Source organism: Lacticaseibacillus salsurivasis, from assembly GCF_036246225.1.
GTDB classification, from domain to species: domain Bacteria; phylum Bacillota; class Bacilli; order Lactobacillales; family Lactobacillaceae; genus Lacticaseibacillus; species Lacticaseibacillus salsurivasis.
Window position 1 is genome coordinate 57,213 of sequence record NZ_BTTP01000003.1, and the last position, 57,252, is coordinate 114,464.

The window sequence follows — 57,252 nt, forward strand, 5'->3', positions numbered from 1 at the left end:
ACCAGCGCTGAAGCGGCGAAACCGGTGACCCAGCCGCCGTTAGATTTCGATTTGACGGCCTGGTTTGACTATCAATATCCTTACGCGCAAACCGCAAACACCACCGGGTTTCAAAGTGTGTCTGAAATCAAGCGCGCCTTCGAGGATCCTGACACAGTGGAACTGGTTGAATCAGGGCGGCAACTTGGCGGCAATCGCCTGACTGGCGACTTTGCTGCCCCAGCTTTCATGGCAACAGGCACCAAGGTCCCGGCCACAGTGATCGGATCGGCGACGCATTTGGTGCTCCAAATGCAGCCCTTAACGGGGACGCTGGATGAAGCGGCGCTATCCCACACAATCGACCAACTCGTGACCAATGGCAGTTTACCAGCGGCAGTCGCCAAGCAGATTCCTTTGGCCGAGCTGGTGCGCTTTTACCAAACGCCGCTGGGCCAAGCACTGCAGGCCAATGCAGCGACGGTGCAGCGGGAAGCGCCATTTTCGCTGCTGATGCCAGCAGACCAACTGTTTACCGATTTGGCGCAGGAACCAGGCAGTGACATCCTGATTCACGGGGTGATTGACGGGTATTACGAAACCGCTAACGGCATTGTGCTGTTTGATTATAAGACGGACCATATTGGCAACCAGCAGGCCAAAGTGGTGGCACGCTATCAGCCGCAGCTCAATCTCTATGCTAAGGCGCTGGCCTTGGCGACTGGGAAGCCGGTATGCGAGAAGTTGCTGGTGCTGCTGGAAACCGGCCAAGTGGTAACACTGGATTAACGAAAAAACGCCGAAAGGAGGACAGGTATGGATTCGCAAACAACTTACGCCGTGATTGACTTGGAAACCACAGGCACGGAAATCAACGGCACCGACCGGATTATTCAGTTCGGTTGTGCCTTGATCAAAAATGGCACCTTGATCCAAACCCGGTCGCAGCTGATTAATCCTGATTGGCCTGTCCCGCCGGCGATTCAAGCCCTCACTGGCATCACGCCAGGGCGGCTGGTGGCGGCACCGTATTTCGAAGACGTGGCCGCCAGCATTACTCGGCTCCTGCAAGGCACCGTGATTGTGGCGCATAATGTCAATTTTGATTACCCATTTTTGGCCGCGGAACTGGTGCGCGCCGGGCAGCCCGCCTTGACGCAGCCGGGAGTTGATACCGTTGAAATGGCTCAGATTCTACTGCCCACTCAAGCCAGCTTTCGCCTGCAGGATCTGACTGCCGCCCTGGGCATTACTCATGATCATCCGCACCGTGCCGATAGCGACGCCATCAGCACCGGTCATTTGCTGATGCGCCTGGGTGCGCGCTTTGCCGCGCTACCAACGGCGACCCAGCATGAACTGCTGAAATTTGCCGGCAGCTTGCCGAAACAAACTGGCGACTTTTTGGCCGCCCACGCCACTGCCCCTAAACCCTTAACCGCTGAGCAAATGGCGGTGGGGCGTTTTGTCCTGCAACGGCCGCAACCTAGCGCCGTTGAGCAAACCGTACCAACGTATCCGGCGACGTTGGCCGCCAAGCGCCAGCTGCTGAAACCGCGGTTTAAAGTCCGCACCCAACAGGCTAAAATGATGGATGCCATTTATGAAAATAGCACCAGCGCCCATCAGCCACTTTTGATTGAAGCCGGCACTGGCTTAGGGAAAACGCTGGGCTATCTGTTGCCCTACGCGTACCTGACCAGCACCAGCCACAAACTGGTGGTCAGCGCGGCGACCACGGTGTTGGAACGGCAAATCGCTACCGAATCGCTGCCGCAGGTGCGCGCGCTCACTGGCTTGGCCTTGCCAGCCGTGGTGCTCAAAAGCGCCCGCCATTACCTCGACTTAGGAAAGTTCGCGGCTAGTTTGGGGCTGAAACATCCCAATCATCAAACCAGGCTGCTGCAGATGCGGCTGATGGTGTGGCTGACCCAAACCACCACCGGGGATCTGGCGGAACTGCAGCTAACGACTTACACCGCGCCTTTGTTTGCCCGCATCCGTGCCACTGGCCGGCCACCCAAGGGCGCTTATCGGGAGGCTGATTTCTACCAGCGCCTGCAGCGCCAAATTAAAACGGCGCAGGTGGTCATCACGAACCACGCCTTTTTGGCGCGGCACATCGCTGATTTGCCGCTGCGCAGTAAGCCGTATCTGGTGGTGGATGAGGCCCAGCACTTTGCTGCCGCCTTTGCCGAGGCCAATTCCCATGAATTAGGCCTCGCTAAACTCAAGCGGCGGCTCGGTCAGTTGCAAACCTTTATTCAAGGCCGCAAGGAAACGGGACTCCAGACCTTGTTTGCTGACGCGCCAGCCACCCAGTATCAGCTGAGCCGGACCTTGGCGGCCATCAATACCGCCACCGACCAAATTGCCGCGCTGCAGCAGGAGATTTATCATCATTGCGGTCAGCCCGCGCCGCGGGTGGTTGAGCGGCCGCTCACGGCCACTGAACGCCAGTGGCTCCTGCCGACTTTGCAAGCCGCGCTGCCGCCGCTTTTGACCACCGCGACCAGCGTTCTAGCACCGATGCAAGGGGTGCTGGCAGAATATGAAGCCGATCCAGAGCGCTTTTTAGCCAGCGAAGCGGCGCTGTTTCAGGGACTGGATGGGTTAACTGCGGCGCTGAGCAACCAGCTGACCCGGCTGAAGGGGATTGATCTGCCGGCTTTGGCCCAGGCGCCAGTGGTCACCAGCTTGATTCTAGGCGGCGGGGGACCGGCGACTTTAAGCATTCACTGGCAACGCTTTGATGCGAGCCAGATCATCCAAAAACAGCTGGCAGTGTTTGAGGCGCCGGTGTTCACCGGCGCGACGCTCACGGTGAACCGCAGTTTCGACTACTTAACCCAGCAGCTTGGCTTGCCGGCAGATACGCCAGCTTTGCGGCTGCGCAGTCCTTTTCATTACAAGCTCCAGGCCCAGTTTCTGGTGGCCGAAGATGCGCCGAACGCCCGCGAATTAAGTGAAACCGCCTATGCGGATTACCTGGCGAATGCCATTGCGCAGCTGGCTGCGACCCCGCATCAAACCTTGGTGCTGTTCAATTCGCTCCGAATGATCGGCCTGGTTTATCAGCGACTGATCAATCAGCTACCGGAACACGAACTGCTCGCGCAAGGGGTGACCGGTTCGGCAGTAAAAATCGCCAAGCGGTTTGCCCTCAGCACCGACAGCGTTTTGCTTGGCGCAGCCAGCTTTTTTGAAGGCATCGATTACCCGCAGAAGCAACTGGAGCAGGTCATCTTGACCCGTCTGCCCTTTGACTCACCCGCCAGTCCCACGGTGCAGGCGCGGGCGGCGGCACTCAAGGCGCGCGGGGAAGATGCCTTTGCGGCTGATCTGCTGCCCAAAGCCACGATTCGGTTTCGCCAAAGTTTTGGCCGGCTGATTCGCACTGAGCATGACCGCGGGGTGTTTGTAGTCCTGGATCCGCGGCTGCTCACCACGCCTTACGGGCGGCAGATGGCCAAGAGTTTGCCAAATCTCAAACCCAAGGCCTTGCCACTGGCAGAACTGACGCCGCTGGCCCACGACTTTTTGGAACATCGTTTAATAAAGGAGACAGAACATGCGCAGTGAACGGTCCGCGTTTAGAAAAATTATCGGCCCCGCCTTGGCGCTGGCCATTTTAGCCATCATCATCGGCGTGTGGGTGCGGGCGCTCAGTCCTTTGCACCAGGTCCGCAGCCAGGCCATTCGCATCGCCAAGCAAAGTGGCGGCATCAAAACCGTCTCGGCCTTTTACTGGAATAAGCAAGATGAAAGCTACCTGACGGTTGCTGGCACCACCGCTAAGCAGCAGCGTCGCTTTGTGGTGATCCGGCAAAAAACCGGTAAGGTGCGCGTCGTCGCCCAAAAAGACGGCATCAGCAAGAATACTGCTGTTGACCAAGCCAAATCAGCCTATCATCCCAAGAAAATTTTGGCGGTGGGCATGCGCTACCGAGCAAAGAAGTTTGTTTGGGATATTGGTTATGAGACAAATTCTGGTAAACTGGGGTATGTGACGTACGATTTTGAAACCGGCGAACAAGTTGCCTCGATTCGCAACCTGTGACCGAAAAAAGGAGCGATAAGATGCATCTGGCAAAGCGCATCATCGATGTGGCCCCATCTGCGACCTTAGCCATCAGCAACATGGCCAAGCAGATGAAGGCGCAAGGCGAAGACGTGATTGATTTATCTATCGGCCAGCCTGACTTTCAAACACCTGAATTTATCGATACCGCCGCGATTGCGGCTATCAAAAGCGGGCAGGCGAGCTTCTACACAGCGGCCACTGGCATCACGGCACTGAAAACCGCCATCGCGGATCATGTCGCGGCGCAAAGTCCGGTGCAGTATCAGCCCAACCAGATTGTGGTCACCACCGGCGCAAAATTAGCGTTGTACGCTTTGTTCCAGGTGCTACTCGATCCCGGCGAAGAAGTTCTGACCCCGCTACCAGGGTGGGTGTCTTATGTTGAGCAAATCAAACTGGCCGGCGGGGTGCCGCGGGCGGTGCAACCTAGCGCCGACTTCAAGGTCACCGTTGATGACCTTGAGCAGCAGCGCACCGCCAAAACCCGGGCGGTCATCATCAACTCGCCGCAAAATCCTAGTGGGGCGGTTTACACGCGGGAAGAGCTGACCCTGATTGGGAACTGGGCGCTGAAGCATGATCTCTTAGTGGTCAGCGATGAAATCTATCGCGACTTAATGTTTAACGGCGCGACTTACACCTCGATGATCGATATCGACCCGCAGATCACTGCCAATACCGTGCTGATTGGCGGGGTTTCCAAGAGTTATGCGATGACCGGCTGGCGCATTGGGTTTGCCGCCGGCCCAGAAAAGCTCATGGCAGCGATGGGGAAGCTGCTCGGCCATGCCACCGGTAATCCGACGGCAGTTAGTCAGTATGCCGCCTTGGCCGCTTACACTGGTGACGGCACCAGCGTTGAAACCATGCGCCAGGCCTTTGAACACCGGTTGAATGTGATTTTCCCGTTGTTGCAAAAGGTGCCGGGCTTCACGCTGGCGCACAAGCCGGCAGGGGCATTCTATCTGTTCCCTAATGTCAAGCGGGCTGCGACTTTGACTCACTACAGCAGTGTGGATGAGTTCATCGCGGCGCTACTGGCGGAAACTGGCGTGGCCCTGGTGCCAGGGCGGGCATTTGGCCTGCCAGATCATGCGCGGTTGAGTTACGCAGCGGCGGAGGAGGACCTAGTTGAAGGGATTCGCCGCATTAGTCAATTTGTTGGCAATAATTAGTAAGGGGTAAACCATGACACAAGAAATTCGCATTGCAGAAGCAAAGAACCATGTGAACGAAGAAGTCAAAATCGGAGCTTGGCTGACCGACAAGCGCTCCAGCGGGAAGATTGCCTTCCTGCAGTTGCGCGATGGCTCGGCCTTTTTCCAAGGCGTCGTGCTGAAGAATCAGGTCTCAGAGGAAGTCTTCCAAACCGCTAAGGAACTGCGGCAGGAAACCAGCATGTACATCACCGGCGAAATTCACGAAGACAGCCGCAGTCACTTCGGTTATGAAATTGAAGTTCACAACATCGAAGTCGTTGGCACCTCTGAAGATTACCCGATTACGCCTAAAGAACACGGCATCGAGTTCCTGCTGGATCACCGCCACTTGTGGCTGCGTAGCAAGCGCCAGTTTGCCATTCAACAGATTCGTAATGAAATGGCCCGCGCCACTTATGAATTCTTCAATAAGGAAGGCTTCATCAAAATGGATCCGCCGATTCTCACCGGCAGTGCCCCAGAAGGCACCACGGAGCTGTTTGAAACGGACTATTTTGACCAGAAAGCTTATCTGAGTCAGTCTGGCCAGCTGTATGCTGAAGCTGGCGCCATGGCTTATGGCAAAGTCTTTACGTTCGGTCCTGTCTTCCGCGCCGAAAAGAGTAAAACCCGCCGGCACCTGACGGAATTCTGGATGATTGAGCCCGAAATGGCCTTCACGCATCAAGAAGAAAGCCTCAAGGTGCAGGAAAACTACATCGCCTTCCTGGTGCAGTCAGTGCTGGACAATTGTGCGTATGACCTGAAGATTTTGGATCGCGATCCCGAAATTCTGAAGCGTTACACCAAAACCCCATTCCCGCGCATTCGCTATGACAAAGCGATTGAAATGCTGCAAGGCGCCGGCTATGACGTTAAGTGGGGCGATGACTTAGGCTCACCGGAAGAAACTTATCTATCCGAACAGTTCGAGCAGCCAGTGTTTGTGCTGAACTACCCGAAGGCCATCAAGCCGTTTTACATGCTGCCAGAAGAAGGCCGCGACGACACGTATGTCTGTGCTGACCTGCTGGCCCCAGAAGGTTACGGCGAAATCATTGGCGGCTCCGAACGTGAAGTCGACTACGATAAGCTGAAAGCCGCGATTGAAGCCAAAGGGCTGGATTTGGATGAATACGAATGGTACTTAGACCTGCGCAAGTACGGCAGTGTGCCGCATGCCGGCTTTGGGTTAGGCTTTGAACGAGCCATCACCTGGATTTGTCACTTGGATCACCTGCGCGAAGCAATTCCGTTCCCACGCATGATCACGCGCCTCAAGCCGTGATTCACTTACTGTCGGCCGTTTGGCTGGCAGTTTTTTGGTCAGGAGGGTAATGATGTCTGATTCCTTAGCAGCTTATTTGCAAAATGGGCAAACCACTTTTTCCCAAGCGTTGTTCGACCATTTCGCCCAAAGCGCGCTGACCCAGTGCGAATTTGTGGTGTACTTATTTCTGGCGGCATGGTCCCAGCACCACCAGGAGGCCCCAGCGCTGGATCAACTGGCGCAAAGCACCAAGCTCGGCAAACAAGATCTCTACACGGTGATCGAAACCTTGATCCAGAAAAAAGCCATTGCTTTGGTGCAAACCCGCGACAGCCACGGCCGCAGTGTCGACCAGTATGATGTCACGCCGCTACTGAAGCAGCTGCTGACGAGTACGCCGACTCAGGCCAAGCCCGAGGCCCAAGGCGGCCAGCAAGTCTTCAGCCAGATTGAAGTCGAATTCGGGCGGCCGCTGTCGCCGATTGAGCAGCAAACCATCAATGACTGGCTCACCGTTGATCATTATGATCCCGCGCTCATCAAGCTGGCACTGCGCGAAGCCGTGCTCAACCAGGCGTATTCCTTGCGCTACATGGACCGGATTTTGCTGAACTGGGAAAAACGCCACCTGACGACGCCAGCGCAAGTGCAGGCGGAACAAGAGAGGCACTTAGGCCTATGAGAATGACCAAAGCGCAAAGCGTGGCACTGCTGAATTTGGTGATTGAAACTTACCCCGACGCGCAGCCGACGCTGAACGCCGCTAATCCCTTTCAAATTCTGGTGGCGGTGATGCTATCAGCACAAACGACCGATGTCGCGGTGAACGCCTGTACGCCAGCCTTATTTCAGGCCTATCCAACGCCGGCGGCCATGGCGGCGGCGCCGATAGCGGCAATCGAAGCTAAAATCGACCGGCTCGGGTTGTATCACAACAAAGCCAAGTACCTCAAAGCCTTATCCCAACGGCTAGTCGATACCTATGACGGGCAAGTGCCAGCCGACCGCAAAGCCTTGACCAGTTTGCCTGGCGTGGGGCAAAAGACTGCCACCGTAGTGCTCACCGATGCCTTCAACGTCCCCGGCGTCGCGGTGGATACCCATGTCAGCCGCATCATCAAGGGTTTTGGGCTGGCGCCAGCCAGTGCGACCCCAGCGCAAATTCAAACTCGGCTTGAGGGGTTGATGCCGCCCAGCACTTGGATCAATTTGCATCGCGCTTTGATCAGGCTGGGCCGTGAGTGGTTGACGGCCCGTCAACCGCACTTGCCTAATACCCCAGACTGGCAGGCCTTTGCGCCGTATTATCAGCCTTTGCAGAAGGAGGAAGTCAAATGACCGATCAAATCATGCCTTCAACGCGTCACCAAACGCGTGAATCTTGGGATCGTTACTTCATGACTTTAGCGACCACCGTAGCGGCTCGCTCCACTTGTGAACGGGCGACGGTAGGGGCGCTGCTGGTGCTGGACCACCGCATTATCGCCACTGGCTACAATGGCAGTATTGCCGGCGACCCACACTGTGATGACGCCGGCCATCTCATGCGCGACGGTCACTGCATTCGCACCTTGCACGCCGAAATGAATGCGATTTTGCAATGCGCGGAAAACGGCGTGTCGACTCACGGTGCGGCTGTGTATGTGACCTTCTTCCCGTGCCTGAACTGCACCAAGGCGTTGATTCAAGCGGGGATCAAACAGGTTTACTTTGGTGCTGATTACAACAATGATCCGTATGCGATTGAGCTGCTGAAGGCCCATCATGTGGCGGTGCAGCAGGTTTCGCTTTAAGGCAAAACTGTGACCAGATGAAAAGCCCCAAGATTCGGAATACGAATCTTGGGGCTTTCGTTATGGCTAAACTTTACTGCTTCGTGGTCGTTTCACCCTGACCGCCTTGACCGCCATTACCTCCACCAGCTCCGGCACCACCCGTACCGGTGTTAGAGGACGAACTTGAGGTGGTCGAGCCGCCTGCATCAGATGGGGTCGATGGCCCAGTAGTAGTGGGACTAGAAGACGATTCAGTCACACTCGAACTGCTGCTGGAGCTACTCGAGCTGCTGGAACTGGAACTTGAACTCGAGGAGGAACTCGACGAGCTGTCCGCCACGGCTTGCTTGGTCGTCGGGCCGTAACCTTTGACGTACAATTCGCGGGTGGTGCCGGCGGTATTGCCGGTGACCGCCGTGCCGGGGTTACTGCCAGACAGAATGTGTTCCGCTAAGACGGTTGAAGGTTTCTTCCAATCCTTTTGGCCCACGTTTTCTTCATTGGCAAGGTAGCCCATCATCGCCTTGTAAATCTTTTGGGCGATCAGGTTCGAGCCAGAGCCCAAGCCATTCGTCAGCGGTTTATCGTACCCGGTCCAAACAGAGATGACCCGTTCTTTCGTGTACCCGGTAAACCAGATATCCTTGGCTAAACCAGAGAGGGCAGAATTGTGCTGAATATCAGTATCGGCATAATCCGTGGTCCCGGTTTTCCCGGCTTCGTTGATACCTGACACTCTGGCATAAACGCCGGTGCCATCGGTCAAAACGCCTTTCAGCATATCCGTGATCATGTAGGCGGTGCTGGCCTTCATGGCGCGAGTGCCACTTTCATCGAAGTTAGTGGTGTGGCCGTCAGAATCGACGACTTTCCGCACATAAGTCGGCTTGTAGTAGGTACCGCCATTGGCAAAGGCCCCATACGCGGCAGCTTCTTGTTCGGTGGTGACCGGCGCGCCAATCGCACTGGACCAGTGATTGCCATCCACCTTGCTGAGGTCAATGCCGAGCCCCTGCAGGAAGTTCAAGCCGCGACTGAGGCCAACCTTCTCGAGGGTTTGGACCGCCACGGTGTTCCGCGAATCGGTTAAGGCTTTGCGGATTGAAATCCGGCCGAGGTATTTTTTGTCGATGTTGTAAACCTGAGTCGTGGTGCCAGGGTAGACCGTCGGCTGATCGACCATTTGCTGGTAGGTTGACCAGTTCAGGTACTCAATGGCCGGGGCATAATCCAGCATCGGCTTCATCGTGGAGCCGTTACTACGCTGGTTTTCCGTGGCGCGGTTATAGGCCAGGCGTACGTCACCAGTCTTGCGGCCGCCGACTTGGGCCACCACGCGCCCAGTGTTCGGATTAGTAATGGTGATGGCAGTTTGCAGCTGATCATTCGGGAAGTTGATATATTCATCAGAATTGACAATCTGGTAGAGTTTCTTTTGCGCCTTCATGTCAATGTTGGTGTAGATCTTGAGGTTTTGGCTGTAAGGATTGGCGTTCATCTTCTTTTTGACTTCTTTAATCACTGAGGTCAAATAGGAATCGGTTTCCTTATCCACGGCTGAATCCGTGGTTTGGGCCTTTTGGGTGACGAGGCCTTGGGTGATGGGTTCTTTTTCTGCCGCCGTGGCTTGCGCCTGGCTGATCTTCTTGTTCGCCACCATGGCTTTCAGGACTTCGTTGCGCCGATTCAACGCGGCTTCTGGGTGGTTATATGGATTGTAGCCCACTGGCGATTGCGGCAAACCGGCGATCAGCGCCGTTTGAGCCAAATCAAGCTTACTCAGGCTCTTGCCGTAGTAATACTTGGCGGCAGTGCCCATGCCCACTTGCGCATTATCCATGTAGACTTTGTTGATGTAGAATTCCAAGATCTGTTCTTTACTGAATTTTTGCTCCAGTTTGACCGCCAGCCAGGCTTCTTGCGCCTTGCGCTTTAGGGTTTGATCTGAGGCCTTGGTGGAGAACACTGACAGCTTAATCAGCTGCTGGGTGAGGGTGGAGCCGCCTTGTATCCCATTAGAATTACCAGTGATCTTACCGATGACGTTGCGGGTAAAGGCGCCGACAATGCGGATGGGATCAATGCCCCAACGTTCCTGATAAAAGCGCCGGTCTTCGATTGAGACCACGGCATCTTTAAGCTGTTGCGGAATTTGACTAGCAGAAACGTAGCTCCGGTTTTCAACCCCGAGACTCATGAACTGATTGCCGCTGGCGTCATAGACGGTACTGCCGCCGCCGGCTTTCAGCTCGGTTTCAGTGACTTTTGGCGCAGAGCTGGCATAGTAAGCGAACAGCGAGCCACCGCCAATCAGCACAACCAGCACCGCAATTAAAATGGCCTTGATGGTCGTCAGCCACCAGCGGCGCTTCTTCTTTGTTTTCGGCTTTGGGGCCCGCCGCCGGGCCATTCGGGATGGCGTATTAGGCATGGTGATTTCCTCTCTTCATCTGGATTAATTGATCGACGCCTTCTAAATAGGGAATCAGCGGCTGCAATTTCGGATGCAGCTCAATCCCATGGGCTTCAATTTCACTTAACGGAATCGATTTGCGCCCAGCATTTTGCGCTTCGTCCCAGCAGCGTTTCAAGTCGCTAGCGGGGTAGATGAACAGGCGCTCAAGGCTGACAAAGCGAATCAAGGCGAAACAGATGCCGCCTTGCGCTAGGCACGCGGTTAAATGCGCAATTTGATGGGCGTGGAAGTTCTTCAACGGAAAACTACGCTTGTTTTTGGTCTCCTTGGCATCAAAGTCCAAGTAATACCCGCGATAAACCCCGTTATAATCCGTCGTCGAAGGGGTTTTGAAATAGGCTTCCCGAATCACCGCTTGGCTGCGCGCCGGGTAGTCGACCTTGACGATTTGCAGCGGGGTAGGCTTTTTGTACACCACGGCCTGCTGGGTTTGGCGATAGTATTGATTGCTTTGATTGAGCTCATCTTCCAAGGTCATGCCGCGGCCACCGTAGTTGACGGGTTCGCGGCTAGATTGCGCCTTGGCTTGGTATGGCTTACCATTGGGGTAATGAATTGGCATAGACTCACGCTCCTGTGGCTATTATAACAATTTGAACAGCATGCGCCTAATTTTAGAAAGAAGGAAGAAAATGCTGGCAAGACTTTGGCTGACCGGCTATCGGGCCTGGGAAGTGAACGCTTACGGTGATCAAGATCCCAAAATCACAGTAATTAAGTATACGTTAAAAAATGCGCTGCGCCCGCTGATTGAAGACGGGCTGGAATGGGTCATCACCGGCGGCGAGCTTGGCGTGGAGCAGTGGGGCGCCGCCGCGGCGCTGGAGCTGAAAGCGGCTTATCCGCAGCTGCAAGTGGCGATGATGCTGCCGTTCGGTGATTTTGGCCATCAGTGGAACGAAGCCAACCAGACGAAGCTGCAAACGCTGACGGCGCAAGTCGACTTTTCCCAGGCGACTTCCAGCGGTCCGTATGAATCGCCGGCCCAACTGTCTGGCTACACCCGTTTCATGGCGCAGCATACCGACGGCGCCTTGATGCTGTATGATTTGGATTTTGAAGGCAAGCCCAAGTTTGCCTATCAAGCCGCGCTGGCTGAGCAAGCCCGCCGCGAGTATCCGTTGACCTTGATCACCATGCCAGATTTGGAAGAATCAGCTCGGGACTACGCCGAAAACCAGGCAAATGAGCATTTTCAAAGCGATTAGGCTATGCTATACTGAACGAAGCGTGTTTAGCTGGTAAATGAGGTGTGCTGGAATGGATAACAATAACGATGCAACATTCAACATTCAACTTGACCCCAAGGCCATTTTGGATAAGAGTTTCAAGAAAGCCATGCGTGGCTATGATCCCGACGAGGTCGATGAATTCCTCGATCAAGTGATCAAGGATTATGAGAGCTACAATGCTGAACTGGACCGGTTGAATGAGGATAATGCGCGGCTGCGCAGCCGCGTGGATGAACTCACCAAGCAGCTGTCAGTTTCTAAGAGCATCGCTGGCAGCACGCCACAACAACCAAGTGCCAGTGCCACCAACTACGACATCCTTAAGCGGCTGTCGAACTTGGAGCGTCACGTCTTTGGTAGCAAGCTCTCTGAGCAGTCGCAACCACAAGGCGAGTCGCACTCTTCTGGCATCGATCAATATTAAACCCAATTTGCAGTCCTTGAGTAATCGCGCCTGGCAATTGTCAGGTGAGGAAAGTCCATGCCCGCACAAGCTGTGATGCTTGTAGTGTTCGTGTCAGGCCCAATAAGCCTGAGTACCTTCGGGTAACGGCGACTAAAAGCGCTAAAACTTCGGTCACGCGTGAGTCAGTCTGAAAGTGCCACAGAGACGAGGCCCTTGAGAAATCAAGGGATTGGAACGGGTAAACCCCGCGAGCGAGTAACCCAAACTTTGGTAGGGGCGCAAGGCCTAGGGAACTGAACCGATGGCCCTAACAGCGTAAGCTGAGATAGATGATTACTGAAGGCTGGATGGCCTGACATCCAGCTGGAACAAAACATGGCTTATAGAGGGCTGCAAACAGGCACGGCTCGGGGGGACCCGGGCTGTTTTTTTGCGAAAATTCACCAGCGGTCATGACAGGTTCAGGCCGCTGGGTTAAGATGAAGAAAACACGGAACACATGGAGGCCAATATGCAATACAAATTACTTGCCACGATGGCGTCAGGCCTAGAAGCCTTGACCGCGCGCGAAGTGCAGGCACTGGGCTATGAGGAACGCACCGATAACGGCAAAGTCTATTTTGAAGGCGACGAAACTGCCATCGCCAAAGCCAATGTCTGGCTGCGCACTGCCGACCGGGTGAAGATCATTGTCGGTCAATTCACCGCCACCACCTTTGATGAGTTGTTCGAAGGGGTAAAGGCCTTGCCTTGGGATCATTACCTGCCGCTGGATGCTGAATTCCCGGTGGCCGGGCGTAGCGTGCGCTCCAAACTGCACTCGGAACCTGACGTGCAAGCGATAACGAAGAAAGCCATCGTCGATAAGTTAGCAACCGTTTACCACCGCCGCGGCCGGTTGGCGGAAACCGGCAAGACCTATCCGCTGGAAGTCTCTATTTTGCGGGATGTGGCCACTTTGACCATCGACACCACGGGTCCTAGTCTCTTCAAGCGCGGTTACCGGATTGCCAAAGGGGAAGCCCCGCTGAAGGAAAACTTTGCCGCAGCGCTGGTCATGCTGACGAACTGGCATCCGGATATGCCGTTTGTTGATCCAACCACTGGCTCTGGCACCATTCCGATTGAAGCGGCGATGATTGGGCTTAATTTGGCCCCTGGGATGCAGCGCCATTTTGCCTTTGAAGATTTCGCCTTTATGGACCCTGAAATTCTGCAACAGGTAAAGGATGAAGCGATGGATCAAGCTGACTTTGATCGAGAACTCGATATTCAAGGCTTTGACCTGAATCCGCAAATGATTGAAATCGCTAAGGAAAACGCCAAGCAAGCTGGCCTGAGCCAGACCATTCGCTTCAAGCAGGTCGCAGTCAAAGATAATCAACTGACCGCCCCGCGCGGCGTGATTGTTTCTAACCCACCTTACGGGAAACGTCTTGGGGAACTGGATGCAGCGCGCCAGCTGTACAAGGAAATGGGCGAGGTCTACCGGCCGCTGACCGGCTGGAGCAAGTATATTTTGACCGCCGATTTGGAATTTGAAAAAGCGTATGCCGCCAAAGCCACGAAGCGCAGGAAGTTGTATAACGGGACGATTCGCACCGATTACTTCCAGTACTGGGCGAAACGGGCACCACGTCAATAGAGGCTCATTGAGCACCGGTTGCTTACCATGTCTGTATGGTAAGCAACCGGTGCTTTGTTTCATTCTTGAAGAACCACTATTCATCATCAAATATATACTTCCTTGCTTGACAAGATAGTTGAGCCACGAGTATACTTGCAAAGCAAGATAGTTAGGAGGGGCGATATGCGCAAACTGCCGTCTCAACTGTTGAAGGGGTCATTGGAAGGGGCGCTGCTGCAAATCCTTGCCAGCCAGGAGTCCTACCCTTATGAGATTCATCAGGCGCTCGTGACCGCCGGTTTTGGTGAAATTGCAGACGGGACAATTTACCCGTTGCTACTGAAATTAGAACGAAGTGGCCAAATTCAGGGTGAAAGGCGCGATTCCCCCAACGGTGGTCCACCGCGCAAGTATTACCATCTATTGCCGTCAGGGCAGGCGGCATTGGCTGACTTTAAGGCAGACTGGTCACAACTGGAAGCTGCCATGAATCAACTCGGAGGTAAGTAAAGTATGGGTACAACGCTATTACCGCGTAATCAAGAGTATTTTGACCGGCTTAAGACCTATGTAACTGAGGCCATTGGCGTCGATACGACTGCTGCTGTCGATATGCTTGCCGAAATTCACGCGGATTTAATGCAAGCACAAGCTGATGGTATTGATGCGGTCGATTACTTTGGCCAGGATCCCAAAACCATTGGTGATCAACTCGTCAAAAACCTACCACACTGGAAGCGCAAATCCTGGGTCTTATACGCGACGGTAGCATGGCTCCTTTCGTTTTTCTTCATCACCTGGCGCCATATTTCCCTGCATGGACGTCTTGTGCCCTTGGGCTCAGCGGCAGTGCTTGCAGCAGCACTGCCAATCCTTGTTTTGGCGGCCATGGAAATGTTTCGCCGCGGTGTATTTCATCGCAGAAAGGTTCGCGATGCCAGCATCGTGCTTATCGTTGTCGTCCAGTTAGTTCTCCAACCGCTCAGCGACATGATGCCTAAGTTTGGCCGGGTATGGGTGCCCAAGCCGTTAATTATCGTTGTCGGTTTGGGCCTGATGGTCCTTCTGCTAGGCCTTGGCATGTGGATGGGCATGCACTCATGGTTCATCGCGGGCATGCTTGCGATTTTTGCAACGCTGTTCGCCGTTCCAGCAATTGATATGCTCGATAAATTGCCAGGTCTTTCGGGCCAACTCTTAATTCCTGGCCTATTTGTCGGTAATATTCTGCTCATTCGGATTGGAGAAACCTTGTTACCCAATAAATGGCAAGCACCCGAAACCAAATAAGGCCACGATTCACGCAAAGACGCTATGTCGTTCATAACACCAAAACAACCACGTCAGCTGGCGTGGTTGTTTTGGTGTGCTTGATGATTTGGCTAGGCGGATTACGCCAGCGCCGCTTTCATCTCCGCCGTATACTGCCCAATCGCGGCGGCCGCCTCGGTGCCGTGCTGCGCCGCCAGCTCCACAATCGCCGAGCCAACGATAATTCCATCGGCGAACTGCGAAAGCGCCTTGGCCTGCGCGGGGGTATGAATGCCAAAGCCCAACGCCGCCGGCACCTCTGTATACTGCTTGATCTCGGCGAAAAGGGCGGCGAGGCGGTGATCGAATTCATCACGCTCACCCGTGATGCCTTGGGTGCTGACGACATAGATGAATCCTTCAGCGGCTTTGGCCAGGGCCGGTACGCGGTCACCGGAATTCAGCGTAATCAGCATAATCAAATCCAAGCCGTATTTTTGCGTGAAGGGCCGAATTTCACCTTGCTCCTCAAAGGGCAAGTCGGGAATCACCAAACCGTTGACGCCCAAGGCCTGACACTGGGCGCAAAAGCGGTCATAACCATACTTGAATGGCACGTTTGCGTAGGTCAAAAAGACGATTGGGGTTTGAATTTGCTCCCGAGCGGCCTTCACAATGCCAAAAATCTTGTCGACGGTGATGCCGCCTTTGAAGGCGCGCAAGTCACCGGCTTGAATCACTGGCCCATCAGCGACGGGATCGGAGAAGGGAATGCCCAGCTCGATGATATCCGCGCCAGCTTTCGCCATCGCGAGGATATTATTTAAGGTGCTGGCTTCATCAGGATCGCCGGCCACGATGAAGGGAATGAACGCCTTACCGTTATTGAATGCGTCTGTTAATTTACTCATGATGATTTTCCTTCCTCAACTAGTCTTCATTCAGTTCAATGCCGCGATATTTGGCAATCGAAGCCACGTCTTTGTCCCCGCGCCCAGAGAGGGTGCAAACGATGACCTGGTCCTTGCTCAAGGTTGGGGCGAGCTTTTGCACTTCGGCGACGGCATGGCAACTTTCAATTGCGGCAATGATGCCTTCTTGCTTAGCGATATATTCGAAGGCATCAACCGCCTCGTCATCGGTAATCGGCACGTACTGGGCTCGGCCTTCATCCATCAAGGCGACATGCTCTGGCCCAACGCCAGGGTAGTCGAGCCCGGCGGAAATAGAATAAACAGAATCGATTTGACCGTCATGGTTTTGCAAGAAACGGGACTTCATGCCATGGAAAATCCCGGTTGAGCCAAGCGCCATGGTGGCAGCCGTTTGCTTGGTGGTGATGCCTTTGCCGGCGGCTTCACAGCCAATCAGATGCACACTGGGGTCTTTGATGTATTCGGCAAAACTGCCAATCGCATTGCTACCACCGCCGACACAGGCCACGACGTAATCTGGTAACTGGCCAATCGCGTCCTGCAACTGAGCCTTGGATTCTTTACTGATCACACTTTGAAAATCATGCACCATCGCTGGGAAGGGGTGCGGGCCGACTGCAGAGCCCATCACATAAAACGTATCGTCACTGCGGGCCGCGTAGTTTTGAAGCGCCGCATTCACAGCGTCCTTAAGCACCATCGAGCCGCTGGTCACCGCGTTCACTTTGGCGCCAAGTAGTTCCATGCGGTAGACATTGAGGCGCTGGCGGTCGGTATCCATTTTGCCCATGAAGATTTCACATTCCATGCCGAACAAGGCAGCAATGGTGGCAGTGGCGACGCCATGCTGACCAGCGCCGGTTTCAGCAATCAGGCGGGTTTTGCCCATGCGCTTGGCGAGCAAGGCCTGGCCGATGACATTATTGATTTTATGCGCGCCGGTATGGTTGAGGTCTTCCCGCTTGAGGTAGATTTGGGCACCACCGAGATCTGCCGTCATATTCTTGGCGTAATACAGCAGGGAAGGTCGGCCGGCGTATTCCCGCAGCAAGGTGTGAAACTCATTCAAGAAGTCAGGGTCGTCTTTGTACATAGCGTAGGCCGCCGCGACGCGGTTGATTTCTGGCATCAAGACTTCAGGGAGATATTGGCCGCCGTAATCAAGATAACGGCCAGCTTGCATTGCAGTTTCAGGATCGTAATTGTTTGTCATGATAAAACTCCTTTGATTAACCAAGATGAACTAATTTCAACACGAAGCCCAGTAGCGGGCCGTAGACGCAATAGTCGGTTTCGCTTAAGATCCGCATGATTGGGGCGAAGGTCCCCACCATTGGCAGCAACAGGGCCTGGCCAAAAATCAGCAGGAACCCATTGGCGCCAGCCCCGAGCAACGCCCCGCGGCGGCCGCCGTGGGCATCACCGAAAATCGCCGTGGCCGCGCCAGTGAAGAAGGTCGGAATTAAGGCTGGGAAAACGATGATCGGATAATGGGCGGCAGCTAAAATCAGCATGCCGATGATGCCAGTGGTTAAACTCATCAGAAAACCGACAATGACACTGGTGGGATACTGCGGAAACAAGAGCGGAATATCCAAGCCGGGCTTAGCATTGGGGATGAGCTTGTGCGCGATGCCGTGAAAAGCTGGAATGATTTCTGCCAACATCATCCGCACACCAGCCAGGATGACGGTAATCCACATCCCGAATTCAATGCCTTTGGTAATGGCGAACACCACGAAGTCCTTACCCCCGGCCACTTGCGTCATGGTGAAGTGGGGCCCGGCAATCAAGCCTAAGGCGAAGAACAACAGCATCATGACTAGCGTGAGCGCCACGGTCATATCCCGCAGAAAGTTGAGCTTTACTGGCAGCTTGGTGTCTTCAAGGTCGTGCTTTTTATCCCCGAACAGTTCGCCAAGAATCGAGGCGACCAAGAGACCTGATGAACTGGAATGCGCCAGCGTGAAGCCATCGGCGCCGCGCACAGGTTTGATCAGCACATTGACATAAGCGCAGGTGAAGGTCATGTAGACGCCTAAGAGAATGGATCCAATCACCAGCCGCACAGGCGTGTTCAGGTCAGTCCCGAATTTCAAGAGGGCGGCAATCAAGCCGGCAAAGAAAAACGACACATGCGGCGAAAGATGCACAAATTTGAACCGGGTGAAGCGCGCCAGCAGCAAGTTGATCACGAACCCACAGGCGAAGATAATCGCCATGTCAAAACCCACATCCGTTAAGCTAGCCGCTTGAGTCGCGCCGATATCGGCGCTGGCCGGGGCTTTCATGGCAAAAATATGCGCAATCAGCTGCTGCAAAGGCAAAAGTGCCGTGCCCAAGGTTTGGCCGCCCACGTTGATCATGGTGAAGCCAATCACGGCTTTCAAGGCACTGGGCAGGATTTTGCTACCAGGCTTATGTTCCGCCAACATGCCGATGACCACCACCAGCCCTAAAATGAAAATCGGCTGGCTCAGGACGTTGTTGATGAAGTAAAGGAGAATTGACATGGCCTAATCCTCCTGCGCCAGCGCCGCGAGCAACTTTTGCTTAAGGCTTGTTTGATCCATGATGTTGTCATGGATAATGACTTGGGCACTAGTTGCTGGCAACATTTCGGCAAACATTGAAGTGGTAATGACCACGTCGTAATCATTAGGCGTGGCACTGCTGATATCGGCATTATCGACCTGAGCGTCGACCCCGGCGCCACTTAGAATGTCTTCGGCGAACATTTTTTCCATCAGGCTGGTACCGACCCCGGCCCCACATACTGTTAACACGCGCATTGAGAAAACCTACCTTTCATCTGGTGCATCCGTTTCAAGTAGTGACAAGACTTGCTTTGAGGTGGTGCATGACATCAGTTGGCGGTAACGCCATCGGTCACTGAAGGTCTTGGCAATGGCTTGAATCAGCTGGAGATGGCTGGCAGCGCCAGTCGCGGCTAAGCCAATGATCAAATCGGCAGGGCCGTTGGCAGCATTCCCGAAATCAAGCGGGGTTTGGAGGGTGAGGATGCTGATACCGTTGGCCAAGACCCCATTTTCTGGCCGCGCATGGGGCATGGCGATGCCTGGGGCAATGACAAAGTACGCGCCGTTGGTCTGAAAACTGGTCAGCATCGCCTGAGTATAGGCTGGGGTGGCAAAGCCGCCAGCGACCAACAACTTGCCAGCTTCTTCAATCGCTTGCATGGGTGTGGTGAGTGGGGCGAGCACTTCAATCGCGTTTGACTTTGTGAATTGATTCAGCATAATTTCCTCCTAGCAAAAAAATCCGCCCTCGATCGCCGTCAAATATGACGACGATCAAGGACGGATTTTCCGCGGTGCCACCTTGATTTGATTCGCATCGGTAGCCCCAAACACAAAGCCCGCTGCAACGAATGCAGCGGGCTCTTTGCGCAGGGCGATTCCGTTCGAATCACGCTTAGCGAAGAGCCAACACTCTCCCGGCAACTGACGTATGCCTGACGTCCTTGCGTACTTGAAATCTTTCGGCAAGGCCCTCGGTGGTCCATTTGCCAGCTTGCGTTCGGCCACTTCTCAGCAACGTGGCTCTCTGTGCGTGCACAACTGGTTTGATCTCCACCTCATCGGTTTGTGAAAACAGATTGATTTGATTGACACTGAGTTTAGTCTGGTGAAAACCGTCTGTCAACATTTTTTGATTAAAAAATTTGAATTTGGCGACAAAGGCCTTAAAAAACAGTGTGCTAAAATAAAAGGAGGAGGCGAGTCAATGACCAACGTTAGCTTAACGTTACCCTTTGCAGGCGTGAGCAATGCTCGCACCTATCAAGCCCTGATCACCCGTGATGGGCAGCCCCTAAAAGGAGAGCTGCTGATCCGCAGCGGGCGGCTGGCGCACGCGACACCAGCGGATGTGGCGGCGCTGCAGGGGCTCAATGTCACCACTGTCATCGATTTACGCCTGCCCAGCGAGCAGGCGGCCAGTCCAGACGTTCAGTCGTCTGGGGTCCAGACCATCGCGGCGCCACTTGCCTCAGACGCGGTGACCGCAGCGTACCAAACGCTCCCAGCATTGTTTGCTTTTTTGCGGCATCACCAAGGCGCCGTTGACTGGATGATTGCCGGCTACCAAAACATGCTCCTTGAACCTGAGGAGCAGGGTAGCCTGGCAAAAATGTTGCATGCGGTCAGCGCAGCGCCTGGTGCCGTGCTCCTTCATTGCAGCGCCGGCAAGGACCGCACTGGCGTGGCTTGTGCCTTGCTGCTAGATGCACTGGGCGTTGACCGGAAATTCATCTATCAGGATTATCTGCTCACGAACACCGCTGATGCTGCCCACGCAGTTGCGTTGCGCCAAGCCTTAAGTGCAGCCGGCGGCACCGCAAGCATGCAAAAGGAACTCGCCGCGCTCGGCCGCGCCGATCAGCGTTATCTAGCGGCAGTCTTCACGCTCCTCGATACCCGGTTTGCCGGCAGTCGCGGTTTCATCCGCGAGACACTGGGCTTAGGCGAATCAGAATTACATCAGCTGCTGTCTAAATTTGCAGGCTAGGAGGTCATTTATGAAGGTATTATCTTTATTTGCTTTACCCGCCGCGGCGAAGGCCCAGCTGCCAGCCAATGTTACGTTGATTAGTCAGGCGGACTACACGCCAGACCAAGCGAGTCAAATTGACGTCATTTTAGGCTGGAACCATATCGCCCAGACGATTTTAGATGGTCCCAATCGGCTGAAATTTGTGCAAACCGTGTCTGCTGGCGTCGACTATTTACCGTTGGCGCAGCTCAAGGCGCAAGGCGTGGTGGTGGCGAACACCAGCGGCATTCACGCTGGACCCATTGCTAGCTCAACTTTGGCAATGATTTTGGCTTTTGCCCGGGGCTTGTTCCCAGCGGCGCACACTTGGGATAACGAGCAGCGCCGCGGCCAGCTCTGGTCTCTCGAGGGCAGCAAAGCCGTGATTTTTGGCACCGGTCACATCGGCCAGGCGATTGCTAAACAGCTGACTGCCCAAGGTATGCAAGTGTACGGCATCAGCCGCCATGGCGCGCCAGTGCTTGGCTTCATTGAGGTGGCCACTGATCAAATGGCAACCACTTGGGCCCAGGATGCGCAGGTGCTGGTCAATGTGATGCCGCTAACGGCCAGCACCACCCATTTCTTCAACGCCGCGTTTTTCACCCAGCTTGAAGCCGCTCCGCTGTTGGTCAACGTTGGCCGGGGCGAATCGGTGGATACCGCCGCCATGCTCGCTGCGCTTCATGCCGGCCAGCTCCGCGGCGCAGCGCTGGATGTCTTCGAAACCGAACCGCTACCAGCGGATTCGCCACTGTGGCAGGAGCAACAGGTGCTGATTACGCCGCATATTTCCGGCACCGTACCGCATTTGCGGGCTGCCGTGGCTGATATTTTCCTGCCGAACCTCAGCGCCTTTGCCGCCAGTGGCGAAATTATTAAGAATCAGGTGGACTTAACCGCCGGCTACTGATTTTTGATTAAAATACGGTTATACTAGCCATGTAATCGGTTACAACCAAAAGGAGGTTTTGCTCATGGCGCAACGCACCACTGAGATTATTGGCTTACTGGAGGATGCACTGTTAACCAAACGCCCGGTGAAAATTCACACCATGGATAAACGGACGTTAAAAGGCACGGTGTCGGCGATTCACCCGGGGACGGTTAAACCGTATCAGGAGCGGAGCACCGTCATCGTGGAAACACCCAAGGGGGCCAAGCGCCTTCAAGAATACGCGATTGCCAAGATTGCTTGGGCATAACCAAAGAACGGGCTGTGACAAAAGGCGGTTTTGGAGCCGACAGGTAGCCTTGCCATCCACCAAGTCCGGGCTATGGACTCGGTGGATGGCGTAGCTAGCTGCTCGGCTCCGGCCTTTTGGCACGTAACTCTGCTGGAATATTCGGAGTGAATCAAGGGGCTGTGACAGATGTCACAGCCCCTTTAGCTTGCCCTCAGCGGGTCAAAAGGTTGGTCAATGCCTCGGCATCGATGCCCGTGAAATAGGCATTGAGATCAAATGCCGCTAGGGCCTGTGCCACGTGCTCATGGTCATACTGGACGCCGGTCAACGCGGCTTGGAGCTCCGCGACATCTTTGGCGCCAAAGAAGTCACCGTAGAACTTGATGGCGGTAATTTTGCCGCCGGTGACGGTGAGGCGAGCATCAATGGTGCCCATGGTGAAGTGCTGCCGCTTTTTCAAAGTGAAGGCAGGGGATTTGCCGTAAACCCAATCCCAGTTGCTGTAAATCTCCTCATACAGCTGGTCGATGGCGGCTTGGTCCTCAGCGGTGACCTGGTACTCGCGGTCTTTGATTGCACTTAAATCGTTGGCGCCGAACAGCCGCAAGAGCAAAATGTCGCGAAATTCTGGTACCGTCAGCTGCTGGTACTCAGGGGCGAGGTAAGGCCGCAGATTCGTGACGCGGCTGCGGACACTTTGAATCCCTTTGCTGGCGAGTTTATCGGCCGGTACCTTCAACACCTCTGGCAGAACGCTTTGATCCACGTCGAGCATCAAAGTGCCATGTGAGAACGTCTTACCGTCGCGCGTGTACATGGCGCTGCCAGAGAATTTTTTACCATCCACCAGCATGTCATTACGCCCAGACACTTCGGCGGTGGTGGCGCCCATTTGATGCAAAGCATCCACAATCGGTTGCGTGAATGACTTAAAGTCGCCAAATTCCTCGGAATCCGCATCTACGACAAAGGAGAAACAAAGATTGCCCAAGTCTTGATAGACGGCCCCGCCGCCGGACAAGCGCCGCGTCACCACAATGTGATGCGCATCAACATAGTCTTGGTTGAGTTCCTCCTGGGTATTTTGGTTTCGGCCCACAATCACACAAGGTTCTTCGTAGTAAAACAGCAGCAAGGGTTCATCAAACTGTTTGTTATTCATCAGGTATTGTTCTGTAGCAAGATTACGGCGAATATCATGAGACTTCATGATCACATAGTACATTTTCCAGGCCTCCTTCTGTATCATGTCTATTGTATGCGCTGTCATACTTTTGGTAAAGGGATAACGTCTGGGCCTGGTGACTATTTCGGCGTAATGGGTGAAATGCCCGCGGGCTTGCGCTATAATTAGTCTTACATTAAATGCTGGTGAGAGAATCAGCGAAGGGAGTTCAGATAATGGCTGAGACACGATACCAAGACGATCTTTATGATGCCGTGAATGGCGGATGGGAGAAAACCGCCGTCATTGATCCAGATAAAACAAGCACTGGGGGCTTTAACGATTTGGCGGATGGGGTAGAAGCCCACCTGATGGCGGACTTTGCCGCGGTTTCGGCAGGGGACAAAACCGCCCCAGATCAGTACTTTGCCGCTGCGGTGAAGCTTTATGACCAAGCCAAAGATTTTAAGGCGCGCGACGCAGCTGGCATCCAGCCGGCACTGGACCGGTTGGCGCCGCTGAATGCCACCTCTGACTTGGCTGCCTTCAATGCCAAAGCCGCGGATTTGGAAGCCTCACTCTTCCCGATGCCGTTTGACCTCGGGGTTGAACCTGACATGAAGGACACCAGCGTCAACAAAATCATGCTGACTGGGCCGTCCACGATTTTGCCAGACACCACTTATTACACGCCTGACAACGAACAAGCCGCGCAGTTGCTCAAAGTGTGGAGCGACATGGTTTCAAAGCTCCTGGCGCAAACCGATTTGAGCGCCTCTGAGCAAAAGACTTATCTCGCTGATGCCTTGGCGTTTGATGCCGAGCTGGCTAAGCATGTCAAGAGCCGTGAAGAGTGGGCTGATTATCCGAAGATGTATAACCCGCAAAGCTTTGCGGAAGTAGCCGCACAGTTTGGGGACTTTGATTTCGCCGCTTTTGCGCAAGAGGCTTATGGCGAACAGCCAGCCACCATCATCGTGGGCGATCCGCGCTTCTTAAAGGAATTCACTCAGCTGTTTGGCGCGGCAACCTTTGACCGCTACAAGCACTGGGCCTATGTCAACGACTTACTGTCCAACACCGGCTACCTGAGTGAAGACCTGCGGCAGCTCGGCGGCACCTTTGGCCGCGCGTTGTCCGGCAATCCGGAAGCACCGAAGCAGATTAAGCACGCTTATCGTTTGGCGAATTCCTTCTTCTCCGAACCGATTGGCTTGTACTACGGCCGCACGTACTTTGGTGAAGCCGCGAAGGCCGATGTGACCAAGTTGGTCGAGAACATGATTGAGACCTACAAATCCCGCCTGCGCGACTCCAGCTGGCTGTCTGCGGAAACGAAGACCAAAGCCATTGTCAAACTCGACAAGATGGTCTTGAAGATGGGCTACCCCGACAAGGTCAACGAGGTCTATGACCGCTTCACCGTCGATGAAAAGGCCGACCTGTTAACCAACGTCACCGGCATCGCCGAAGCGCGCCATGCCTACAACGTTGAGCAGCTGCAAAAGCCGGTTGATCGCACCACATGGCTGATGCCTGGTCACTTAGTCAACGCTTGCTACGATCCTTCTCGCAACGATATCACGTTCCCAGCTGCCATTTTGCAGGCCCCATTTTACGCCTTGGATCAATCTGCCAGTGAGAACTACGGCGGGATTGGCGCTGTCATTGCCCACGAAATCTCCCATGGGTTCGACAACAATGGCGCGCAATTCGATGAATTCGGCAACATGGTCAACTGGTGGCAAGAAGCTGACTACGCGCACTTCAAGACCTTGACCCAGCAAATGATCGACGAGTTCGATGGTATTGAAACCAGTGCCGGCAAAGTGAACGGCAAGCTGATTGTCTCCGAAAACATTGCCGATGCTGGTGGTTTGGCGGCGGCGCTGCAAACGGCCAAGGCACAACCTGACGTTGATCTGAAGGCCTTCTTCACCAACTGGGCGCGGATCTGGCGGCAAAAGGCGCGGCCGGAATACATGAAATTCCTGCTGTCGATCGATGTGCATGCGCCAGCCAAGCTGCGGGCCAACATTCAACCGCGGAACTTGGATGACTGGTATGCCACCTTTGACGTGCAGCCAGGTGATGGCATGTACATTGCGCCTGAGAAGCGCGTTCACATTTGGTAATCACTGAAAGACGAGTTGCGGCTCGTCTTTTTTGGTGGGGCGGAATCAAAAAACGCAGGATCAACTGATCCTGCGTTTTTCGATTCAAACATTTAGTCAAAGTTGTAATCATCGTCGTTCATCGCTTCGACTTGACCCAAACGGTAGCCGTTACCGACTTGGGAGAAGAAGTCATGGTTGGCGGTGGAAGTCGAGATCCCGTTCATCACAATCGGGTTCACGTCCGCGGCCGTGTCCGGGAATAAGGGGTCCTGGCCCAAGTTCATCAACGCTTTGTTGGCGTTATACCGCAGGAAGGTCAACACTTCCTCCGTCCAACTGGTTTTGGCGTACAAGTCATTGGTGTAACCTTCCTCGTTGGCGTAGAGGTCATACAGCAAGTCATACATCCAATCGCGCATTTTGGCTTGTTCGTCATCGCTGAGGGCATTGAAGCCAAGCTGGAACTTGTAGCCGATGTAGGTGCCGTGCACACTTTCGTCGCGAATGATCAGCTTGATGATTTCCGCCACATTAGTGAGCTTGTTGTTGCCCAGATAGTACAGCGGGGTGAAGAAGCCAGAGTAGAAAAGGAAGGTTTCCAGGAAGACGGAAGCCACTTTCTTTTCCAGTGGGGTGCCGTTGTGATAGATGTCGTTGATTTTGTTGGCTTTGTATTGCAAATGCGGGTTGGAATTGGTCCATTCAAAAATCTCGTCGATTTCAGCTGGCGTATTTAGCGTGGAAAAAATCGTGGAATAGGATTTAGCATGCACGGATTCCATGAACTGAATGTTATTCAGCACCGCGCGTTCTTGCTGGGTGCGGATGTTTTGCATCAAACTATTCATGCCATCTTGACTCTGCAAGGTATCCAGCAAAGTCAGACCACCAAACACATGGCCGACGACCCATTGCTCGTCTTTGGTCAGCTTGCGCCAGTCATCCAAGTCATTGGACACCGGAATCCGCGTGTCGAGCCAAAATTGCTCAGTTAATTTTTCCCAAGTGGCTTTATCGATTTGATCTTCAATGTCGTTCCAGTTGATTGCGAGGTATTGCTTTTCTTCCGCCATGATGTCGCTCCTTTAAAGGTTATGTAAGAACCGTGGGGCGCCACGGCTCTCAAAGGCTGGCCATTGCTCAGTGCCAAAGGCGAGCTTTAGATCGAGCAGGATTCGCAGGCATTGCTGCCAATTTCTTCTTGATCATCGGTGTAGGTCCGGATGTAGTAAATGGACTTGATGCCTTTGTGATGGGCGTAGTTCCGCAGGATGTTCAAATCGCGGGTCGTCATCTTTTCAGTGCGGCCTTCCTTCCATGGGTAGAGGCCAGCTGGAATGGTGGAGCGCATGAACAGCGTCAGCGACATGCTCTGATCAACGTGGGCCTGCGCGGCAGCATAGACATCAATTTCCTTGCGCATATCGATATCGTAGGCACTCTTGTAGTAAGGCAGGGTGTCGTTGGACAACCCTGGTGCTGGGTAGTAAATCGTCCCAATCTTCTTTTCCTGCCGATCTTCGATGCGGTTGACGATTGGCTGCAGGGAAGCAGAGGTGTCATTGATGTAAGAAATTGAGCCATTTGGCGCTACGGCGAGCCGGTTTTGGTGGTACAAACCGTCCTTCATCACCGCCGCCTTCAGGGCTGCCCAGTCTTCAGCGGTCGGCACATGAATGTCAGCGAACAGCGCCTTGACCTTAGCCGTCTTTGGCGCAAAGTCTTCAGTCAGATACTTGTCAAAATAGCTGCCATCAGCGTACTTGCTGGCGGCAAAATTGTGGAAGACCTGGCCGCGTTCAGCCGCAATCTTGTTGGAGGCCTTGAGGCTGTAGTAATTCAGCAGCAGGAAATAGACATTGGTGAAGTCCAGTGCTTCTTCATCGCCGTAAGCCATGTGGTTCAAGGCAAAATAGGTATGCAAGCCCATGGCCCCCAGGCCAATGGAGTGGGCCAGTTCATTGCCGTGCTGCACGGACGGCACCACATCGATGTTGCTGGTGTCGGTGACGAAGGTCAAGGCCCGGACCATGGATTCCACACTCTTGCCAAAATCAGGACTCTTCATCAGGTTAGGAATGTTGGTGGAGCCTAGGTTGCAGGAAACATCTGTCCCCAGCACATCGTAACCCTGGGCATTGTTGATCACGCTTGGGGTTTGCACCTGCATGATTTCAGAGCAAAGGTTACTCATGATGATTTTGCCGGCGATCGGGGAAGCATTGTTAGCGGTATCGATGTTAACGATGTACGGATAGCCGGATTCTTGCTGGAGCTTGGAGATTTCGTTTTCCAGGTCGCGGGCCTTCAGCTTGTACTTCTTGATCTTCGGATTAGCCACCAGGTTGTCGTATTCCTTGGTGATGTCGATGTAGGAGAACGGCTGTCCGTATTCCCGCTCCACGGAATGCGGGGAGAAGAGGTACATATCAGCGTCTTCACGGACCAGTTCATAATATTTATCCGGGACGATGACACCGAGGCTCAGGGTCTTCAGGCGGTACTTTTCGTCGGCATTTTCTTTCTTCGCGCCAAGGAAGCTAATAATATCAGGATGGAACACGTTCAAATAAACCACGCCGGCCCCTTGGCGTTGGCCGAGCTGGTTGGAATAGGAAAAACTGTCTTCCAGCAATTTCATGACCGGTAAAACGCCACTGGCGGCGCCATCGATGCCTTTAATCGGGGCACCGGCTTCACGCAAGTTTGACAAGGTCAACCCCACGCCGCCACCAATGCGTGACAGTTCCAAAGCCGAGTTGATGGCCCGGCCAATCGAATTCATATCATCGGACACCTGGAGCAAGAAACACGACACCAATTCACCACGGCGCTGGCGCCCAGCGTTCAAAAACGAAGGGGTCGCCGGCTGATAGCGCTGGTGAATCATTTCATCGGCTAACGCGATCGCCAACTCTTCATTCCCGTCGGCAAAATAGAGCGCATTGGCAAAGACACGGTCCTTGAAATCTTCCAAGTAGTATTCGTTGTCATCAGTCTTCAAGGCGTATTGCGCGTAGAACTTGTATGCCGCCATGAACGACTTGAACTCAAAATGGGCATTGGTTAAAAAGTCGTTGAGCTGTTCTAAGAAGGCCGGCTGGTACTTATCCAGCATCGCTGCTTCATAGTAGTCATGCTCCACCAAGTAGGCGAGGCGATCCGTCAGCGAAGCAAAAGTCTTCGTGTTCGGAATCACATTTTCTTTCAGAAAGGCCTGCAGCGCCGCCTTGTCCTTCGCCAACGGAATCTGCCCATCCACTGGAATGTTGATTTCGTTGTTCAACGCGTAATAGGTTACTTCATCTGGTTTGATCTCACTGAGTGCCATATTGTCACCACTTTCACAAGGATTAGGGGTCAAAAAAAGCTGGCGCTTAGCCAGCCAGTTGCTTCAATGCTTCTGGGCGGAACCCGTAAAAGGATTTCAGGCCATCTGCTTCCAGCACCGGAACGGCTTGGAACCCTTGATCCTTCAGGTAACCGATGTATTCAGGTTCTTCGTTGATGTTGTGTTCAACGAAAGAAATGTTGTGCGTCTTCAGGTAATTCTTTGTCATGCGGCATTGTGGACAGCCGTTTTTGGTAAATAACGTAATATTGCTCATGTTCGTCACGCTTTCTGTTTTTGATGATGGCTTTATCATACTGGATATTGTATATGGTGTCAAATAAAAACACCACATCTTGTGGGCAAAAAGTCAGACCCCAAGATATGGTGTTCCCCCGAACTGATAACAACAATTATACCCCGCCTGTCCAAATAAGAGAAGCCCTTGGACACTTTATTTTTCACCACGACTGCAACTCGTTATAATAGAAGGTGATCAAAGGAGATGTTTAGCATGAACGCTGATAAGAAAGCCGACCATGCCGCCGAAGTTGACATGGTCGATGGTCTAATTGATTACGCCAACCAACACGCCCACACCAAGGACGTGGCCCAAGCGGTCCTAGCTGCCGCCACGCCGGACCTCACCGGTTTGGACGCTTTATTCAAGGACGGGGGTATCGAACGCAAAGATTTTCTCGCCATTGCCACTGGCTACATCACCGACCGCTATCACTTGACCGGTGACGAGCTCGCCAGCAAGCGCAATGAACTGATTGCCGCGGCCATTCGCATTCTCAAAGATAATCCCAAAGCCTTTGACGCCTGGGTGCGGTAGACTGGGCACTGAAGGGGGCAGCTGAACCGCCGCCTAAGCCAAAAAAACCGTCCTGATGCCTCGCATCAGGACGGTTTTACTTTACTGGAGTTACAGAATCGGTGACAGCAGCCGCGAAGCGTACTGCTTGAACCGCAACCAACGGCCTTGGCTGCGAATGACTGCGGCAGACAGGAAGAGGCTTTCCTTTTGATCCGCCTCGAAGGCCTCAGTCAGCTGGTGGGCAATGGCCTCGTCGTAAACGAAGGCGTTGACCTCGAAATTTAATTTGAAGCTACGAATATCGAAGTTTGCTGAGCCGACACTAGCAATCGCATCATCGACAATCAGCGTCTTGGCATGCAAGAACCCATGCTGGTAGTGGTAAACCTTGATGCCAAAGCGGCTGAGATAATTGGCGTAATACTGCGTCGCCCGGAAAATGAAGGGGTGATCCGGCATATCCGGGACCATCACCCGCACATCAATCCCGGCCAGCGCCGCAGTGATCAACGCATCCATCGCAGTATCATCAGGAATCAGGTAGGGGGTTTGAAGCCAAACGGACTTGGTGGCGCTGGCAATCATTTTGACGTAGCCATATTTGATTTGTTGGGCATTGGAGTCGGGCCCGCTGGCCACAATTTGCATCGGCGTGGCACCGACATGCGCCACTCGCACGTTTTCTCGCGTGATGGCATCGGTCGCGTAGGGCTCGGCTTGATCATCTGGCACAGTCGCATTCCAGTCCATCAAAAACTGCATTTTCAAGGCGTAAACCGTGTTACCGACAATCCGCAAGTGCGTGTCGCGCCAAAAACCAAATTTCGGCTTGCGCGAAACGTACTGGTCGCCGACGTTAAAGCCGCCGATGTAGCCGACTTCATCATCAATCACCACCACTTTCCGGTGCAGCCTGTAGTTCAAGCGAAAGTCTAGGAACAAATGCTGCGAGCTGAAGTAGGCTTCCGCCTTGCCGCCAGCTTCAAGCAGGGGGGCCCAGAACTTCGGGCCAGCACCCATACTGCCCCAGGCATCATACAGCACCTTAACCTCAACGCCAGCTTTGGCCTTGGCAATCAAATGGTCCCGGAGCTCGGTGCCAAGCTGGTCGGCATAAATGGTGTAGTATTCGATGAACACATGATCCGTCGCCGCATCGATATCAGCAAACAGGGCGGCAAATTTTTTCTCGCCATCGAAATAGAGCGTCACGTCATTGCTGCCAAGCACAGGGGCGTTGGCCGTATTCAAGAATAACGTGGTGAGCTCTTTGGCAGCCGGCGAAGCCACCGCCGCTGGCAACAACTGACCATGGGTGTTCGCGCGCTTTTGCATCGCCACGAAGGCTTTGACCCCACGGTGATACTCGGTTTGAATGGCCCGCACTTTCTTGGCGGATAGCCCGCGGCCGGCGAACAGGTACAAGCCGAACCCGATGACCGGCAGGAAAATCAACACCATCAGCCACGCCCAGGTGGTCGGAATATCTCGAACTTCCCGCAGCACGGTGAAAATCGCGGCAAGCGTGTTCAGAACTAAAATGGCAACAATCAAGCTACTGACAAGTGACATAACGGCCTCCTGGCGCGTGACATGGGCAATTGTGGGTTTACTTACAAAAGATAAGCTGATACACTAATATTATCCTAAAGATGAAAGAGGTATTTCCTGTGAACAATGACTTACTTAACCTGTTGAAGCAGCGCCGCTCAATTTATGCCTTGGGCAAAAACGTCAAGCAAAGCGATGACGAAATCGTGGACCTGGTCGAAAATGTGATTCAGGCCACACCATCCGCTTTCAACTCGCAAACGACGCGGGCGGTCTTCTTATTCGGCGCTAAGCACGATGCCTTGTGGGACATTGTGGTCAAGCGGCTGAAGTCAGAAGTCCCAACTGAAGCAGCCTATGAAGCCACCAAGCAGAAGATTGCCAGTTTCAAAGCGGCTTACGGCACCATCTTGTATCTGACCGACGAACCCATTGTCCGCAAGCTGGAACAAGATTTCCCGCTGTATGCTGATAATTTTGCCACCTGGGCAGAACAAGCACAAGGTTCCAGTCAGCTGAACGCCTGGGTGGCCTTGGCCAACAACGGTATCGGCGCGAGCCTGCAGCATTATAACCCGATTATCGACGAGCTGGTACGCGATGAATTCAACTTGCCAGCCACCTGGACGCTGCGCGCTCAGATGCCATTTGGCTCGATCGAAGCCCCAGCGCAACCAATCGAAAAGATGGCCAAAGCCGATCAGTTCAAAGTGTTGAAGTAATCTCATTAAAGCTAAATGACTAGGCCTGAGCAATCAGGCCTTTTCTTGTGCCTCGGCAAGGTGGAGGCCTTGTTGCGCCAGCATATGCGCGCCTTGATTTTGCTTATCGGGAATCCATTGCCAAACCACCAATGAGAACTGGTCGCACAAGGCGAGCAATTTTGTGACATAATCACCATAGTGCTTGGCGTAGCGTTTATTCAGGGCATCAATTACGATTTGAGAGTCGCTGTAGAAGCTGACGGGGCCAGTGAGGTCTCGGTCCAAAAGGGCCTGAAATCCAGCAATAGCAGCCAGAAACTCGGCTTCGTGGTTGGCCATTGGGGGCAGCGGTTGATGAAGCTGAATCTGTTCTTTGGCCGCCACAATCAAAATCCCAATCCCGCCAAGCCCATGATTGCCTTTTATGGCTGCATCTGTGTATAGTTTAACCATCATTGTTCTCCAAGGAAGTGTGACTGTGAAGAAGCGGTTTTTGATTCAACCCGCGTGGCTCGATTTTAGCATGTTTTGGGCGGTGATCGTGCTCGGAATCTCAATATCGGTCATTGTGCAAATGGAATTAGTCGGCTATGGGCCCATCAGCTGGGTGGCAGTCGTGATTTTGCTGGTCACGCTGCTGGTCGCGGGACTGCAGGTGTGGCGCTCGCAACTCATCATCACTGATCAGCTAGTGACCATCCGGCGGCTGCTACCAGGCAACACACTGGCCGTGCCGCCGCTGCATATCACCGCCATGCAAGTGGGTCGTCATCAGATTCGCCTGCAAACCACTGATTACGGTTGGCTGACCTTGGTGCATTTTGGCCGTCAAGCGGCTTTGACGGCAGCGTTGGAATCGGTCATTTTGCAAAACGAAAGGGGATAACCGTCGTGTCTGATATTGAAATTGCCCAAGCAAATGAAGCTACCGAAATGAAACCCATCACGGAAATCGGCGCCATGGTCGGCTTAAGTGCCGATGATTTGGAACTTTACGGCAAAAGCAAAGCCAAGCTCACCCTGGCCGCCTTGAAGCGCCTGCGCCAACAGCCGCAAGGCAAGCTGGTGTTGGTCACTTCTATCAATCCCACACCAGCTGGCGAAGGCAAGTCAACGGTGACGATTGGCTTAGGTGACGCCTTGCGCCTGCGCGGCCAAAATGCCGTCATCGCGCTGCGGGAACCTTCGCTCGGCCCGGTGATGGGCATGAAAGGCGGCGCCACTGGTGGCGGCTATTCCCAAGTCGTACCCATGGAAGACATCAATCTGCATTTCACTGGCGACATGCACGCCTTAACCACTGCCGTCGATACCTTAGCCGCCTTGATTGATAATCATCTGCAGCAAGGCAATGCCTTGAATATCGATCCCCGCCGGATTTTATGGCGGCGGGTGCTGGATATCAATGATCGCGCCTTGCGCCATGTGACCATTGGCCTCGGCGGGGTGACCTCAGGGGTCCCGCGGGAAACCGAGTTTGATATCACCGTTGCCAGCGAATTGATGGCGATTTTGTGTTTGGCCGAAGATTTGGCTGACCTCAAGGCCCGGATTGCCCGGATTGTGATTGGTTACACCTATGACCGCACCCCAGTGACGGTGGCGGATTTAGGGGTCACCGGCGCCATTGCCATGCTGCTGCGCGATGCCATCAAACCGAACCTGGTGCAAACCTTGGCCCACACCCCAACTTTGATTCACGGCGGCCCGTTTGCCAACATTGCTCATGGCTGCAACTCGATTCTAGCGACGCGCACGGCGCTGGCGCTAGGGGACATTGCCATTACTGAGGCCGGCTTTGGCGCTGATCTCGGCGGCGAGAAGTTCATGGATATCACCGCGCCTGCGTTAGGCAAAACACCTGACGTGGTGGTGATTGTTGCGACTGTGCGGGCCCTCAAGTACAACGGCGGCCAAAAACTGGCCACGTTGACCGAAGAGGACCGGCCGGCCTTGCAAGCCGGATTTGTCAACCTGAAACGCCACATTCACAACATGAAGCGCTATGGCGTACCAGTGGTGGTCGCCATCAATGAATTCGCCACGGACACCGAAGCCGAACTCAATGATCTCATCAGCTTGTGCGAAGCGGCTGGGGCCACTGCGGTGCGGGCCAACGTGTGGGGCGAAGGCGGCCATGGCGGTTTGGCGCTAGCCGATGCCGTCACGACTGCGCTTCAGCAGCCGACGGACTTCACACCGCTGTATGACAACGCCGCCGCCCCGAAAGCCAAGATCGAGACGATTGTGCAGCAGATTTATGGCGGGAGCGATGTCGTCTATGACCACAAGGCGGAGCTGGCTTTGAAGACGATTGCCAAAAATGGCTGGGACCAGCTACCCATCTGCATGGCCAAGACGCAGTATTCGTTTTCGGATGATGCCAAAGCCTTAGGTGCACCCAGCGATTTCACCATTCATGTGCGTGATGTGGTGCCGCGGCTCGGCGCCGGGTTCCTGGTGGTGATGACTGGGTCGGTGCTGACCATGCCAGGGCTGCCAAAACAACCAGCGGCGTTGAACATGGATGTCTCTGATGATGGTGTGATTTCTGGTTTGTTCTAGGAGGTTCAATGTGATTGTTTCAATGATTGTGGTGGCGCTACTGGTGGCGCTGGATCAGGTGGTGAAGGCCTGGGTCGTGGCCCACATTGCCGTCGGGGAAACCATAGCGTTTTTACCAGGACTGGCTTTGACTCATTTGCAAAATGATGGCGCCGCTTTTTCCATGCTCCGCGGGCAGCAATGGTTCTTCTATTTGATCACGGTGATCTCGCTGGTGGTGGTGGCCTGGCTATGGCGCGATGCCAAGCACAGCCGCTTCTATAAGGCCGGGTTGGTACTGATTTTGGCCGGGACCCTAGGCAACTTTATCGATCGGTTGCGGTTTGGCGCGGTCACTGACATGTTTGAAACCACCTTTATGAACTTTGCCATTTTCAACGTGGCGGATGCCTGCTTAACCATCGGCGTCATCATCGTGGTGATTTATTTGCTGTTCATGGACGGAAAGGAGCGCCCGTCACGTTAGCCTTCACAATCAGCACCCAAAGCGGCCGACTGGATAAGGTGATTGCCGACCAATATCCGGATTTTACCCGCTCGCAGGTGCAAAAATGGCTCGCGGCTGGCCTGGTTCAGCTTAATGGCCAAGCCGCCAAAGGCAAGGAAAAAGTCCAACTCGGTGACCAAATTCGCCTGGACCCGCCAGCACCCACACCGCTGGAAGCCAAACCGGAACCGATGCCCTTGGATATTGTGTACGAAGACGACCAGGTGATTGTCGTCAACAAGCCGCAGGGCATGGTGGTGCATCCGGCGCCGGGGCATCCTGATGGCACGTTGGTCAACGGCTTGTTGGCGCACACCACGTTTGCCGGCATCAATGATGTGCTGCGGCCAGGGATTGTCCATCGCATCGACAAGGATACCAGTGGGCTCTTAATGGTCGCCAAAACGCAAACGGCGATGCTGAGCTTATCTGCCCAGCTCAAAGCCAAAACCACCCAGCGCGAATACTGGGCGATTGTGCATGGCCGCTTTAAGGCAGCCAGTGGCACGGTGGAAGCGCCGCTCGCGCGGGATCCGAAAGATCGCAAGCGCCAGGCCATTGTCGAAGGCGGACGGCGCGCAGTGACGCATTACACGGTGCTGGAACAATTCGACCATTACGCCTTGGTCAAGTGTGTGCTGGAAACCGGTCGCACCCATCAAATCCGGGTGCACATGGCGGCTTTGCATCACCCTTTGGCCGGCGATCCCTTGTACGGCCCGCGGGTGACCTTACCCAACGCCGGTCAGTTCTTGCATGCGCGGCTGCTGGGCTTTGAGCACCCAACGTCAGGCGAGCACTTGACCTTCACTGCTGAACCGCCAGCGCTGTTTCAAGAAACTTTGGCGGATTTGCGGGCAGGCATTGACAAGACGCGGCGGGTTCGCTAGACTTACGGTAACTTAATAAGAGCACCTTTAACTAAGTCCAGAGAGGCTTGGAAGGTCACGTGTCTGCTGCGGCAGACGATAGGTTCGCATAGGCCGCCTTCTATACCCAAACTGGATATAGGAGGCGGCTTTTTTGGTCAGATGACCAAGGAAAGGAAGAACAATGGCAAAACAAGTGGTAGACGCAGTAACCATGCAGCGCGCTTTGACCCGGATTACGTATGAGATTATCGAGCAAAACAAGGCGTTAGACGAATTGGTGCTGGTGGGCATCAAAACGCGCGGCATTTATCTCGCCGAGCGTATCGCCAGCCGCCTCAAGCAGCTAGAAAACGTGGATGTGCCAGTGGGGGAGCTTGATATTCGCTTGTATCGCGATGATGTGCACAAGGCCGATCACCGCCAGCAGCCGGATGTGACCGGGAGCAGCTTGCCGGTTTCCATCACCGACAAACATGTGATTTTGGTCGACGATGTGATTTTCACCGGCCGCACCATTCGCGCCGCGCTGGATGCTTTGATGGATCAGGGCCGGCCGCAGCAAATTAGCCTGGCGGTCTTGGTCGATCGCGGCCACCGCGAACTGCCGATCCGGCCAGATTTTGTCGGCAAGAACATTCCGACTTCGCGGCATGAGGAAATCAACGTGGCCGTTAGTGAAATTGACGGCCAAGATGGCATCTCAATCGGTCAACTGGAGGATTAGCATGAAAGCATATCATGATGATGACGCGATTTTAGATATTCACGATAAACCCAAGTTCGGCCAATGGCTGGGCTTATCCATTCAGCACTTGTTCGCTATGTTTGGCTCCACTGTCCTGGTGCCCATTCTGGTTGGCCTGGATCCCAGCATTGCCCTGTTCTCCAGCGGGGTCGGGACGCTTTTATACATTCTCATCACCCGCGGTAAAATTCCCGCTTACATGGGCTCGAGTTTCTCCTTCATCGTGGTGATGCAGGCTTTGATGAAAGGCGCCGGTTACCCGGCCATTGCCCAAGGCACCATCGCGGTCGGCTGCGTCTACCTGGTGGTGGCTTTGATTGTGAACTTTGCCGGCTCCGCTTGGATCGACAAAACCTTGCCGCCGATCGTGGTGGGGCCGATTGTCATGGTGATTGGCCTGAGCCTGGCCGGCACCGCGGCGACCGACGCCACGATGCGTACCATTTCCGCCACTAAGAGCGTCTACGACATCCGCTACTTCATCGTCGCAATTGCCACGTTGGCTGCGACCATCATTTACAACATGTACTTAAAAAAATTCATCAGCTTGTTGCCAATTTTGCTGGGCCTGATTACCGGCTACATCTTGGCGCTTTTGATGGGGATTGTGGACTTTACGCCTGTGATGCAGGCCAAATGGTTCTCACTGCCAGCCTTTCAAATCCCATTTTTGACTTACCAGCCGCACTTATACTTAGATGCCATTTTGAGCATGGCGCCGATTGCCTTTGTCACCATGACTGAGCACATGGGTCACATTATGGTGCTTGATGAAATGACGCACCGCAACTTCTTCAAAGATCCTGGGCTGAACCACACCTTGGCTGGGGACGGGACGGCTTCCATTATTGCCGGTTTCGTCGGCGGCCCGCCAGTGACCTCTTACGGGGAAAACATCGGCGTCATGGCCATGACCAAGGTCCACAGCGTGTGGGTGATTGGCGGGGCCGCCGGGTTCGCGGTGCTCTTCGCTTTTATCGGTAAGCTGTCAGCGCTCATTCGCACCATTCCCAGTCCGGTCATCGGCGGGATTTCATTCCTGCTCTTCGGGGTCATTGCCTCCAACGGGCTGAAGGTGCTGATTGATAACAAGATTGATTTCGGCTTAAAGCGTAACTTGATGATTGGTTCGACCATTTTGGTCATTGGGATTGGCGGCACCACCTTGCAGCTGGGCAGCTTCATGTTCAGCGGCATCGCCTTAGCCACCGTGATTGGCATTTTCCTGAACTTTGTGCTGCCACAACGCGCAGCAAATGAGGAGGAACCGGCAATTGAAAAACATTGAGCATTTTGTCTCAGCCGCGCAAGTCGATCCAGACTTTGCCGAAAGTTTAATTGCCCGCGCTGAAGCCTTTAAGGCCGGCGCCAAGCCGCAACTTGACTTGCCGTACTACGCGGCTAACTTATTCTTCGAAAACAGCACCCGCACGCACACCAGCTTTGAAATGGCCGAGCGCAAACTAGGGATGACGGTATTGCCATTCAATCCCAGTCAAAGTTCCACCACTAAAGGCGAAACCTTAGGCGACACCTTGCGCACGCTGGCCGCCATCGGGGTGCAAGTCGCCGTCATTCGTCATCCAGCAGACGATTACTATGAACCGTTGATTGCAGACCACATCCCACTGCACATCGTGAATGCCGGCGACGGCGCCGGTCAGCATCCTTCCCAAATGATGCTGGATCTGATGACCATCAGAGAAGAATTCGGTCACTTCAAAGGCCTGAAAGTCGGCATCGTCGGCGATTTGGCGCATTCCCGCGTCGCCCGCAGCGATATGGCGATGCTGACACAGCTCGGCGCCAAGGTCAGCTTCTCTGGGCCGCGCGCTTGGTACAACGCCGATTTTGCCGAATTTGGGCCTTATGTCCCGCTATCAGCATTAGCCAAGGAAGTCGATGTGCTGATGCTGCTGCGGGTGCAACTCGAACGCCTCAGCGCCGCCGAACGCAGCGAATTCTCGGCTGAAACTTACCATGAGCGGTTTGGGGTCACCCAAGCCATTTACGATAGCATGAAACCCACCGCCATCATCATGCATCCCGCCCCGGTCAACCGCGGGGTGGAGATCCAAAGTGATTTGGTTGAAGCCAGTCGCTCCCGGATTTTCAAACAGATGCACAACGGCGTGTTTATGCGCATGGCCATGCTTGAGGCCGTGTGCCAACCCCATTAGCTGAGGAGGCAACTATGAATATTCTGATTAAAAACGCCGCAGTCAAAGGGCCGCAAGCCTTCACCGGCGACATCTTGATTGAAGAGGGCAAGGTGACGGCGCTCGGCCGCCATTTATTCGCGCCGGCCGAGGCCACCATTATCGATGCGGCAGGCAAGGCCGTCATTCCCGGCTTAGTTGATGTGCACGTGCACTTCCGCGAACCAGGCTTTGAGCAAAAAGAAACCATCAAGACGGGTGCTGCGGCCGCAGCGCACGGCGGCTTTACCACGGTGGTGGCAATGCCAAACCTCAACCCCGTGCCAGATAACGTGGCGGATTTAAAGCGCTTGGTCGCTAAAAATCACAGCGACGCCAAGATCCATGTTGAGCAGTTTGCCGCAATTACCAGCGGCCTGCATTCCAATGACCTAACCGATTATGCCGCCATGCAAGCGGCTGGCGCGCTGGGCTTTTCCAACGATGGGGTGGGCATTCAAGATGCCGCCACCATGTATCACGCCATGCAAGGCGCCGCCGCGGTCAACGCGCCGATTGTGGCTCACATTGAAGACAACGGCTTGATGGCCGGTGGGGTGATTAGCACAGGCTCCAAGGCCCAGGCCTTTAACCTGCCGGGCATTAATCATGTCAGCGAATCCGCCCAGTTGGCCCGCGACTTGACCTTGGCGGAGGCCACAGGCGTGCATTACCACGCCTGCCATATCTCCACCAAGCAAAGCGTTGAGCTGATCCGCGATGCCAAAGCGCGCGGGGTGCATGTCACCGCGGAAGTCACGCCGCATCATTTGTTGCTGGATTATGAACACATTCCGGCCAACGATCCGAATTACAAAATGAACCCGCCGCTGCGGGCCGAAATGGACCGGCTAGCACTGATCGAAGGCCTGGCAGATGGCACGCTGGATATGATTGCCACTGACCACGCGCCGCACACGGCTGAAGACAAAGCCGGCGACTTCAAGTCTGCGGCCTTTGGCATTGTGGGCAGCGAAACAGCCTTCAGTCTGCTGTATACGAGCTTTGTGCGCAGCGGCAAGTTCACGTTAAATCAACTGCTGAACTGGATGAGCACCAACCCCGCCAATGCGTTTGGGCTTGATGCCGGCACCATTGGCATCGGTCAGCCCGCGGATCTGACGTTGGTGGATCTGGACACGCCGTTCACCATTGACGCCAACACCTGGTACTCCAAAGGCAAGAACAGTCCGTTCATCGGGCGCCAGGTATTTGGCAAGGTGATGACGACGATTGCTGGCGGCGAGATTGCCTATGAGGAGGAGAAGCTTTGAAACGCTATCTGATTTTGGAAGACGGCAGTGTGTTTGCGGGGGAAGGCTTTGGCGCCGAAACCGTCACCACTGGCGAAATCGTCTTTAACACCGGCATGAGCGGCTACCAAGAAACCATCACCGACCAAAGTTACAACGGCCAAATCATTGCCTTTACGTATCCGTTGATTGGTAACGCCGGCATCAACCGGGACGATTACGAAAGCATCAACCCCACGACCAAAGGCGTGGTGGTACGGGAAACGGCCCGCGTGGTCGGCAACTGGCGCGCCCAAATGACGTTGGATGAATTCCTGAAGCGCAAGCACATCCCCGGCATCTCTGGCATTGACACCCGCGCCTTAACCAAGCGCCTGCGGGAGGCCGGGACGATGAAAGCCAGCATCGTCGACGCTGCCGATGATCACGCCTTCGACCAGCTGCGTGCCTTGGTGCTACCGAAAAACCAGGTGCAGCAAGTGGCGACCACCCAGGCGTATCCGGCGCCTGGCACCGGCAAGAACATTGTGGTGGTGGACTTTGGCCTCAAGCATAGCATTCTGCGCGAGCTCGCCAAGCGCCAGTGCAACATCACCATTATGCCGCCAACCACGACGGCAGCCGAGATCTTAACCCTTAACCCAGATGGGGTCATGCTGACGAACGGCCCTGGCGATCCGAAAGACGTGCCTTTTGCCCTTGACATGATCAGAGGGGTGGAAGGGCACATCCCAATGTTTGGCATTTGCCTCGGCCATCAGCTGTTTGCTTTAGCCAATGGCGCCGACACTTTCAAAATGAAATACGGCCACCGCGGCTTTAACCATCCGGTGCGGGAAATTGCTACGGGCCGCATCGACTTCACCAGCCAGAACCATGGCTATGCCGTCGATCCTGCCAGCATCGACCCGGATCAATTGTTGGTCACCCATGAAGAAATCAACGATCACACTGTCGAAGGCCTGCGCCACCGGCTGTATCCAGCCTTCTCGGTGCAGTTCCATCCAGATGCGGCGCCGGGTCCCCATGACGCCGACCACTTGTTTGATGAGTTTATGGAAATGATGGATGCCTTTTCGGCCAGTAAAGGAGTAGCTCATGCCTAAACGCGACGATATTCACAAAATCCTAGTCATCGGTAGCGGCCCGATTATCATCGGTCAAGCCGCCGAATTCGACTATTCCGGTACCCAGGCCTGCCTGGCACTGCGGGAAGAAGGTTATGAAGTGGTGCTGGTGAACTCCAACCCAGCCACCATCATGACCGACAAAGAAATCGCCGATAAAGTCTACATCGAGCCGCTGACGTCAGAATTTGTCAGCCAAATCCTGCGCAAGGAATTGCCTGATGCGATTTTGCCGACCATTGGCGGTCAAATCGGCTTGAACCTGGCGATGGAGCTGGCAAACTCAGGCATCTTAGACGAACTCAACATCGAGCTGCTCGGCACCAAGCTGTCGGCCATCGACCAGGCAGAAGACCGCGAGTTATTCAAAAACCTGATGCAAAAACTGGACCAGCCGATTCCTGAATCCGCGATTGCTCATACCTTTGAAGAAGCCAAAACCTTCACTGAAACCATCGGCTATCCTGTCATCATTAGGCCCGCCTTCACCATGGGCGGCACTGGTGGCGGCATTGCCAAAAATGAAACCGAATTGCGCGACATCACCGAAAATGGCTTGGCGCTCAGCCCAGTCACTCAAGTGTTGGTTGAACGCTCGATTGCCGGCTACAAGGAAATCGAGTTTGAAGTCATGCGCGATGCCGCCGATAACGCCATCGTCGTCTGCAACATGGAAAACTTCGACCCCGTGGGCGTGCACACCGGCGACTCGGTGGTGTTTGCCCCAGTGCAAACCTTAACCGACAAGGAAGTGCAGATGCTGCGGGATGCCTCGCTGAAAATCATCCGCGCCTTGAAAATTGAAGGCGGCTGCAACGTGCAGCTGGCGCTGGACCCGAATTCGTTCAACTACTACGTGATTGAAGTGAACCCGCGGGTGTCGCGCTCTTCAGCCTTGGCTTCCAAAGCCACCGGTTATCCAATCGCCAAAATGGCAGCGAAAATCGCGGTGGGCTTGACCTTGGATGAAATCAAGAACCCGATTACCGACGCGACCTTTGCTGAATTCGAACCGATGCTGGATTACGTCGTCGCCAAAATTCCCCGGTTTCCGTTTGATAAATTCGAAAACGGCGACCGGACGCTGGGCACGCAGATGAAAGCCACCGGTGAAGTGATGGCCATTGGGCGCACGATTGAAGAATCGTTGCTCAAAGCGGTGCGCGGCCTTGAAGTCGGGGCGGTGCATCTGTGCCTGCCGGAAGCGGCGAACATGAGCGACGAAGCCTTAATGGCCAAAATCGTCACCCCGAATGACATGCGGCTGTTTTACCTCGCCGAAGCCATTCGTCGCCAGTTCACCATTCAAGAACTGCATGAACTCTCCAGCATCAACTTGTTCTTCCTGGATAAGCTGAAGCACATTGTTGAACTCGAAGATCAGCTCAAGGCGCAGCCGAATGATGATGACCTGCTCGCCGTCGCCAAGCGCAACGGATTCGCTGACGAAGAAATCGCCAGCCTGTGGCACACCACAATGGACACCATTCGCGACCACCGCCGGGCGCTGGGGCTCATCCCCGTTTACAAAATGGTCGATACCTGCGCCGGTGAATTTGCCTCCAGCACGCCGTATTTCTACAGCACCTACGAGCAGGAGAATGAAAGCCACCGCGATGAGCGCGAAAGCGTGCTGGTCTTAGGCTCCGGTCCCATTCGCATTGGGCAAGGGGTGGAATTCGACTACGCCACCGTCCACAGCGTGAAAGCCATTCAAAAAGCGGGTTACGAAGCCATCATCATGAACTCCAACCCAGAAACGGTCTCCACGGACTTTTCGATTTCCGACAAGCTGTACTTTGAACCGCTCACGATTGAAGACGTCCTGAATGTCATCGACCTGGAGCAACCCAAAGGCGTTATCGTGCAGTTCGGCGGCCAAACCGCCATTAACCTAGCGGCCCCACTGGCGGCCCACGGGGTCAAAATCCTCGGCACCAGCCTGGAAGATCTTGATGCCGCCGAAGACCGGGACCGTTTTGATGAAATCATCACCAAGCTCGGCATCCCGCAACCCGTCGGCGACACCGCCACCGCTAAGGACGAAGCCATTGCCATTGGCGAGAAAATCGGGTATCCTGTGCTCGTTCGGCCCAGCTACGTGCTAGGCGGCCGGGCGATGGAAATCGTGCACTCTTCTGCAGAATTGGCCGATTACATCGACCGTGCGGTGTCGGTTTCTAACGACCATCCGGTGCTGATTGACCAATACTTGGTCGGGACGGAGTGCGAAGTCGATGCCATCACCGATGGCGAAACCGTGGTCATCCCCGGCATCATGGAACATATTGAGCGCGCCGGTGTGCATAGCGGCGACTCAATGGCCGTTTATCCGCCGCAAGACTTCAGTGAGGATATTTGCCGTCAAATCGAAGACGCGACGATTAAGCTGGCCCATGCCTTGCATTGCATTGGCATCATGAATATCCAGTTCATCGTGCATGAAGGCACGGTTTATGTCATCGAAGTCAACCCGCGGGCCAGCCGCACCGTCCCGTTTTTGAGTAAGGTCACCGGCGTGGCGATGGCGCAAGTCGCCACCCAAGCGATTTTGGGCCTGCGCCTCAAGGACCTGGGCTTTACCACCGGCGTCTTGCCGAACCGGCCTGGGGTGCATGTCAAAGCGCCAGTCTTCAGCTTCAGCAAACTCAATGATGTCGATAGTATGCTAGGGCCGGAAATGAAATCCACTGGCGAAGTCATGGGTTCTGACACCACCGTCGAAAAGGCCTTGTACAAAGCCTTTGAAGCCAGCCACACCCATCTACCAGCCTTTGGTACGGCGCTGTTCACCGTTGCTGATGCGGACAAGCCGGAAGCAGTGGCCTTGGCCAAACGCTTCCGCGAAGTTGGATACCAAATCGTCGCCACCGCCGGCACGGCGCAAGCGCTGAAGGAAGCCGGTGTCCGCGCCGCGGTCATCACCAAACTGGGCGAAAGCGGGGAAGACGCCATCTTAGACGCCATCGCCGATCACAAGCTGCAAGTGGTCATCAATACCACCAGCCAAGACAAAGCCACTACCAGCGACGGCTACCGCATCCGCCAAGCCGCCATCATGCACGGCGTCCCGCTCATGACCAGCCTCGACACCGCCAGCGCGATTGTCAGAGTGCTCGAATCCAGAGCCTTCACCACGCAAGCATTATAGGCTGCGAAGGTTGGCGGGCTTAGGACGAGCGTAGCGAAACTGTAGGCTGCGAAGCACGATCGCTCGTAGCTTGCAGCCAACGCAACCATTCATTTTCACCACGTTGCTTTCAAGGAGGAACCATGGATCCCATCATTGCTTTAGATTTCGAAAAGCTTGAGACCACTCAAGCTTTCCTAGCTCAGTTTGACCCGACCACGCCGTTGTTTGTGAAGGTGGGGATGGAGCTGTTCTACCGTGAAGGCCCAGCTGTCATCAAGGCCCTGCAAACGCAGCGGCCAGTCAAAATCTTCTTAGACCTGAAATTGCACGACATTCCGCACACGGTCGAAAAAGCGGCTTACCAGCTCGGCCGGTTAGGCATTCAGCTCACCACAGTCCACGCGGCCGGCGGCAGTGCGATGCTCAAGGCTGCCAAGGCCGGGTTACTGGCTGGTGCCGCTGACGCCAACGTTCAGGCCCCTAAGCTGCTTGCCATCACGCACTTAACGTCGAGCACGCCGGCGATGCTGCGCAATGAGCTGTCAATTGCCACGCCACTGCCGCAAGCGGTGCAACACCTGGCGGCGGTAGCGCAGGCGGCCGGCGTTGATGGAGTGGTCGCCAGTGCGCAGGAAGTGCCTTTGATCAGAGCGGTGACGGCGCCAGATTTTCTCATCATCACCCCTGGCATTCGCCCAGCGCACACCGCGCTTGGCGACCAGAAGCGAGTCGTGACCCCCAAGCAAGCCCGGGAGCTAGGGAGCTCTGGGATCGTCGTGGGCCGGCCGATTACCCAGGCGAGTGAGCCAATCGCGGCGTACCAGCAAATCAAAGCAGAATGGAGCGATCATCAATGACTGAAATCGAAACCATCATTGCCCAAGACCTGTTAACCATCGGGGCGGTCACCTTGCGCCCGAATGAACCGTTCACTTGGGCCAGCGGGATTCACAGTCCAATTTACACGGACAACCGCCTGACCATCAGTTACCCAGCTGTGCGCACGCGCATTGCCGATGGCTTAGCCAACTTGCTCAAGACCCAGTTTCCTGAAGTGGCGGTGATCGGTGGGGTGGCCACTGCCGGCATTCCGCATGCGGCGCTGGTGGCCGACCGCCTCAATCTGCCCATGGTCTACGTCCGGAGCAAACCCAAGGATCACGGCCAGGGACGGCAAATCGAAGGCCGACTGCCGGCAGGCGCCAAGATGGTCTTAATTGACGATCTGCTGAGCACTGGCGGCTCAGTTTTGAAAGCCGCTGAGGACGCCAAGCGCGAAGGTGCCGATGTCATTGGGGTAGCGGCAATTTTCAGCTATCAACTCGCCGCCAGTACTACCAACTTCGCGGCGGCTAATATTCCGTTTGCAACTTTGACCAACTACTCGGCGTTGATTGAGACTGCCAAGCATTTAGGCCAGATCAACGACCAGGAATTGGCCCTACTTCAAGCCTTTCGGGCCGATCCGACCCATTGGCAAGCTTAAGACGTGGTAACCCGCTAGGCTGAGGCCTGGCGGGTTGTTTTTTATCCTATTTTGATTATTTTCTAAATAGAATTGTTTTCCTGCCGCTAAGCGCGTATCATCTAATTAGAGGAATTTCGAAATAGTTTGCAAAGGAGGCGCGCAGCATGGCAATGAGTGACACGCTCAAGGCGATTTCTGATCCGGTGCGCCGGCAGATTTTGGAGTTACTCCGCAAGCAATCTTATGCGGCAGGAGAAATTGCCAGCCACTTTGAGCTTAAGCCAGCGACAGTATCGTATCATCTGAAACTGCTGAAGGAAGCCGGCTTGATTACTGAACGCAAGGACAAGAATTTTATCTACTATGACTTAAACGCTAGTGTCTTTGAAGAAGTGCTGAGCTGGATCTACAGCTTGAAGATGGGAGGGGAACACGATGAGCAAAAATAGAAAATGGTTGCTGGTGCTGACTAGCTTGGTGATCGTGGCCCCAATCGGCTACGGTTTGGCCAAATATGACGCACTGCCTGCGACGATGGCGACGCACTGGGGCCTGAACAATCAGGTGAATGGCTGGATGCCTAAACCCATGATGGTGTTTGGCCTGCCACTGCTGATGCTGATCATGCAGTGGGTCGTGCTGGGGGCGACTTGGTTCAGTGCTCGGCATGGTCAAGCGGCACCGAAACTCGAACGGCTCACCGCCTGGCTGCTGCCGCTGGTGACCGTGGTTGCGTATGTGATGACGGTGCGCAGCAATCTGGGCCAGCCTGTCGATGCCCGCTTCTGGGCGCTACTGCTCGTGGCGGCGATTTTCATCGGGATGGGCAATTACCTGCCCACCGCGCCGGTAGAAGGGGGCCGCTGGTTTGGTTATGGCTATCATGCGCCTTGGAAAATCAATAACTATGCCGGCGCGAAACGCGCTTTAAGGGTCCTCGGTTACACCATGGTGATTGGCGGTATTGCGGTGCTACTCAGTTTGTTCTTTGCCCCAGTGGTGTCGATGGTGATCGTCATGGTCATTGTAGTCGTCATGCTGGTGCTGAGTCTGGTTTCGATTAAATGGACGCGTTAATGCCAAAGCACAGCCATAAGCGCTGGTTTGCAGCTTCTGCAGCCGGCGTTTTTTGCGCGGAATGGCAGCCATCATCACCGGCCGCGTGGCGCTTGTCGCCTCATGTAATCGGTTACTTTCTTGTTGTATCAAAACCCTGAATGCGCTAAGCTAACGAGGAATAGACCACACAAGGAGGCCATGATATGTCTGTCACTTTGGAAAAATATGGCGACTTCAAAGGGGAGCCACTGTATGAACTGACCTTAACCAACCACAACGGCATGGTGGTGAAGCTACTGAACTACGGCGCCACGTTGGAGCAAGTGCTGCTGCCAGAAGGTGGGCACCACACCAATGTCATTTTGAGTCTCGATTCGCCGGCCGCCTATCACCAGGAGCGCAACTTCCTCGGTGGCACCGTTGGTCGGGTCATCGGCCGAGTGCCAGGTCATTTGTGGCATCGGGGCAGTGAATCGGTGTCCCTGCCGGCCAATGAAGGCGACAATGCCATTCATGGCGGGGATGACGGGCTCGACCAACAGGTATGGAATCTCAGTTATCGCCAGCAAGCCAGCCAAGATCAAGTCACTTTCACCGAGTTAGACTTTGCCGGGCACAACTTATATCCAGGCAACGTCAAAGTGACCGTGGTGTACACCCTGGATGACGATAACCAGCTGCATTACGACCTGACGGCGACCACCGATGCGATGACGTTGTTCAATGCTACCAACCATGTCTACTTTGCCTTGGATGGGGCAGACGCAACGGTGGATGAAACGACCTTGGAGCTGGCCAGTGATTACTATGGACCGCTGGCGGCCAATCACCTGCCGATGAGCGGCTGGCAGCCAGTCGCCGGCACGGTGTTTGATTTCCGGCAGCCGCAAAAACTGGGTACCGTGATGGCGCAAGTGCAAAATGGGGCGGGCTTAGATCATCCCTTCTTGCTTAACAATGACGTCGCTGCGACTTTGACCGGGGCGAGCGGCCGGCAAGTGACCATGACCACCACGGCCCCAGCTGTCGCTGTATACACTGCCAATCACTTCGACGGTACGGGTATTGCCCACAATCTGCATCAGCATAGCGGCGTGACACTGGAGGCGCAGGTGGCACCTCCTTCCGGGCAGGACTGGTCGGCGCTGACCTTGATGCCAGGCCAGCCTTATCATTTGACCACCACTTGGGCGTTTCGGACGCCGCTCTAACGCAAAAATGACTCACCGCAGTGAATTCAGCTGGTGAGTCATTTTTGGTTGGTGCGGTTTACAGCGTGGGGGCTTGGCGCAGCTTAGCGACCACGGCTTCATCTGGCGTCACCGCCACGGTACGCTGACCTTCATACACCACAAAACCCGGCTTAGCGCCATTAGGTTTGCGAATTTTCTTCACTTCGATCCAGTCCACTTGCACATTCGCGCTGGCGCGGCTCTTAGAGAAGTACGCCGCCAGCATCGCGGCTTCCATCAGTGTTTTATCGCTCGGTTTGGCAGCGTCGATAATGACATGTGAGCCGGGCACGTCTTTGGCATGGAGCCAGATGTCAGTTTTCGCGGCTTTGTGCAGGGTCAGCTGATCGTTTTGCAGGTTATTCTTGCCAACCCAGATGCGGGTACCATCAGAAGCCCAGAACTGTTCCGGTTGGGCCAGCTTGTGCTTCGGCGCCTTTTTGCCGCGCTTTTGCACCTTGAGGTAGCCACCTTCCTGCAGCTCCTCGCGAATATCGGCCAAGTCTTTGGGACTGGCAATTTCGATTTGCGCCATGACGCCGTTGAGGTAGTCAAGTTCCGCCTGATTTTGGGCCATTTGCTCGTTCACATAAGCGACCGCATTGCGTAGTTTTTGGTAACGCGAGAAGTACTTCTGGGCGTTTTTAGAAGGGGAAAGTTGATTGGATAAACTGATCTTCAGCGGCTTCATGTCGTCATAGAAGTTCGGCAAGGTGACGCTGCTTTGACCGCGCTCAACTTGCGCCAGGTACGTGGTCAAGATTTCACCGCGAATGCGATAATCATCGGCCTTCTCGGTATCTTGCAGGGTTTGGGCGAGTTTGCGCTGCTTCTTGGCATCGCGTTCGATGAGCGTGCGCAGCGGGCGAATCAGATTTTCGCCTTGGGATTTGACCCGGTCGTGCTCGGCTTTTTGGGCATAGAACGCGTCAAGCATTTCACTGAGGGAGGCAAACTGCTGCGTCTCGCCAGGGTTGGTTTGGTACGGCACCGGCGAAAAGGCGACCTTGGCGTTGGTGGTGATGGTCGGCGTTGGCGTCTTCAGGGCAGTGAAGAAGGCGGCCCAGGCCGCATCTGCATCCCCTTGAGTCAGGCGCGCGGCCAATTCCTTGGCGGTGTCTTGCGCCAAGCCTTGGTAGTGGCGCTGCAGCAGCTGTGGCAGTGGCACGTCGCTAGTTTTCATTAGTTCGCGGTAGCCGCGGCTGGTGTCGGTGAAGGGATCGACTTTATCCTGCTGCGGCGGCGCGATGTAGGTGGCGCCAGGCATCAGCAAGCGGAAGCGGTCCTGATCGGGACCGACATGGCGAATCAAGTCGATGATTTTGTTGGTGCGCAGGTTGACCAGGGTGATGTTGGAATGCCGGGCCATGATTTCCACCACCAGCCGCAAGCTCAAATCATCCCCGAGTTCATCGCGGGTGGAAAAGTCCAGGTGCAGCACCCGGTCATTGGCCACCTGGGTGAACGACTGCAAGGTCGCGCTGGCCAAATACTTGCGCAGGGTCATGGTGAAGTTGGTCGGTACCTTCGGATTTTCAAACGGGATGCGGGTGATTTGCACCCGCGCGTACTGCGGATTGGCCGACAGCAAAAGAGGCCAATTCTTGCGGTTCGCGCGAATGCCCAAAATCACCTCATTGGCATAAGGTTGGGTAATTTTATTCACCCGGCCGCCGACCAGAAACTGCAACTCAGCCGTCATGGTATGGGTAAAAATTCCATCAAAAGACATAATGACCTCTTTCTGCTCACTTGAGCCAAAACACTGCTTATTATTGTAGCTGTTTTGCGCCGGCCGTGCAAAATTGGCAGCGGTTTGACGCTAGGCTAGCCGGATGTTTGCACCCACTCGGCGCAGGGCAGCAGGCCGCTTGACTAGCGCGGCGGCGCGGTTGATTTTCGTAACCCCCTTAAGCATATTTCAGGCCGGCGGGTTCAAAAAGCGGGGTTTTCATGGTATGCTAATGAGAGCTAATTTTAACAAAGCAGGTGAAGTAATGAAGATCGCCATCGTGACCGATAGCACCGCCTATCTATCCGCTGACCAAATCGCAGATAACCACATCAAAATCATTCCGATTCCTGTCATCCTCGATGGCAATGTTTACGATGAAGGCAAAGACATCACTTCGGCTGAATACTATGCCAAACTCCGCACCGCCAAGACTTTCCCCAGCACCTCACAGCCGCCGCTGGGCGAGGTCCTCAAACTATACGAAAATCTGGCCAATGAAGGTTACGATACCATCATCAGTATCCACCTGGCAGCCACCATTTCTGGCTTCGTCGAAACGCTGCGCGGCGCCGTGGCTGACTTCAAGCCCGCCCATGTCATTGTCTATGACTCTCAAATCACCGTTATTTTGATGGGAGAGTTGGTGTTAACCGCCGCGAAAATGGCAGCGGCTGGGGCCGATGCCGACAGTATTATCAAAACGCTCGATCAGCTGCGCGCAACGCTCGGCGAGTACTTCATCGTCAATGACTTGCAGAACCTGGTACGCGGCGGCCGGCTAAGCAATGCCGCTGGCTTCATCGGCGGCATGCTAAAAATCAAACCGCTGTTGACCTTCGACGAGGAAAGCGACAAGATTGTCGCCTTTGAAAAAATTCGCTCCCTGAAGAAAGCCTATAGCCGGGTGGAAACCTTGTTCGGCGAAGCGCTGGCGCAGGTCGACTATCCGGTGAAGGCCTGGGTCATTCACGCTAACGACCCGGAAGCCGCTGCCGCTTGGCGTGCTGACCTTGAGGCTAAATTCCCCGATGTCCCATTTGAGACTTCGTACTTTGGCCCGGTGATTGGCACCCACTTAGGTGAGAAAGCCATTGCCATTGCTTGGATGCAAGATTTCGCCAAAACCGAGAAGTAACCATAAACCAGCCGCATGCGGCTGGTTTTTTGGTATGATTGAACCAGACCATCACGTTCAGAATCGAGGCAATGACATGTTCATCAAAGCATCCACCAAGCCCGGCCGCATTTTAGCCGCCCACACCGCTTACAGCGGTCATATTTTTGAAGTGATTCAGCAAACCATCGACACCCCAGACGGTCTGCGCGTTGAGCGCGACTTGATCAAGCACGCGCCAGCCGTGGCGATGCTAGCCCTGACGCCAGATCAAAAAGTGCTGGTCAACCGCGAATATCGCGTTGGTATTAATGCCGAGGCCTTCGCGCTACCGGCAGGGTTGATGGATCCCGGCGAAAATCCCGTCGTCGCCGCTCGCCGCGAATTGGCCGAGGAAACTGGCTATGAAGCGGGCGAGATCAGTGAAATGTGTGCCATTCGCTCCAGCGAAGGCATGACTGATGAAACGGTGCACCTGATGCTGGCGCAGATTGACGAAACCAAGCGCACGGCCCAGCATTTTGACCAGGACGAATTCGTCACCAGTCAGCTCGTGCCCCTGGCCGACGTGATTAAAGCGGTGCAGTCAGGCGCGATTGGCTCGGCGCAAAGCGTTGCCGCCGTCAGTTATTATTTGGCATTTATTGAAGGGAAAACGAATTAATGAGTTTAAAAGACGTTAAGTTTATTGCCACCGATATGGATCACACGTTGCTAACGGAAGCCGGAACGCTGCCGCCGCACCTCGACGAGCGGCTCGATCAGCTCGAAGCGCTGGGAATTCAGTTCGGCATTGCCAGCGGCCGGCCGCTATACACGCTGCGCGATTTGTTTCCGCGCCATGAGCGCTTGACCTTGGTTGCCGATAACGGCGCCGCCATTTCGCATCACGGCCAAATCATCAGCAAAACGCTGTTGCCCCAAGCGGCTTATCAGGCCATGGTCAAAACCATCAGCGAAGCAACTGACGGCTCACCGCTGATTTGCGGGTTGGACGGCGCCATCGCGGCCACCGCCGACCAACAATACGATAGCGTCTTTCGCGAGTTTTACCACCAGCTGAGCTTTCGCGACGATTTGGCCAGCTGGGAAGGGGAGGCCAACAAGGTAACGATTTACCTGCCCAATGGGGATAGTCAAAAGGTGTACGATGAGCTGATTGCGCCGCAGTTCGCGGCTGATTTTTCCGCCGCGGTGTCCGGCCCAGTGTGGATCGATATCATGCCCAAAGGCGTCGATAAAGGGACCGGCATGCGCGCCGTGAGCCAGTATTTGCACATTTCGACTGATGACATGATGGCATTCGGCGACACCTTCAATGATGCGGAAATGTTGGCGACCGTTAAATACGGTTATCTGGTGGCTAATCACGCTGAGGGAATGGCGCAATACGCCCGCTACCGCACTGCCAGCAATGATGACTATGGCGTGGTGCAAGTGCTTGACCAGGTGATTACGGCGCATCAGGACGCCAGAAAGTAGGCTCAGCATGACTTTTGAAGTAAAACCTTTTGTCAATACCAGTGGCCCGTGGTTGAGCCCGCAGGACGACATTGCGGCGTTCAAAGCCCACCTGGCTGGTGCAGAGCAGGTTGAATGCGGCGGGCAGGTGGTGGCTGCACTGACCACCTGGCGCAATCCGATGCATCCGTTTTTGCTGCGGTTTGCCACGTTAACCACGCCAATCGCTGACACCGTCAGTCAAAGTGAACTCGCCGATGTTTTGATTACGAATGTGGTGGCCCGCGCGAAGCAAAACGGCCAGCGCGGGCTGATGGCGGTAACTCCGGATACCATGTCGCCGCTCCGCTCGGCGATGGTGTCGCGCGGATTGCGCCGGATTCGCACCACCTTCCAGCCAAATCTGCGGCTCCAAGACGCCCAAACCGCACCAGTGACGCTGGCACCAGGCACCAAGCTGCTCACCCAAAGCGATATTCTCAACTCCGAGGTACTGACTGAGGCCCTCATTCAAACCACGTATCTCGCTTATCAAGGCCGCCACGCGGTGGATCAGGTCAAGCCATTCGCCGAAAAAGACTGGGCGCCGCGGATTTTAACCAACCTTGAGCCGACCGCGCCACTGGCGTTGGCGCAAGGGGAGACGATTGGCGCCTACTGCCTGACTTACTTGCGGCATGGTCACCTCGAATTTGGCGGCGCTTGGGGGGCTGATCACGGCTTGCTTGATGGGCTGCTGGCCTACACGTTGCCGGCCTTAGCCAGTCGCTACGAGACGCTGGCCGGCGCCTTTTCCGATACGGATGAAGGCGGCCTGCAAGTGTACATGACCTTCCCGGATCAACCTGAGGCCAAAGAATTAGGCGCGTTTGCACTGTTGTTCTAACCTGGAGGCGGCAACGATGAATAAAGGGATGGGCATTGTCAGTGGGATTCTGGAAAGCCTCAGCTGGACTGCGGTCATCTTAATTTTGATGATCACCACCAAACTGTTCATCGGCTGGTCACTATTTGCGATTGCGGCCGTGTGGTTGGTGCCGATTATTGCGGGCTGGATTTTGAAATTCAAGCGTCCGGCCGCTTAAACATAGGCTAGTTGCGCCGTCAGCCTTTTATGGAGGCTGGCGGTTTTTGCTTGGGTTTGAGCCGGTTAGGGAAAACGGGTATACTTAACCCCAATCAAAAGGAGTGACTGTCATGTCTGTTCAATTCAATGCCGCCGGGAAGATGAAGCCTGCCGTGCTCCGCCGGGGCGATCAAGTCGCCATTGTCAGTTTGTCGGCCGGAACGCTGGGGGAGGCTTTTGCTTCGCATCAACGCACCCGCGGCGTTCAACGCCTACGCGATTTTGGCTTGGTGCCGCGGTTTATGCCCAATAGTCTGCTAGGGATTGAACAATTAGCAGCGCACCCCGAGCTGCGCGCCGCCGATCTCAAGGCAGCGTTCATGGATCCGACCATCAAAGGCATTATTTGTGCGATTGGCGGGGAGGATACCTTCCGCTTGGCACCGTACTTATTTGAGGACCCCGAGTTTGTGGCTGCAGTAGCCGCCCAGCCGAAATTGTTCACCGGCTTTTCCGACACCACTATTAATCATTTGATGCTGTATCAGCTGGGCCTGCAGAGCTTCTACGGGCCCAACTTCCTTAACGACTTGGCGGAGCTCGATTACAGCATGCTGCCTTACACGAAGGCGACATTCGCGCACTATTTGAAAACGACGCCCACGACGGCTATCGCCAGCAGCCCGGTGTGGTATGAGGAACGCACCGACTTCTCGCCAGCCGCACTCGATACGCCGCGCATCAGTCACCAGGAAACGCACGGCTATGAGGTTCTGCGCGGCAGCGGCAAGGTCGCTGGCAGTTTGCTGGGTGGGTGTTTAGAAAGCCTGGACGACTTGCTGAAGGATCATTTGCCCGGCGAACAAGCCACCGCGGAGCAGTATCAACTGTTGCCGCCAGCCGAGCAGTGGCGGGGCAAGATTTTGTTTATCGAAACCAGTGAGGAGCGGCCTGATCCAGCCAGCTACCAGGCCATGCTCGAACATCTCAAGCTGCACGGCCTGCTGAATGAAGTGGCCGCCATTATTGCCGGTAAGCCGCAAAACGAACGTTACTACCAGGAATACAAAGCCTCGCTACTGGCGGCGACGGCAGACACGCAAACGCCAATTTTATTCAACCTCAATTTTGGCCATGCCTATCCTCGCACCAGCTTGCCATACGGGGCGCAGGCCTCGGTGGACTTTGACGTCAAAACGCTGACGATTGATGAACCATATTTCGCCTAAATCGAATCAAAAACCGCGGTGGCTCAACTGAGTCATCGCGGTTTGCGTTTCGGTTAGGCTTCGCGTAGATACCACTTGCGCAGGGCCAGGGCGGTGGCTTCCTGCAGATAGCGGACTTCGATTTCCTCATTGCCATCCCCTTGCCGGACATTGACGGCGAGATGCATGCGGTGTTGTGGTCGCATCCAAATGCTTTGACTTAACGTCACAGACTGGATTGCCTTGCGGGGAACGAAGAAGCGCTGGCGGGCAAACAGGCGACCAGTTTGCAACACCACCAGCTGCGGCGACAGAATCTGCAGCCCCGCGGCGCGACTGGCATAGCGGCCTTGGAAAAAGCCGACCACCGGCAGGATTGCGGCGACCAGACTAACCGCCATCAAGTACTGCGGCGCAAACTGCCAGGCTGCCACCAGCGCAATGACATCGATCCCGAGATACAGCAAAATGCCATTACGAATATATAGCCAGCGGTTAGGGGCCGGCACGGGGTCAAGTGCTGGCACTGAATTCGGCAACCAGTCGACGAAGGGCCGCATGACCTTCAAGGCGTCCGCCTCAGGCAAGACCGGCAGCAGGACCAAATCAGCATCATCTTCCTGCTCGGCTGCGTTGCTGGCGACCAGCGCCTGCACTGTGGCCAGATGGAGCCATTGCCGCAAGACGGTTTGCTTAATGCGAATCGCTTGCACATGCGCACTTTTCACACTGGTGGTGATGCGCTTGAAGTACCCGCGCTTGGTGGTCAGGGTCTGGCCATGGCGGGTCAATTCAAATTGATAATACCGCGCCAAAATGCCGAGATAACTGAGCAGCAAACTGACGCCAATGCCAAAGGCTACCAATGAAAGGACGACCAGCACCGCCAAATGCGCCAGATAAGCCATGGCTTCATGCTGCACGTTATCAGGGATCTTCTCTGCCAGATACAGCACGCCCAAAATGATAGGCATGACCCCGAAAGAACTCAGCGCGTAAAGATTTAGGTCATGCGAATCAATTTGATAATCCGCCTCGGCCTGACTCTGAGGCGTGGTGCTAGCAGGCGCGCTAGGCGCGTCGGCTGGCGAAGCGGCAGTCAATGCGCCTGCTTCATGTTGCCGGAGCTGCTCGATTTGATCGCCCACACTTAGCGGGACAGCAAGCAAACTGGCCTCGCCTTTATCGGTTTCCTGACCAGCGGTTTCGATGGTCAGACTTTCCAGTTGGAAGGGCCGCAGGAAAAACCACTGCTGGCGCTGGAGGGTCTGGACCCGGGAATAGGGGATGTGCCGTGCTTTGCGTTGAAAAATACCGCTCGTGACGGTGATGCCAGTGGGTGCTAGCAGGTAAGTGAACCGCCAGTAACGCAAGCCCGCGCGAATCAGCTCGTACCCTAGCAAACCAAGGATGGTCAAAACCACCCAGCGGTTCCACCAGTTGCGGGTTGCGGCCACAATCAGGACTAACACCAGCCAGCGGAACCAATTGCGTAACGCATGCCCCGTCATCATTAGGAGCGCCATGGGGGCCAAATGCTTAGGCTTCATCGCGGGCCTCCATCGCCAGTTGCATAATCTGATCGCGTAACTGCGCCGCCACCGCTGGCGTCACGCCATCGATTTCGTGTTTGGTCGAGGCCGTTTCGATGCTGACCGATTGCAAATGGTAATGCGCTAGCACTGGACCGGCTTCCAGCGTAACATTCTGGATGCGCGTGATCGGCAGTGCCTCTTCTTTGCGGAAGATGGCGCCTTTTTTCAGGTAAACGGCGTCTGGCGTGATCTGATACCGCCAAAAGGCATAGCGATAGGGAATGAGCACTAGGTGAACGAGGGGATGCAGCACCGCCAGCGCCAGGGCAATCGCCACCAGCCACAGCGGCCAGGCCCACCAACTATTCGCCACCCATAGCGCCGCGGCCAGCGCAAGCCAGCCCAGCGCATTCAATAGTGCCCCGATTACCCAAACCTGCTTGATTGTTGCCGGTAATTGCTCCGCCAAGAAAACCCCTCCAATGAACCCATATTTGAGCTTATTGTAGCATGAGAATTGGTGTCGCAGGAGAGGGGCGTCGCGAGAATTTTGACCAAATTGAACCTGCTTGTATCACCAACCTCGTTAGATGATAATAAGGCTTAATATCTAGGAGATGATGAGATGACCGACCGCTTTTATCCCACAGAATTAACGTGTTTTTGATTGGTTGAAAGTCAAGGACAGCTGCTGGTGATGCAGAAAATCGACTCCGAGTTCGCACCGTCAATGACCTTTCCAGGTGGCCATGTCGAACCCGATGAAGCCTTGACGGCCGCAGCTACGCGCGAGCTGGCAGAAGAGTGCGGGCTGAGCGTGGCGACCTGGCGTTTGGCCAGTGTGGTCAACTTTAAACGCGAGGACGGCCGCAAAGAGTTGATCTTCGTCTTTGCCGGCACCTTACCGGCACCAAAACAAACGCAGCATCGCGCTGGCACGAAGAACGAGGGGCAAACGCGTTGGCTGCCGATTGCTGAAATCGGCGCACTAGCACTCAATCCTGTGGTGCGAGCGGTCTACGACGCGTACCGCAGTGGTCAGGTGAAAGAACTCTATTTCAATTAAGTTGCTTACAACTCATCGCTAAATGTGCCATACTGAAGCTGGAGGAGCGCGTCAGAAAGGATGGTCAACATGTCAGTTTATGATTACACCGTCACGCGTGAAGATGGCACCAGCTATTCCTTGAGCCAATACCAAGGCCAGCCGCTGATCATCGTCAATACCGCGACCAAATGTGGCTTTGCGCCGCAATTTGAACAGCTTGAAGCCTTGTATAAGAAATATCAGGGCCAGGGCTTAATGGTTTTGGGCTTTCCGTCCGACCAGT

The 57,252-nt window shown here is 54.7% G+C and carries 58 protein-coding genes and 1 other RNA gene (2 of these 59 running past the window's edge); 43 read left to right on the top strand and 16 right to left on the bottom strand.

The window, feature by feature from the left end; all coding sequences use genetic code 11:
• The 8 genes in view from addA to AAA927_RS03795 are tightly spaced (at most 52 nt apart) and all read left to right on the top strand, a layout consistent with a single transcriptional unit that may run on beyond the window.
• On the top strand, positions 1–768 hold the final stretch of the coding sequence (gene addA, locus AAA927_RS03760; protein WP_338215867.1) for a helicase-exonuclease AddAB subunit AddA. Its footprint begins 2,862 nt before the window's first position; 768 of the gene's 3,630 nt are visible here — the last part of the coding sequence; its start codon lies off the left edge, out of view; the stop codon is at positions 766–768.
• A 27-nt stretch (positions 769–795) separates the two neighbouring features.
• Positions 796–3,561: a helicase C-terminal domain-containing protein gene (locus AAA927_RS03765; RefSeq protein WP_338215869.1), complete on the top strand. Its 2,766-nt coding sequence runs from the start codon at positions 796–798 to the stop codon at positions 3,559–3,561.
• Positions 3,551–4,039 carry a cell wall elongation regulator TseB-like domain-containing protein gene (locus AAA927_RS03770; protein ID WP_338215871.1) on the top strand — a complete coding sequence of 163 codons (489 nt, stop codon included), beginning with the start codon at positions 3,551–3,553 and terminating at the stop codon, positions 4,037–4,039. The genes AAA927_RS03765 and AAA927_RS03770 overlap by 11 nt, the downstream gene beginning before the upstream one ends.
• Before the next feature lie 20 nt (positions 4,040–4,059).
• A complete protein-coding gene (locus tag AAA927_RS03775; protein WP_338215873.1) occupies positions 4,060–5,238 on the top strand; it encodes a pyridoxal phosphate-dependent aminotransferase in 1,179 nt (392 codons plus the stop codon).
• Between the two features lie 13 nt (positions 5,239–5,251).
• Complete coding sequence (gene asnS / locus AAA927_RS03780; protein WP_204118920.1) at positions 5,252–6,550, top strand: asparagine--tRNA ligase; 1,299 nt, start codon at positions 5,252–5,254, stop codon at positions 6,548–6,550.
• 52 nt (positions 6,551–6,602) lie between these two features.
• Positions 6,603–7,214 carry a DnaD domain-containing protein gene (locus AAA927_RS03785; RefSeq protein WP_338215876.1) on the top strand — a complete coding sequence of 204 codons (612 nt, stop codon included), beginning with the start codon at positions 6,603–6,605 and terminating at the stop codon, positions 7,212–7,214.
• A gap of 2 nt (positions 7,215–7,216) precedes the next feature.
• Positions 7,217–7,870: an endonuclease III domain-containing protein gene (locus AAA927_RS03790; protein ID WP_338216128.1), complete on the top strand. Its 654-nt coding sequence runs from the start codon at positions 7,217–7,219 to the stop codon at positions 7,868–7,870.
• Entirely contained in the window at positions 7,867–8,325 is a 459-nt protein-coding gene (locus AAA927_RS03795) for a deoxycytidylate deaminase (protein WP_338215878.1), read from the top strand. The genes AAA927_RS03790 and AAA927_RS03795 overlap by 4 nt, the downstream gene beginning before the upstream one ends.
• A 73-nt stretch (positions 8,326–8,398) precedes the next feature.
• On the opposite strand, the gene AAA927_RS03800 is transcribed toward AAA927_RS03795, so the two are convergent.
• Entirely contained in the window at positions 8,399–10,738 is a 2,340-nt protein-coding gene (locus AAA927_RS03800) for a transglycosylase domain-containing protein (RefSeq protein WP_338215880.1), read from the bottom strand.
• Positions 10,731–11,345 carry a Holliday junction resolvase RecU gene (gene recU, locus AAA927_RS03805; protein ID WP_125579029.1) on the bottom strand — a complete coding sequence of 205 codons (615 nt, stop codon included), beginning with the start codon at positions 11,343–11,345 and terminating at the stop codon, positions 10,731–10,733. The genes AAA927_RS03800 and recU overlap by 8 nt, the downstream gene beginning before the upstream one ends.
• 73 nt (positions 11,346–11,418) lie before the next feature.
• Here recU and AAA927_RS03810 point away from each other — a divergent pair, with 73 nt between their 5' ends.
• From AAA927_RS03810 to AAA927_RS03835, 6 genes are all read left to right on the top strand, one after another.
• Positions 11,419–11,991, top strand: a complete 573-nt coding sequence (locus tag AAA927_RS03810; protein WP_338216129.1) for an SLOG family protein — start codon at positions 11,419–11,421, stop codon at positions 11,989–11,991.
• A 52-nt stretch (positions 11,992–12,043) separates the two neighbouring features.
• Positions 12,044–12,439 (top strand): cell division regulator GpsB, encoded by a 396-nt coding sequence (gene gpsB, locus AAA927_RS03815; protein ID WP_125579028.1) that lies wholly within the window; start codon positions 12,044–12,046, stop codon positions 12,437–12,439.
• A 12-nt stretch (positions 12,440–12,451) separates the two neighbouring features.
• Positions 12,452–12,809: RNase P RNA component class B (gene rnpB / locus AAA927_RS03820), an RNA gene on the top strand.
• Between the two features lie 123 nt (positions 12,810–12,932).
• Positions 12,933–14,066: a THUMP domain-containing class I SAM-dependent RNA methyltransferase gene (locus AAA927_RS03825; protein ID WP_338215883.1), complete on the top strand. Its 1,134-nt coding sequence runs from the start codon at positions 12,933–12,935 to the stop codon at positions 14,064–14,066.
• A 165-nt stretch (positions 14,067–14,231) separates the two neighbouring features.
• Positions 14,232–14,558: a PadR family transcriptional regulator gene (locus AAA927_RS03830; RefSeq protein WP_338215885.1), complete on the top strand. Its 327-nt coding sequence runs from the start codon at positions 14,232–14,234 to the stop codon at positions 14,556–14,558.
• Positions 14,559–14,561: 3 nt separating this feature from the next.
• Entirely contained in the window at positions 14,562–15,338 is a 777-nt protein-coding gene (locus AAA927_RS03835; protein WP_338215887.1) for a hypothetical protein, read from the top strand.
• Between the two features lie 101 nt (positions 15,339–15,439).
• Here the strand turns inward: AAA927_RS03835 and trpA are convergent, their stop codons facing one another.
• Genes trpA through AAA927_RS03860 form a run of 5 tightly spaced genes read right to left on the bottom strand, consistent with a single transcriptional unit; the run spans position 15,440 to position 19,494 of the window.
• The gene (gene trpA / locus AAA927_RS03840; protein ID WP_338215889.1) at positions 15,440–16,210 is read right to left on the bottom strand and encodes a tryptophan synthase subunit alpha; all 771 of its coding nucleotides are present in this window, start codon (positions 16,208–16,210) and stop codon (positions 15,440–15,442) included.
• Positions 16,211–16,229: 19 nt separating this feature from the next.
• A complete protein-coding gene (gene trpB, locus AAA927_RS03845; protein WP_338215891.1) occupies positions 16,230–17,447 on the bottom strand; it encodes a tryptophan synthase subunit beta in 1,218 nt (405 codons plus the stop codon).
• A gap of 16 nt (positions 17,448–17,463) precedes the next feature.
• On the bottom strand, positions 17,464–18,747 hold the full coding sequence (ulaA, locus tag AAA927_RS03850) for a PTS ascorbate transporter subunit IIC (protein ID WP_338215893.1): 1,284 nt from the start codon (positions 18,745–18,747) through the stop codon (positions 17,464–17,466).
• Positions 18,748–18,750: 3 nt separating this feature from the next.
• Positions 18,751–19,026: a PTS sugar transporter subunit IIB gene (locus AAA927_RS03855; protein WP_338215895.1), complete on the bottom strand. Its 276-nt coding sequence runs from the start codon at positions 19,024–19,026 to the stop codon at positions 18,751–18,753.
• Positions 19,027–19,035: 9 nt separating this feature from the next.
• Positions 19,036–19,494 (bottom strand): PTS sugar transporter subunit IIA, encoded by a 459-nt coding sequence (locus AAA927_RS03860; RefSeq protein WP_338215897.1) that lies wholly within the window; start codon positions 19,492–19,494, stop codon positions 19,036–19,038.
• A 487-nt stretch (positions 19,495–19,981) separates the two neighbouring features.
• Between AAA927_RS03860 and AAA927_RS03865 the strand changes: the two genes are divergently transcribed.
• The 3 genes from AAA927_RS03865 to AAA927_RS03875 all read left to right on the top strand — a co-directional run bounded on the left by AAA927_RS03865 (position 19,982) and on the right by AAA927_RS03875 (position 21,993).
• Positions 19,982–20,764 (top strand): tyrosine-protein phosphatase, encoded by a 783-nt coding sequence (locus AAA927_RS03865; RefSeq protein ID WP_338215899.1) that lies wholly within the window; start codon positions 19,982–19,984, stop codon positions 20,762–20,764.
• A gap of 10 nt (positions 20,765–20,774) precedes the next feature.
• Positions 20,775–21,701 (top strand): NAD(P)-dependent oxidoreductase, encoded by a 927-nt coding sequence (locus AAA927_RS03870; RefSeq protein ID WP_338215901.1) that lies wholly within the window; start codon positions 20,775–20,777, stop codon positions 21,699–21,701.
• A 64-nt stretch (positions 21,702–21,765) separates the two neighbouring features.
• Complete coding sequence (locus AAA927_RS03875; protein ID WP_125579017.1) at positions 21,766–21,993, top strand: hypothetical protein; 228 nt, start codon at positions 21,766–21,768, stop codon at positions 21,991–21,993.
• 193 nt (positions 21,994–22,186) lie between these two features.
• On the opposite strand, the gene lplA is transcribed toward AAA927_RS03875, so the two are convergent.
• On the bottom strand, positions 22,187–23,200 hold the full coding sequence (gene lplA, locus AAA927_RS03880; RefSeq protein WP_338215903.1) for a lipoate--protein ligase: 1,014 nt from the start codon (positions 23,198–23,200) through the stop codon (positions 22,187–22,189).
• A gap of 173 nt (positions 23,201–23,373) precedes the next feature.
• Here lplA and AAA927_RS03885 point away from each other — a divergent pair, with 173 nt between their 5' ends.
• Positions 23,374–25,275, top strand: a complete 1,902-nt coding sequence (locus AAA927_RS03885) for a M13 family metallopeptidase (RefSeq protein ID WP_338216131.1) — start codon at positions 23,374–23,376, stop codon at positions 25,273–25,275.
• Between the two features lie 92 nt (positions 25,276–25,367).
• Here the strand turns inward: AAA927_RS03885 and nrdF are convergent, their stop codons facing one another.
• The 3 genes from nrdF to nrdH form a co-directional block, all read right to left on the bottom strand.
• Positions 25,368–26,330, bottom strand: a complete 963-nt coding sequence (gene nrdF / locus AAA927_RS03890) for a class 1b ribonucleoside-diphosphate reductase subunit beta (protein WP_338215905.1) — start codon at positions 26,328–26,330, stop codon at positions 25,368–25,370.
• Positions 26,331–26,416: 86 nt separating this feature from the next.
• Entirely contained in the window at positions 26,417–28,588 is a 2,172-nt protein-coding gene (gene nrdE, locus AAA927_RS03895; protein WP_338215908.1) for a class 1b ribonucleoside-diphosphate reductase subunit alpha, read from the bottom strand.
• A 46-nt stretch (positions 28,589–28,634) separates the two neighbouring features.
• The gene (gene nrdH / locus AAA927_RS03900; protein WP_125579013.1) at positions 28,635–28,865 is read right to left on the bottom strand and encodes a glutaredoxin-like protein NrdH; all 231 of its coding nucleotides are present in this window, start codon (positions 28,863–28,865) and stop codon (positions 28,635–28,637) included.
• Between the two features lie 237 nt (positions 28,866–29,102).
• Between nrdH and AAA927_RS03905 the strand changes: the two genes are divergently transcribed.
• On the top strand, positions 29,103–29,426 hold the full coding sequence (locus tag AAA927_RS03905) for a hypothetical protein (RefSeq protein WP_338215911.1): 324 nt from the start codon (positions 29,103–29,105) through the stop codon (positions 29,424–29,426).
• A gap of 90 nt (positions 29,427–29,516) precedes the next feature.
• Here the strand turns inward: AAA927_RS03905 and cls are convergent, their stop codons facing one another.
• Positions 29,517–30,980, bottom strand: coding sequence for a cardiolipin synthase (gene cls, locus AAA927_RS03910; protein WP_125579011.1), 1,464 nt, complete (start codon positions 30,978–30,980; stop codon positions 29,517–29,519).
• 98 nt (positions 30,981–31,078) lie between these two features.
• On the opposite strand from cls, the gene AAA927_RS03915 reads away from it, so the two are divergent.
• The gene (locus AAA927_RS03915) at positions 31,079–31,681 is read left to right on the top strand and encodes a nitroreductase family protein (protein WP_338215913.1); all 603 of its coding nucleotides are present in this window, start codon (positions 31,079–31,081) and stop codon (positions 31,679–31,681) included.
• A 33-nt stretch (positions 31,682–31,714) separates the two neighbouring features.
• Here AAA927_RS03915 and AAA927_RS03920 read toward each other — a convergent pair whose 3' ends face one another.
• The gene (locus AAA927_RS03920; RefSeq protein ID WP_125579009.1) at positions 31,715–32,116 is read right to left on the bottom strand and encodes a ribonuclease HI family protein; all 402 of its coding nucleotides are present in this window, start codon (positions 32,114–32,116) and stop codon (positions 31,715–31,717) included.
• 25 nt (positions 32,117–32,141) lie between these two features.
• On the opposite strand from AAA927_RS03920, the gene AAA927_RS03925 reads away from it, so the two are divergent.
• The 15 genes from AAA927_RS03925 to AAA927_RS03995 all read left to right on the top strand — a co-directional run bounded on the left by AAA927_RS03925 (position 32,142) and on the right by AAA927_RS03995 (position 47,781).
• The gene (locus AAA927_RS03925) at positions 32,142–32,549 is read left to right on the top strand and encodes an EbsA family protein (protein ID WP_338215916.1); all 408 of its coding nucleotides are present in this window, start codon (positions 32,142–32,144) and stop codon (positions 32,547–32,549) included.
• 5 nt (positions 32,550–32,554) lie between these two features.
• Entirely contained in the window at positions 32,555–34,228 is a 1,674-nt protein-coding gene (locus AAA927_RS03930) for a formate--tetrahydrofolate ligase (RefSeq protein ID WP_338215919.1), read from the top strand.
• Between the two features lie 10 nt (positions 34,229–34,238).
• Positions 34,239–34,694, top strand: coding sequence for a signal peptidase II (lspA, locus tag AAA927_RS03935; RefSeq protein WP_338215922.1), 456 nt, complete (start codon positions 34,239–34,241; stop codon positions 34,692–34,694).
• An 8-nt stretch (positions 34,695–34,702) separates the two neighbouring features.
• Complete coding sequence (locus tag AAA927_RS03940) at positions 34,703–35,605, top strand: RluA family pseudouridine synthase (RefSeq protein WP_338216132.1); 903 nt, start codon at positions 34,703–34,705, stop codon at positions 35,603–35,605.
• Between the two features lie 163 nt (positions 35,606–35,768).
• Positions 35,769–36,311, top strand: a complete 543-nt coding sequence (gene pyrR / locus AAA927_RS03945) for a bifunctional pyr operon transcriptional regulator/uracil phosphoribosyltransferase PyrR (RefSeq protein WP_125579004.1) — start codon at positions 35,769–35,771, stop codon at positions 36,309–36,311.
• 1 nt (position 36,312) lies between these two features.
• Positions 36,313–37,620, top strand: coding sequence for a uracil-xanthine permease family protein (locus AAA927_RS03950; protein WP_338215925.1), 1,308 nt, complete (start codon positions 36,313–36,315; stop codon positions 37,618–37,620).
• The gene (locus AAA927_RS03955) at positions 37,589–38,512 is read left to right on the top strand and encodes an aspartate carbamoyltransferase catalytic subunit (protein WP_338215926.1); all 924 of its coding nucleotides are present in this window, start codon (positions 37,589–37,591) and stop codon (positions 38,510–38,512) included. Before AAA927_RS03950 ends, AAA927_RS03955 begins: the two co-directional genes overlap by 32 nt.
• 20 nt (positions 38,513–38,532) lie before the next feature.
• Positions 38,533–39,804 carry a dihydroorotase gene (pyrC, locus tag AAA927_RS03960; protein WP_338216133.1) on the top strand — a complete coding sequence of 424 codons (1,272 nt, stop codon included), beginning with the start codon at positions 38,533–38,535 and terminating at the stop codon, positions 39,802–39,804.
• Positions 39,801–40,889, top strand: coding sequence for a carbamoyl phosphate synthase small subunit (locus AAA927_RS03965; protein ID WP_338215927.1), 1,089 nt, complete (start codon positions 39,801–39,803; stop codon positions 40,887–40,889). Before pyrC ends, AAA927_RS03965 begins: the two co-directional genes overlap by 4 nt.
• Complete coding sequence (gene carB / locus AAA927_RS03970; protein WP_338215929.1) at positions 40,882–44,061, top strand: carbamoyl-phosphate synthase large subunit; 3,180 nt, start codon at positions 40,882–40,884, stop codon at positions 44,059–44,061. Before AAA927_RS03965 ends, carB begins: the two co-directional genes overlap by 8 nt.
• A 122-nt stretch (positions 44,062–44,183) precedes the next feature.
• A complete protein-coding gene (gene pyrF / locus AAA927_RS03975; RefSeq protein ID WP_338215932.1) occupies positions 44,184–44,900 on the top strand; it encodes an orotidine-5'-phosphate decarboxylase in 717 nt (238 codons plus the stop codon).
• Complete coding sequence (gene pyrE / locus AAA927_RS03980) at positions 44,897–45,529, top strand: orotate phosphoribosyltransferase (RefSeq protein ID WP_338215934.1); 633 nt, start codon at positions 44,897–44,899, stop codon at positions 45,527–45,529. Before pyrF ends, pyrE begins: the two co-directional genes overlap by 4 nt.
• Before the next feature lie 146 nt (positions 45,530–45,675).
• Complete coding sequence (locus AAA927_RS03985) at positions 45,676–45,960, top strand: autorepressor SdpR family transcription factor (protein WP_338215936.1); 285 nt, start codon at positions 45,676–45,678, stop codon at positions 45,958–45,960.
• Complete coding sequence (locus AAA927_RS03990; RefSeq protein WP_338215939.1) at positions 45,947–46,588, top strand: DUF1648 domain-containing protein; 642 nt, start codon at positions 45,947–45,949, stop codon at positions 46,586–46,588. The genes AAA927_RS03985 and AAA927_RS03990 overlap by 14 nt, the downstream gene beginning before the upstream one ends.
• A gap of 185 nt (positions 46,589–46,773) precedes the next feature.
• Positions 46,774–47,781, top strand: coding sequence for an aldose epimerase family protein (locus AAA927_RS03995; protein ID WP_338215941.1), 1,008 nt, complete (start codon positions 46,774–46,776; stop codon positions 47,779–47,781).
• A gap of 58 nt (positions 47,782–47,839) precedes the next feature.
• Here AAA927_RS03995 and AAA927_RS04000 read toward each other — a convergent pair whose 3' ends face one another.
• Positions 47,840–49,534, bottom strand: coding sequence for an Rqc2 family fibronectin-binding protein (locus AAA927_RS04000; protein ID WP_338215943.1), 1,695 nt, complete (start codon positions 49,532–49,534; stop codon positions 47,840–47,842).
• A 265-nt stretch (positions 49,535–49,799) separates the two neighbouring features.
• Between AAA927_RS04000 and AAA927_RS04005 the strand changes: the two genes are divergently transcribed.
• From AAA927_RS04005 to AAA927_RS04030, 6 genes are all read left to right on the top strand, one after another.
• Positions 49,800–50,672: a DegV family protein gene (locus AAA927_RS04005; protein WP_338215946.1), complete on the top strand. Its 873-nt coding sequence runs from the start codon at positions 49,800–49,802 to the stop codon at positions 50,670–50,672.
• Between the two features lie 76 nt (positions 50,673–50,748).
• Positions 50,749–51,315, top strand: a complete 567-nt coding sequence (locus tag AAA927_RS04010) for an NUDIX hydrolase (RefSeq protein WP_338215948.1) — start codon at positions 50,749–50,751, stop codon at positions 51,313–51,315.
• Positions 51,315–52,133: an HAD family hydrolase gene (locus AAA927_RS04015; RefSeq protein ID WP_338215950.1), complete on the top strand. Its 819-nt coding sequence runs from the start codon at positions 51,315–51,317 to the stop codon at positions 52,131–52,133. The genes AAA927_RS04010 and AAA927_RS04015 overlap by 1 nt, the downstream gene beginning before the upstream one ends.
• Before the next feature lie 7 nt (positions 52,134–52,140).
• Positions 52,141–52,998 carry a hypothetical protein gene (locus tag AAA927_RS04020; protein WP_338215952.1) on the top strand — a complete coding sequence of 286 codons (858 nt, stop codon included), beginning with the start codon at positions 52,141–52,143 and terminating at the stop codon, positions 52,996–52,998.
• A 16-nt stretch (positions 52,999–53,014) separates the two neighbouring features.
• Positions 53,015–53,197 (top strand): hypothetical protein, encoded by a 183-nt coding sequence (locus tag AAA927_RS04025; RefSeq protein ID WP_338215954.1) that lies wholly within the window; start codon positions 53,015–53,017, stop codon positions 53,195–53,197.
• 112 nt (positions 53,198–53,309) lie between these two features.
• Positions 53,310–54,407 carry a S66 family peptidase gene (locus AAA927_RS04030; protein WP_338215957.1) on the top strand — a complete coding sequence of 366 codons (1,098 nt, stop codon included), beginning with the start codon at positions 53,310–53,312 and terminating at the stop codon, positions 54,405–54,407.
• A 53-nt stretch (positions 54,408–54,460) separates the two neighbouring features.
• Here the strand turns inward: AAA927_RS04030 and AAA927_RS04035 are convergent, their stop codons facing one another.
• Both AAA927_RS04035 and AAA927_RS04040 read right to left on the bottom strand, forming a co-directional pair.
• A complete protein-coding gene (locus AAA927_RS04035) occupies positions 54,461–55,936 on the bottom strand; it encodes a PH domain-containing protein (protein ID WP_338215959.1) in 1,476 nt (491 codons plus the stop codon).
• Positions 55,926–56,390, bottom strand: a complete 465-nt coding sequence (locus AAA927_RS04040; protein ID WP_338215961.1) for a PH domain-containing protein — start codon at positions 56,388–56,390, stop codon at positions 55,926–55,928. The genes AAA927_RS04035 and AAA927_RS04040 overlap by 11 nt, the downstream gene beginning before the upstream one ends.
• A 198-nt stretch (positions 56,391–56,588) precedes the next feature.
• Between AAA927_RS04040 and AAA927_RS04045 the strand changes: the two genes are divergently transcribed.
• Entirely contained in the window at positions 56,589–56,987 is a 399-nt protein-coding gene (locus tag AAA927_RS04045; RefSeq protein ID WP_338215963.1) for an NUDIX hydrolase, read from the top strand.
• Between the two features lie 69 nt (positions 56,988–57,056).
• Positions 57,057–57,252, top strand: the 5' end (the start) of a protein-coding gene (locus AAA927_RS04050; RefSeq protein ID WP_204118877.1) for a glutathione peroxidase. It continues 290 nt past the right edge of the window; the window shows 196 of its 486 coding nt (coding positions 1–196); it begins with the start codon at positions 57,057–57,059; its stop codon lies off the right edge, out of view.

Coding starts and splice junctions, on each gene's coding strand:
- nrdE (WP_338215908.1), bottom strand. CDS start 28,588: ATGGCACTCAGTGAGATCAAACCAGATGAAGTAACCTATTACGCGTTG.
- lplA (WP_338215903.1), bottom strand. CDS start 23,200: ATGTACTATGTGATCATGAAGTCTCATGATATTCGCCGTAATCTTGCT.
- AAA927_RS03775 (WP_338215873.1), top strand. CDS start 4,060: ATGCATCTGGCAAAGCGCATCATCGATGTGGCCCCATCTGCGACCTTA.
- AAA927_RS03795 (WP_338215878.1), top strand. CDS start 7,867: ATGACCGATCAAATCATGCCTTCAACGCGTCACCAAACGCGTGAATCT.
- AAA927_RS03905 (WP_338215911.1), top strand. CDS start 29,103: ATGAACGCTGATAAGAAAGCCGACCATGCCGCCGAAGTTGACATGGTC.
- AAA927_RS03785 (WP_338215876.1), top strand. CDS start 6,603: ATGTCTGATTCCTTAGCAGCTTATTTGCAAAATGGGCAAACCACTTTT.
- AAA927_RS04000 (WP_338215943.1), bottom strand. CDS start 49,534: ATGTCTTTTGATGGAATTTTTACCCATACCATGACGGCTGAGTTGCAG.
- AAA927_RS04030 (WP_338215957.1), top strand. CDS start 53,310: ATGTCTGTTCAATTCAATGCCGCCGGGAAGATGAAGCCTGCCGTGCTC.
- AAA927_RS04010 (WP_338215948.1), top strand. CDS start 50,749: ATGTTCATCAAAGCATCCACCAAGCCCGGCCGCATTTTAGCCGCCCAC.
- AAA927_RS03855 (WP_338215895.1), bottom strand. CDS start 19,026: ATGCGCGTGTTAACAGTATGTGGGGCCGGGGTCGGTACCAGCCTGATG.
- AAA927_RS04015 (WP_338215950.1), top strand. CDS start 51,315: ATGAGTTTAAAAGACGTTAAGTTTATTGCCACCGATATGGATCACACG.
- nrdH (WP_125579013.1), bottom strand. CDS start 28,865: ATGAGCAATATTACGTTATTTACCAAAAACGGCTGTCCACAATGCCGC.
- AAA927_RS03825 (WP_338215883.1), top strand. CDS start 12,933: ATGCAATACAAATTACTTGCCACGATGGCGTCAGGCCTAGAAGCCTTG.
- pyrR (WP_125579004.1), top strand. CDS start 35,769: ATGGCAAAACAAGTGGTAGACGCAGTAACCATGCAGCGCGCTTTGACC.
- AAA927_RS03920 (WP_125579009.1), bottom strand. CDS start 32,116: ATGGTTAAACTATACACAGATGCAGCCATAAAAGGCAATCATGGGCTT.
- AAA927_RS03995 (WP_338215941.1), top strand. CDS start 46,774: ATGTCTGTCACTTTGGAAAAATATGGCGACTTCAAAGGGGAGCCACTG.
- AAA927_RS04020 (WP_338215952.1), top strand. CDS start 52,141: ATGACTTTTGAAGTAAAACCTTTTGTCAATACCAGTGGCCCGTGGTTG.
- AAA927_RS03790 (WP_338216128.1), top strand. CDS start 7,217: ATGACCAAAGCGCAAAGCGTGGCACTGCTGAATTTGGTGATTGAAACT.
- AAA927_RS03830 (WP_338215885.1), top strand. CDS start 14,232: ATGCGCAAACTGCCGTCTCAACTGTTGAAGGGGTCATTGGAAGGGGCG.
- AAA927_RS03950 (WP_338215925.1), top strand. CDS start 36,313: ATGAAAGCATATCATGATGATGACGCGATTTTAGATATTCACGATAAA.
- AAA927_RS03955 (WP_338215926.1), top strand. CDS start 37,589: ATGAGGAGGAACCGGCAATTGAAAAACATTGAGCATTTTGTCTCAGCC.
- pyrE (WP_338215934.1), top strand. CDS start 44,897: ATGACTGAAATCGAAACCATCATTGCCCAAGACCTGTTAACCATCGGG.
- AAA927_RS03765 (WP_338215869.1), top strand. CDS start 796: ATGGATTCGCAAACAACTTACGCCGTGATTGACTTGGAAACCACAGGC.
- asnS (WP_204118920.1), top strand. CDS start 5,252: ATGACACAAGAAATTCGCATTGCAGAAGCAAAGAACCATGTGAACGAA.
- AAA927_RS04005 (WP_338215946.1), top strand. CDS start 49,800: ATGAAGATCGCCATCGTGACCGATAGCACCGCCTATCTATCCGCTGAC.
- cls (WP_125579011.1), bottom strand. CDS start 30,980: ATGTCACTTGTCAGTAGCTTGATTGTTGCCATTTTAGTTCTGAACACG.
- pyrF (WP_338215932.1), top strand. CDS start 44,184: ATGGATCCCATCATTGCTTTAGATTTCGAAAAGCTTGAGACCACTCAA.
- AAA927_RS03835 (WP_338215887.1), top strand. CDS start 14,562: ATGGGTACAACGCTATTACCGCGTAATCAAGAGTATTTTGACCGGCTT.
- ulaA (WP_338215893.1), bottom strand. CDS start 18,747: ATGTCAATTCTCCTTTACTTCATCAACAACGTCCTGAGCCAGCCGATT.
- AAA927_RS03875 (WP_125579017.1), top strand. CDS start 21,766: ATGGCGCAACGCACCACTGAGATTATTGGCTTACTGGAGGATGCACTG.
- gpsB (WP_125579028.1), top strand. CDS start 12,044: ATGGATAACAATAACGATGCAACATTCAACATTCAACTTGACCCCAAG.
- AAA927_RS03770 (WP_338215871.1), top strand. CDS start 3,551: ATGCGCAGTGAACGGTCCGCGTTTAGAAAAATTATCGGCCCCGCCTTG.
- AAA927_RS03870 (WP_338215901.1), top strand. CDS start 20,775: ATGAAGGTATTATCTTTATTTGCTTTACCCGCCGCGGCGAAGGCCCAG.
- recU (WP_125579029.1), bottom strand. CDS start 11,345: ATGCCAATTCATTACCCCAATGGTAAGCCATACCAAGCCAAGGCGCAA.
- AAA927_RS04035 (WP_338215959.1), bottom strand. CDS start 55,936: ATGAAGCCTAAGCATTTGGCCCCCATGGCGCTCCTAATGATGACGGGG.
- nrdF (WP_338215905.1), bottom strand. CDS start 26,330: ATGGCGGAAGAAAAGCAATACCTCGCAATCAACTGGAACGACATTGAA.
- trpB (WP_338215891.1), bottom strand. CDS start 17,447: ATGACAAACAATTACGATCCTGAAACTGCAATGCAAGCTGGCCGTTAT.
- trpA (WP_338215889.1), bottom strand. CDS start 16,210: ATGAGTAAATTAACAGACGCATTCAATAACGGTAAGGCGTTCATTCCC.
- AAA927_RS03985 (WP_338215936.1), top strand. CDS start 45,676: ATGGCAATGAGTGACACGCTCAAGGCGATTTCTGATCCGGTGCGCCGG.
- carB (WP_338215929.1), top strand. CDS start 40,882: ATGCCTAAACGCGACGATATTCACAAAATCCTAGTCATCGGTAGCGGC.
- AAA927_RS03860 (WP_338215897.1), bottom strand. CDS start 19,494: ATGCTGAATCAATTCACAAAGTCAAACGCGATTGAAGTGCTCGCCCCA.
- AAA927_RS04025 (WP_338215954.1), top strand. CDS start 53,015: ATGAATAAAGGGATGGGCATTGTCAGTGGGATTCTGGAAAGCCTCAGC.
- AAA927_RS03990 (WP_338215939.1), top strand. CDS start 45,947: ATGAGCAAAAATAGAAAATGGTTGCTGGTGCTGACTAGCTTGGTGATC.
- AAA927_RS03865 (WP_338215899.1), top strand. CDS start 19,982: ATGACCAACGTTAGCTTAACGTTACCCTTTGCAGGCGTGAGCAATGCT.
- AAA927_RS03800 (WP_338215880.1), bottom strand. CDS start 10,738: ATGCCTAATACGCCATCCCGAATGGCCCGGCGGCGGGCCCCAAAGCCG.